A 57,671-nucleotide genomic window follows, 5' to 3' on the forward strand; every position below is an offset into this window, starting at 1 on the left:
GGAATTTTCTCCATCATCGGTTTCATTTTTAAAGCCGTAGCCGCGATGGATAAAATAAAAGACCGTAAAGTGGAATATGGGGAAATGTTTTTGGAGCTTATGGAAGACCTTACGGAAGGAATCATGAAGTTTGATTTTGCCGGCTTCTTTTACCAGTGCATTACATTCCAGATGAAAACAGCCGCCCGCCTGGTAAAATGGATCAACGAGGTGATGCCTGAATTTACACTGGAAAAAGCAGGCTATTACTATGGCTACATCATCGGGATTATTGTAGACATCATTGTGGAAACACTCCTTACAGGAGGTACCGCCGCTGTAGCAAGACTGGCAAAAACCGTGGAAAGCTTTATGCTGAAACCGCTGGAAAAGATCTCTAAAGCCATTACCAAAACCGCCGATTTCCTAACAAGAATTTTGGAATTTTTTCAAATGATCCTCCGTGAATTTAAAAAAGGAAGACAGGAAATTTTTTCTAAATTAGAGAAATTTTTAGATGAAGTTTTCGGGTTTGGAGGAAAAGTAAGTGATAATGCTTTGACACCTGCGGAGAAAAGATGGAAAGATAAGCAGAGGAAGATTCAGGAGAAACTGGAGAGGAAGAGAAAGGGCAAAAAAGCCGGAATGGCTGACAATCTTGATACTGGCATTAATGCTCAGATGACCGTAAAGGAGTTTGAAGAAGGATTAAAGAAACTTTCAAAAATAAAACCGGAAAAAGCGTTAGAACATTTAGATGAAGCTATGATTTATTTTAATCATCATATTGTTGATGGAAAAATTGTTCAAATTTCAGATAGAAATTGTGTAAATGTAGTACAAATGGTAGAAGATTTTTTAAGAACAGGCAAAATTTCGGTTGCAAAAGTTTCAAAAGCTCAAGAAGTTCCTATATTAATGGATAAATACGGAGGTCATTTTCTTACAGTAAAATTAGAAACAATTAATAATTCTAACTATTTTAAAATAGGAGAGAGAGGAATTTTGTTATGTGAAAGGGGGCCAAACGATTATGATCATGTTTTGAATGTTTTTATGACAAAAAAAGGCATAATGTATAAAGACGCTCAATCCTTCTCTCAGAAATTTGTTACTGAAGAATATTTCAAGAAAGAATACAAATCATATAAATTATTAAAAACTAAAAAAAATTAATTATGCTTTCAGAAAAAGAATTAATAAATATTGCTATTGATTATATAAAAACTTTTGAAAAAGAAATTGGAAGAGAACTTATAATTCCAAAAGAACTTATGATAAAAAAAAACTATGGGATATATTTCATATACCATTCAAAAATTTATTATGAAACAAAAGATTGGAAATATAAGCTTATAGGTAATGCCCCGTTTTTAGTTGAAAATAAAATGGGAAAAATAATAGAATTTGGAACATCTAGGAGTTTAGATCATTATATTCAGGAATATGAAGCGAGCAGGTACCCATAATAAATGGGTTTCACAAGAATATCATTAAAAATTAAACGAGACTGTCTCAAAAATAAGACAGTCTCTTTATTTTGATGAGATTCCTTTTCTAAATTAGAGAAATTTTAGATGGGGTTTCAGGTTTGGAGGAAAATTAGGTGATAATGCTTTGACACCTGCGGAGAAAAGATGGAAAGAAAAACAGCAGAGAATACAAAAAAAGATTGAAAATAAAAAGAATGGAAAACTTCCAAAGAAAATTGATAAAAAATATAAGGAATTTATTGATAAATGGAACGATCTTTCATTATTAAAATTATCTAAAAATGAAATTATAGAAGCTCTAAAAGGATTCACTAAACATGGTGATGAAGTTGCCGAACTTTTGAAGAATAATAAAATGAAATATGAATTTTTGGATGATGCAGATTTTGATGAGCTGTTAAGGGATTATGATTATAATAATGAATTGACTGACGAAATTATATTTAGAACCAGAGCGGCAACCTTAGATGGCAAAACTTTTTATCGTTCTTCAGCTTCTGTTGAACAATTTTTAACAGAAATTATTCATGAAGGCTCTCATGTTATTGATAATTTATTAAAAAAGAAATTTTTGAAAGAAGGCAAAACTCTGAAAGAAATTGAAAAAAGCATTGGAAATAATTGGGAACAAGAGATTAAAGCTTTCTCTCATGAAAGAGATTGGCAAATAAAAATAGGAATAGAGCCTGAGTATAAGTCTTTAAAGAATATAGAAAAGCATGTTAAAACTGAATATCCTAAATATTTAAAATAATTATTATGACTAATTTTAAGATAATATCTGAACTTATTGATTACAATAATAGTGAAATTCCTATTAATTTTTTAACCAAATCATTTGAAGCTCTCGGAGAAGAAAAGCTGACCATTCTTGTTAAAGATATATTGTTTTGGCAGAAAATAGTTTATACCTCTCCAACTATGGCCAATAAAGGAAAAGTTACAAATAAAAATTTTTATTTATTAGAGGATAATATGGTTATTAATGATTATAACGTTTTTTTTGAAACCTGTCCTGAACTAACTAATTTTTTTGTATTAAAAGACAATAAAATTATCCTAAGTCCTGATTTATCAATAAAAGAAATTAATAAAATGCAAGAAATAATTGATAAGGGGTATAAACTTTCATTGAAAATTAATATTGGAAAATCTAAAACTGAATAAAATTTAAGATCGTTAAACAATAATTACTTCTATTATATTTTAAGAGGCTGTTTTTAGACAGCCTCTATTTTCTAAGTAAATTAGAGAAATTTTTAGATGAAGTTTTCGGGTTTGAGGGAAAAGTAGGTCAAAGTCTCTATTAGCTGGTAAGTTTCTTTTCAACAATTTACAACACCTCCCAAAACTTATCCACAAAAATAAAACACGACATATTTTGTCGCATTAAGCCCCTATCTTTGTATAAGAAAATAACCATGAAACGCAGAGAAAAAGGCGTTCTATTCAACAAAATATACAAATGAAAAAAGATTTTTATCTCACAAGATATGCCTTGATTATTAAAAGGCTGGAAAGTTCTCCGGCTACCTATTCCCAATTGGAAGAGTATCTCTTAAATTCCTTTGAATTTCAGGACGCGGATATAAAAAGCTATTCCATCCGTACTTTGCAGAGAGATATCCGTGAGATCTCGGATCTTTTTAATCTTTCCATCCACAATAAAAAGAAGGGTGATAACCGCTATTATATTGAAAGCCGCCCGATCATGGAAGTGGATGAATACAATCAGAAATTACTGGAGTCTTTCCAGGTGAGTAATGCCATGAATCTTCATCCTGACTTTTCAGATTTTATATTTTTTGAGAGTCGGAAACCTACCGGAGTTGAGAATTTTTATGATCTTTTCTTTGCCATCCGCAATAAAAGGATGGTTGCCTTTGAACATTACAATTATAAAAACAAGCTTATGACCTCCCGTAAGGTCAATCCGCTGGCTTTGAAAGAATCTAAGGACCGATGGTACCTAATCGCCATCGATACAAAAGATAAGAAACTCAAATCTTTCGGGCTGGACAGGATCAATTACCTGGATGTCAGCAAAAATAAATTCAGGGAAAAGTATAGTTTTAATTTCAGGGAACATTTTAAGAATGCTTTCGGAGTGATGAATCTGGCGGAACAAAATCCTCAGAAAATTGTACTAAAATGCAGCCGGCATCAGGGAGAATATATTAAAAGTTTTCCCCTTCACCAGTCTCAAAAAGGAATTAAAGAAACACCTGAGGAGATCTATTTTGAGTTTTTTCTTCATCCTACTTATGACTTTATGCAGGAGATCCTTTCTTTTGGAAAGGAAGTGACAGTCATAGAACCGAAATGTTTAGTTGATGATATCCGCGCCCATTTACAGGAGTCGTTGAACCAATATCCGAAGGAGTAAAAGTATTGACCCGACTTTCGTTTTTTTTATTTACTTTTACATAAATATATCGACATTGAAACTTTTATTTCTTTCTCTGTTCTGCCTTTTCTCTTCTCTTTGCCCGGCCCAGCAGAAAGAGGAGTTCAAACTTGTAAAGAATTTTTATAATCAGCACCGGAGCATGCTCAGTAATGAGTTTAAGAAAAAATTTGATGCGGAAACCGATGTTTTTGTCAAAGATGCCATTAAAAAGGATTTTCTGTTTTTTATGAAAAAAATGGACAGTATTGAAAATGTGGCACTCATTGCAGCTTTATTAAAAGTAAAGAATCTTGAAGACCTCAGCAAATTAAAGAACAAAACCATAAAGCAGGAAAATCCTGGGGAAATTTCTTCCATTAAAAATGAGGCAATGGACTATCCGGATTATCCGGGCGGGATGGATATATTGAGACAGGAAATTGCCAAAACATTTTATTCCGAAGGAGTTAATTCTGAGATCAAAACCGTAAAAGCCAGTGTAAGTTTTATTGTTGAAAAAGACGGCAGCATTACAAATGTTCAGGCTTTGGGAGACAATTTCACTTTCAACAGGCAGGCAGAAATAGCTTTATATTCCATTCCGGAAAAGTTCTCTCCCGCAGTAATGAACGGAAACCCCATAAGGTATCATTTCAGACTTCCCTTAACCATGAATATTGAGTAAATGTTCACAGACGAATATTTTATGAAGATGGCTCTTCAGGAAGCAGAAGCCGCATTGGAAAAAGATGAGGTTCCCATAGGCTGTGTCGTAATTTCCAACGACCGTGTGATCGCCAGAGCGCATAACCTCACGGAAACCTTAAATGACGTCACCGCCCATGCCGAAATGCAGGCTATTACTTCCGCAGCTAACTTTTTAGGAGGTAAATATTTAAAAAATTGCACCCTATATGTTACTTTGGAGCCTTGTGTCATGTGTTCCGGGGCACTTTCCTGGGCACAGATCTCAAAAGTGGTAATAGGTGCCAGAGATGAGCAAAGAGGGTTTATCAACAAACATCTCACCCTTCATCCCAAAACTGAAATCGTTACCGGTGTTATGGAAAATGAATGTTCCTCCATCGTAAAAGAGTTTTTCAGATCAAAGCGTTAATCCCTATTCCTGAAGATGGAATACAAAGGGACATCAAAATATTCTTCGTTTTTCTTAATATGCTGCTTTAAAATGGCCTCCTTCTCCATTCCTATTTTCTGCATGATCCTTCCTGATGATGGATTATGGAGAAAATGTGTAGCATAAATTTTATTGAAGTTCAATACCTTAAAACCAAAATTAACGATTGCATTGGCAGCTTCGGTAACATATCCGTTATTCCAGAATGGTTTACCCATCCAATAGCCAAGCTCTGCTTTATCATCTCCCCTGTCATGAAGCCCTATCGCTCCTATAATGTTACCTTCCTTATTCCGGATCGCAAAGGTATATCCCGATCTCTTTTCAAAAGCTTCCTGAGAAATTCTCAACCAGAATTCAGCATCATCTTTCGTATAGGGATATGGAATATTGGAAGTAAGCTCAGAAAAAGCTTTCTCCTGAAGGTACTCTACAACAAAAGGGATATCGTCTTCTTTCAATTGAGAGAGGATCAGTCTTTCGGTTTCTATGAGCGGAAATTCTTTCATTTATAAGCCTTTTCCTAAGAAATAGAGGCCTTTCAAAGTATGAAGCCTGTCCATCACATGTATTTTCTCTGTAAGAGGTTTGTAAATATGAGAAACCCCGCCTGTGGCTACCACAAAACAGTCATCCTGAACCTCATCATTGATCCGGTCGATGAAACCTTCCACCATTCCCAGAAAGCCATACACCATCCCGCTCTGCATACAGGTTACGGTATCTAATCCCAGGACAGACTTCGGCTTTTTCAGTTCAATTTCCGGAAGCTGGGCGGTCTGGCTGATTAAAGAATTAAGAGATGTTACAATACCCGGAGCAATGATCACTCCCAATGTTTCACCGGTTTCAGCAACACAGCTTGCCGTAAGTGCCGTCCCGAAATCCAGAATGATCTTCTTCCTGTCCGGATATAAATTGTGGGCAGCCACAAGATTGGCATAGATATCCGTCCCCATTTGTTTGGACTTTGCCTGTACCCCGGATTGCGTATTTCGGTCTACGATCACGGGCAGGATGCCGTGAATCTTTTTTATGGCCGAGCTCATCACTTTGGTAAGTTGGGGAACCACAGATCCTATGATCACTTTACTGATCTGCTGAGGTTCCACTTTGTAGGTCTGATAGAGCATGAGCATCTGAACATACAGTTCATCCGCCGTTTTATAGGGTTTGGTATTGATCACCCATGAAATATCACAATTATCATCATCAAAAAGCCCGAATCTGACATTGCTGTTCCCTACGTTGATTACGATTGAATTCATTTATTTTTTTAAAGTTCCTTTTTTAGTTTAATTTATATGCTTGAAACAATTAGTCTCAGGGCACAGGTAAATGTTTCTTTTGTCCTGTAATCTCCATATTTTTCATCCCATTTTCCCGATAACAAATCTTTTCGAAGCCTTTCTACCATTTCAGCCTGCTGTTCTTCAGGAATAAATCCCATGCCGACTGAGCCTGTCTTATCTCTTTTTCCAGAAAAGCCTCGGGCCTTGAATAAAAAGCTTCTTGGAAAACATCTTTATAATCTATCGGAATCGGTATGGGAATCACCGTACACTTTCCGCCTAATGCATTGGAAATCCGATCAATTGAAGGGTATCTTGCTTTTTCAACTTCAATGACCTCAGGAAAATAATGAGCATTCCAGAAGTCATCAAGATGATCAGGATCAAATGTCAGAATCATTACTTTATCCTTTGTTACTCTTTTCAATTCCTTAAGCCCATTTTCAATATCCGGCTAATGATAAATCGTGACCATTGCCATCGAAACATCAAAAGCATGATCATCAAAAGGAAGATGGTCTGCTTTGGCATTAATTGCCGGAACTTTACCGTTGGCCATGCGCTGCGCTCTCATGACAACTGAAGACTCAACAGCGGTTACATATTTATCGTCCGGTTCATAAGATCCCGATCCCGCTCCTACATTTAAAATGGTTTTAAATTCTGCCAATTCACGGTAGACATACTCCGCAATCCGGGGATCAGTTTGCCTGTGTCCTGAATACTTATGTCCGAACTTATCATAATTAAACGCGGTATCTTTTATATTCATCTTTACTTTAAATTTTACTTCACCTCAACAAAATTATCCTCCATCTTCACATCCGCAATTCTCTGGCTGAGGTCAATTCCTAAGACAGCCAACTGGGATTTGGTATATGGAACGGTTAAAGTATATTCCTTTTGTGTCCATGGCCAGTAGGCAACCGTTTTAAGGTCGCCAAATATATCTTTTTCTTTCCATGTACGGGTAAGATTGGTGGGGATCTGATAGGTCACCACTTTTTTGTCCGTAGTGATCACACTGAAATCAACCGGCATGGGAACCTGACCGTTATTAACTAAAGTAATGGTGGTGGATTTTGTATCATATTTTATATCCTTAATGCCGTAATCTATCGTTTTCGTCGTATTGATCCAGTAATGATGGAACCATTTCAGATCCATTCCGGAAACGTTCTGGGCAATATGAAGAAAGTCCCTGCCCGAAGGATGCTTCATGCTCCAGTCCTGATAATATCGCTTAAGAGTTTCGGCTAACTTCTGTTCGCCCATGATGTAGCCTAATTGTACCAGATACAGCTCCCCTTTTACATAAGTAGAATAGGTATATGCTGTGCCATTGTCATGATGGTCTCCTAACCAGACTGCAGGTTCTTCGATTCCTTTTTTAATAAAATTCCTGTAGGCATTCAAACTATTGACGAAAGGATTCGGAAGCTCTTCTTTGGGAGGAAACAACTGATGCATGACATAGGTTTCCGCGTAGCTTGTAAATCCTTCATCCATCCACGGATACATGCTTTCATTGGTCGCCAGCATCTGCTGATACCACGAGTGTGCTCCTTCATGGGCCATTAACCCCATCAATCCTTCAATATTCTGAGCTTCACCCAAGATCATGGTACACATGCCGTATTCCATTCCCCCATCTCCACCCTGGATAAAGGCATAGCTGGGATATGCATACTTCCCGAAATGTGAATTCATGATCTGGAAATATTTTGTGATATAGGGCTGAGCCTCTTCCCAAACTTTGGTTTTGTCATTATTCTGATACACCAGATAAACTTTCGGGCCATCGGGAACATCAAAGTTTTTTACGATATAATCTCTGTCCGCACTCCATACAAAATCCAGTATATTTTTAGCTTTCCATTTCCATTCCGCTTTTTGATCTTTTCCTGTTTTGATCTTTGCACTGGTATTATACCCTTTTACTTCACCCGGATTTTCAAGAATACCTCCTGCACCTACAACATAATCTTTGCTGATCTTAATCGTCACATCAAAATCCGAGAACGGAGCATGGAATTCTCTTCCCACATAGTCAAATGCTGCCCATCCGTCATAATCATACTCTGCGATTTTCGGGTACCATTGGGTCATCGTCATATCAACCCCTTCCCTGTTATTTCTGCCGCTTCTCCTGATCTGCTGCGGAATCACTGCATCCCATTCCATTGTGAAGGTTGTTGTTGAGTTGGGTTTGATCGATTCATTTAAATAGACCTTCATCATGGTTTCCTGAACCTCAAATTTCAGTTCTTTGCCATTCTGCCTGATCCAATGGATATTCTGAGCTCCTTGCTGGTCTTTAGAAATGGATGCCAGCCTTGAAATTCCGTCTTTCTGCAGTTTCGAATCTCCGTTCTTACCCTGGCCGGCTACTCTCTGATCCATCATAGAATTAGGTTTGAAGGCATTCCAATATAAATGGAAATACACTACATTCAGTTCATCCGGTGAATTATTAGTATATTCTAAAGTCTGATTTCCCTGATACGTAAATTTCTCAGCGTTAACATCAATATCCATTTTATATTTTGCCGCCTGCTGATAATAAGGCGCCTGCTGGGCCTGAAACTGTGAAATGATAAACGCAAACAGGATTGCAACCGATTTTCTCATTTAAAATTTATTTTTTTAAAGATAATGTAATTTATATAATATATAAAATCCTCATCTGTTGAGGTCATTTTTTATCTATGAATGGCTTTGGTAAAAAGCTATTTCTCCCGCGGATTTTGCAGATTATGCAGATTTTTTCAGTATACTCAAATATTAACTTGATAAATTAAGGGATATCATTGGATAAAATTTGTCCTACAAGTTTTTCATTTTTGAAATACATAATAATCTGATGCCCAAAGCTGTCTTTTGCCAAAGGCTTGCTTTTTGGACCTGTGTTAATATCATACGAATTATCCCCGATAAAATTCCATTCCAGTTTTTCTGTTCCTTCATCTATCGTTTGCTTATCCGGTTTACCATAATAAGAGACTGCCTTCTGTTTCGGGTCGCCAAGCTTAAAGCCTTTGTTGGTAACAAAGTATGATGAACTTATTTTTGCAGCCTGTTTCAGGAAACCATTAAAATCTTTCTGTTTCTGCTTTTCAGAGGCGGGCTCTCCATAGGCACTTAACCACATTTTACTGATGAGGTCATTGGGGACAGCATTATTATAAAAATGAAATGTATGCAATCTGTGATAATCCGTATAAAGCTCAACTACAATAGTCTGCCTTAAAATATCATTGCTAAACCAGACTTTATCATGGGAAAAAGTCTGCCCACTTTTCCGTGTATAGGATAGATCATTGCCTTTGTTAATAAACATTTCATTGGTAACCGGATAGTCATCTACTATAAGTTTTTCAATACTATCCGGAATAATTGCTGTTGAAGCTTTATCCGTGTGAACCTTTTTTGCTCTTGTATTCTCTGTTTTATTGTTACAGGACAAAAATCCTGATAAAGCGAAAAGGGTTATTATTTTTAATATTTGCTTCATGGCTCAAGGAGTGTGTGATTTATCCTTTAAAGATATATCAATTATAAAACTTTAAAGCTTATACCTGAGTTTTTTCTCCCGCGGATTTTGCAGATTACGCAGATTTTTTCAGTGCAGTCGCCTATCTGATCTGCCGAAGCTTCAAAAAATAAAACCTCAGATGCTTGGCATCTGAGGTTTTATTGTATTTCTAATTTTGTTAAGATTATTTTTTTGGGGCTTGCTTTTTTCCGCTTTCCAAGATCTTTTCAAGGATCCTCAAAGTGATCAGGTAAGTCGGCTTCACTCCTGTAAGGCCTAAACCTCCCGAAGAAAGTGTACTTCCTGTTTCCAGAGGATTATCCGAAGCGTAGTAAGCATAACAGACAAATAAATCAGGAGTAATATGATGCCTGATCTTAGATGCCACCTGAATGGCTTTTTGGTAATGTGCCCCTTCCATTTCAAGACCGATAGCCTTCCATGAAGTATTCATAAAGTAGGATAAAATATCCCTGTTCTGAAGTGATGTTCCTAAAACCGTAATCATAGGGCCTTCAAATGCTTTTAACTCATCATCTTTAAAATCATCAAGCTTTAAAGCATTCTCAAAAGGGTAGTTGTCTGCCGTCCCTTCAAAAATATGGGATGTCGGGATCATAATATCCCCTTTTCCACCGGCTAAAATACCTGCTTTACCCATAATGGAAACAGATTTTACCTTCATCATATAGACCTCCCCTTTATGCTCATAAGGCCTCAAAAGCTCGTCCATTACTTCAAAAGCCTGCTCTCCGAAAGCATAGTCGAAAACCATAATCACGTCATCCCCGCCAAACTTGATACCACTGAACGGAGTATTTTTCAGGTCTGTTTTGCTTAGGTCAATGATCTGCACGTCTATATTGCTTCCGCTTTTATCATCAATATAGATCATTCCTTCATCCAAGGCATACTTCAGAACCTTATCCCGCAGGTCTTTTTTATTGGAGATATCTTCGTACAGCTTATAATCAATATCCTTATTCTGTTTCTTTTTAAGGGCTTCATTCGCATACAGCATATTCTTCACCGAGTGCATATTGGCGGAAATAATATGAAGCGGGCGCATGTGAAGATTGTTTTCAAATAAAACCTGCTTTACCGTGTTCGCCCATTTTTCACCAAAGTAATGATGCCCTACCCTTTCTTTTAATATCGCACTGAAATGGACCTCTCTTTCCCTGGTTTGCTTGGCATCTTCCAGGCTTACTTTTCCCAAATTGTAAATGATCTTAAATAAACGGTCAGGATTATGATCGTCGCCAAAAGTGTTATAAGCATTCAAAGTCTCATCAAAAGATCTTCCTATTAAAGAAGAAAGATGAATAAGAGCCACTTCTTTTTCCTTTCTGCTGAACTTTTTCTCTCCTTTCACTACTTCTTCGATGATCCTCCATGCACGCGTAGGCTTCCAGTTCTCTTCCTGGATAAAAGCCAGGTTACGGATCTTGTCTGCTTCTATAAATAAGAAGGTTAAGTGAGTAAGGATATCATAGATCTCCGAACGCCCCAAAAGAACTTCAATATTCATCTGGTGTTCATCTATCCTGTAGCAGTTTCTTCTTCTCTTTTTAGGAACAATAGGTTCGAAACTTCCTTTATCAAATCCTTCATCTGAAGTAAGATGAATAAAAGCGCACTCCTCAATTCCTTCCGGAAGCCTGTCTAAAACATACATCAAACCATCCAGCTCCAGTTTGCTGGGGATGTTCATACTTCCGTAAATTTCAGGATTGATGATTTTTAACAAGCTTCTGATACTTTCTCCCGAAACACCGGCAGGTTTAAAAAAACCTCTGTAAAAGAGGTGTCTCATAGAAATATACAATCTTTCAATTGCTTCCGTTGTTTCTCTTGCTCTAGAATTTGTCATAAAATAAATTTCACACAAATATACAAAATCTCCGCTCAACTTATTTTAAGTATCTTTTAATAAGCTGTTTAATGATATCATTTTTTGTGAAAAGTACAATGTAGAATATATTGATGATTTTGAGTTTTTTAACAATACCGAATTTTAAGTTTCACATTAAAATTTTCAAACCCATCTTATTTAAAGGTTAAACATTTGCAAAAATATTATTTTTCCAACGACACCCCTAAAAAAATAAGGGCTAAAATAATTTCAATTCATTTTTTTTGTAAATTTGCCCTGTAAAAATCAATCCTATTATGTCAACTTTAAGATTCAAAGCGTTAGAAACCTTACCATTTAAGGACTTTAGAAGAGACAACTCCATCGATGTTCCTGCAAAATTATCAGAATTATTCTGTCAGAATGTTTTCTCCGAACAAACTATGAGAGAATATTTAACAAAAGAAGCATTCCAATCTATTATGGATGCGATCAAAAAAGGAACCAAGATCCAGAGACACATTGCAGACCAGGTAGCTGTAGCGATGAAAGACTGGGCAATGAGCAAAGGAGTCACTCACTATACCCACTGGTTTCAGCCTTTGACAGGAAGTACTGCAGAAAAGCACGATTCTTTCTTCACTCCTATTGAAGGAGGAAGGGCAATTGAAAGATTCAGTGGAGGAATGCTTATCCAGCAGGAGCCGGATGCTTCTTCTTTCCCGAACGGAGGAATCAGAAATACGTTTGAAGCAAGAGGCTATACTGCATGGGATCCTACTTCTCCGGCATTTATTATGGGTACTACACTTTGTATCCCTTCTATCTTTATTTCTTATACAGGGGAAACCTTAGATTATAAGGCACCTCTTTTGAGAGCTTTGAATGCTGTAGATGAAGCTGCCACCAACGTAATGCAGTATTTTGACAAAAACGTAACAAAAGTAACACCTACTTTAGGCTGGGAGCAGGAATATTTCTTAGTTGACTCGGCATTGTATCAATCCCGTCCGGATCTGGTTTTAACAGGTAAAACATTATTAGGACATTCTCCTGCGAAAGGACAGCAGCTTGATGATCATTATTTCGGTTCTATTCCTACAAGGGTAATGAACTTTATGAAGGAACTGGAGATCGAATGTATGAAACTGGGTATTCCTGTTACAACAAGACACAATGAGGTGGCTCCCAACCAGTTTGAATTGGCTCCGATGTTTGAAGAGGTAAACGTAGCGGTAGACCACAACTCTTTATTGATGGACATTATGGCAAGAGTAGCCCACAAACATCACTTCCATATATTATTCCATGAAAAGCCATTCGCAGGGGTAAACGGAAGCGGAAAGCATAATAACTGGTCTCTTGCTACTGATACCGGAGAAAATTTATTAAGCCCGGGGAAAAATCCTAAGAAAAACTTACAGTTCTTAACGTTCTTTGTAAATACGATAAAGGCTGTTCATGAATATGCAGATCTTTTAAGAGCAAGTATTGCTTCTGCAAGCAATGATCACAGGTTAGGTGCTAACGAGGCTCCGCCTGCCATCATTTCCGTATTCATCGGAAGCCAGTTATTCCGCGTTTTGGAAGAGCTTGAAAAAGTAACCAACGGAAAATTATCTCCTGAAGAAAAAACAGAATTAAAACTGAATGTCGTTGGAAAGATCCCGGAAATCCTTTTGGATAATACGGACAGAAACAGAACCTCTCCGTTTGCATTCACAGGAAATAAATTTGAGATCAGAGCCGTAGGCTCTTCTGCCAACTGTGCGGAATCCATGACTGTAATGAATACTATTGCTGCCAAACAGCTGAATGATTTCAAGAAAGAGGTTGATGCTTTAATTGAAAAGGGTCTGAAGAAAGACGAAGCGATCTTCAATGTATTAAGAGAATACATCAAGCAGTGTAAAAACATTATGTTTGAAGGTGACGGATATTCTGACGACTGGGCAAAAGAAGCTAAAAAAAGAGGTCTGAATAATTTAAAAACCACTCCCGAAGCGTTAAAGCAGGAAATGGATAAAAAGTTCTTGGCTCTATACGAAGAGATGGGCATATTCACCCACAGAGAAGTTGAAGCCAGAAACGAGATCAAACTTGAAAAATATTCTACAGTTATCGATATTGAAGCAAGAGTTTTAAGTGATATTGCAAGAAACCACATCATTCCTTCTGCTTTAAATTATCAGAACAGACTCATTGAAAACGTTAAAGGCCTTAAAGAAATTTTTGGTGACAAGGAATTTAAAACACTGGCGAAGGAGCAGATGAGCTTAATAGCCAATATCTCAGAAAATGTTTCTAAAATCAAAGTGAGTGTTGAAGATCTTCTTAAAGCCCGTGCAACGGCAAAAGCGGTATCCAGCAGCCAAAAGCAGGCAGAAGATTACTGTAATAAGGTAAAGCCTTTATTTGATGTCATCAGAGATGCTTCCGACGATCTTGAGATGATGGTGGATGATGAGCTTTGGCCCATGACAAAATATAGAGAAATGTTATTTACAAGATAACATCTGTAAAGTTCCATATTAGTTAAACTCCCTGAAATCTTTCGGGGAGTTTTTTTGTTTTATTAACAATCGGGAAAATTAGAGTTTTAAATCCCGAATGCCCTTCAATAAAGAGAAAGCAATTATTTTGTTAAAAAATCTTAATAAAAAAAACCGCAGGCTCACCAAAAATGGGGCATTGCGGTTTGTTTTTCTTTAACATACTCAAACAATATGTTAAATAGTGTTAAAATAAGAACCTGACAATAATCATATCAGGGGTCTTTTTACCGGAATCTCTACTTTTGTAATGCTTTTGAAAAATAAATATTCCTTTTTAACACGGTAATCAAATATATATGAAGAAAAGAGTTTTGTTTTATTTAGTGGCTTTTGTTTCTACTATTTCTCTACAGTCTTGTGTTACTAATTATGTAGTTTCAAAACCGGCAACTTATACTAAAGAATACAAAACAGATGCCAAACTAGCTTCTATTGATACTAAGAAAATGGAGCTGGACAAGCAGAGACTAATCGACTCGTTTCTTGCTGAAAAAGCAGCATCTTTAGCCAGTGCAAAAAATTCTATTAAAAATTCTGAGATTGCCAAAGCAATCAAACACAATAAAACAATCGACAATATCTTAGCTGAAGCAGCCACCTACCTTGGAACTCCATACAGATACGGAGGAATGACAAGAAACGGTATTGACTGTTCGGCTTTTGTTCTTTCTGTATTCGGTGCTGCAGCAGGCCTTAGTTTACCTAGAGTAGCTGCTTCTCAGGCTCAGGAAGGAGAAAGAATCGAGAAAGAAAACCTGCAGAAAGGAGATTTGGTCTTCTTTTCCCAAGGAAGAAGAATTTCTCATGTGGGTATTGTGGAAAGTGTTTCTGAGGAAGGGGAAGTGACGTTTATTCATTCCGCGACTTCAAAAGGAGTTATGATATCTTCTCTGAATGATTCTTATTGGGGACCAAAGTACAGGTTTGCTAAAAGGGTGATCAATGAAAACGGAGAAGCGAATAACAACCTGGCAACAACAACTACCGGAACAAGTTTTTAGACTTTAAATAATTGATTTAAATAATAAGCCATCAGGATTTTCTGGTGGTTTTTTATTTTTACTACCCCGTCTTTTTGCTTTGCAAAAATCCACCCCTTCAAGGAAGGGGAATATGAGTGTTCATAATCTGGTACAAAAATCAATTGTCCTTCTCTATTTCTATGTCCAGCTTATAGAGGAGCCCGTATACTCCGGAAAGTGAGAATTTGGCCTTTTTAAGAAGGTTTGAGCCCGGATCTATGGAATAGTTGAAGGAAGTTCTGAAATCTGCCTTTCCAAGGTTGGTATTCTCAAAAATTGCCCCTGCTAAATCACAGTTCGCAAATACAGAACCTGATGCATCACATTCCTCAAAATCCACCTCATGCAGTTTTGAATTTTTGAAAACTGTTTTTTTAATGGCTGTTTTATAAAAGGTAGAATTATTCAGAGAGCATCCTTCAAATTTAAATGAAAGCCCAAACTCATTACAGTCACTGAACTGAAGGCCGAACATTTTACATTCTTTGAACATCACATCGCGAAAAGCGGTTTTAAACAATCTTGCCATGCTTAAAATTGCATTCTGTAAAATCGCAACCGGTAAATTTAAATTCTGAAAGGTCAACATATTCAAAACTACAATTCCTGAAGGTGCAGTTCTCATATTCTCCGTTTTCTAATGAATATTGGCTAAAATCTGTATTGTTAAAATTCTGATCTGAGATATAAGCTTCGTTCATATTCATGTTGCTTGATTGACGTCTCTGATTTTCTCCCGCTGATTTAGCAGATTATTTACTTATAAGATTATCTTGTAAGTATTAAATATACAGCTTTCTGCTTACCAACTTGAAAGTTAAACCAGGCTATTCTTATCCGAATAATTCAGTTTAAAGAAGATAAAGGTCATGATCGAAAAGGCTAACAGGGAACTTCCTCCATAACTAAAATACGGCAACGGGATACCTACTGTCGGGAAAAGCCCCATTACCATCCCTAAATTGATTGAAAAGTGCATTAAGAGAATGGAAGCAAAGCAATAGCCAAAAACACGGTTAAAAGTAGATTTCTGTCTTTCTGCAAGATAATAGATCCTGCCAATGTAGATCATATAGCAAAGAATCAGAATGGCACTTCCTACAAATCCCCATTCTTCTCCTACTGTACAGAAAATGTAGTCGGTTTCCTGTTCGGGTACGAATTTACCCTGCGTAACCGATCCTTCACGATAACCTTTTCCTAAAAGCCCTCCGGAGCCGATCGCTGTTTTCGAATATAACAAGTTATATCCTGATGTATCTCTAAAAGCTTTTTCGCCTTTATAAAGCACCTCAATTCTTTCTCTTTGGTGCTTTGGTAATTTTTCCAAAATATAAGGCGTTGTAAAGGAAATGGCGGAAAGCACCAGAATAACGGATGCCACAGACCCAATTGAAATGATATCTACTGAATTCTGAACGGCTTTAATAATTAAAAAGATTCCAGCCGCTACAACTATACCCAATAAAATATATGGATTGAATATGAGAATAAAGTACGCAATCACAAGGGCCGCAATGATCCCGACAATCAGTAAAAAATCCATGGAAAGCCTGAACATTGCAATTGCAATGATGATTTCAGCAATAAGCAATAAAAATAAAACTACGTATAACGGGTCTACCGCAATTGATGTTAAAAATACAGCAGCCAGCGTAAAGCCCACTCCAAATAACCAACCGCTTAATCCTTCTCTGTACAAGGCAATAAAGAACGCTGTAAAAACCAATAAAGATCCTACATCCGGAATGGCCAATACAACAACAGCAGGGATACCTACAATGGCCAGTGATGTCCAGAGAGATTTCCTGTTACTCAGATTGAAATCCGGCCCGGAAACATAGTTGGCCAGCATAAGTGCTGTTCCTATTTTTGCAAACTCAACGGGCTGCATGGTAAAGCTTCCGAATTTATACCAGTTTTTTTGTCCTAATATTTCTTTTCCAAAAGGGAAAAGACCTATCAATAATAACACACCGCCGATATAGAAAATGCCTGCCATATTTTCGAAGAACTTGCTTCTTCCCACAAAAATAATAAGCCCTACAAACAGGGAAATACAGAAGAAGATGAGCTGTTTTTCTCCTAACTTCTGATCCACACTGTAAATATTGGCAATGGCAAACAGGCAAAGCAGGAAATATAAGCCTAAGCCTAATTTATCTAATCCTTCCGTCCATTTCATTGCTTGATGGTTTTATTGTTTTTGGTTTCTTCGTCTATTTTCTTTTGCAGTTTCGCCTTTTGCTTTTTTATAAACTCCAGACTATCCTGTATTCTTTTAAGCTTAATGGAATCCGGCTTCGGTTCAACGTATAAACCTTTACGCTTCAGATCTGCAACCCATTGTCTTTTATATTCGGGCATAAAGCTGGAAGTGGTCATCTTTTTGTAAAGATGCTCTCTTTTAAGGTCTCCCGTAATGTATTTTTCTGCAATCACCGTACAGGCGGGCCCCGCCCATGTCGCCCCGAATCCGGCATGCTCCATTACGGCAACCACCACAATCCTAGGCTTATCTGCAGGGGCAATCATCACATAGATAGAGTTGTCTTTCCCTTGCGGAACCTGCGCCGTTCCCGTCTTTGCCAACTGGGTAAAATCATTGGATTTCAGTCCTCTTGCTGTTCCTCTTAAAACAACAGCTTCCATTCCTTTTAGTACAGGATCAAAGTGTTTAGGATCGACAAGCGTTTTATGTTTTTTCTTAAATCTCGGGTCAGGGTTGGGTTTCCCATCAATGGATTTTACAATATGCGGGGTATAAAACCATCCTTTATTGGCAATAGCGGCAGTATAATTGGCCAATTGTAAAGGCGTTACCAATATATCACCCTGTCCCATTCCATTAAAAACAGCTCCTGTAGCTAATTGGTCCCAGTTTTTGAAATCTTTTTTACCGCTGTACTTATTAAGTGTCTTCTGTCTTTTTTCATAGAATTCACCGGAAGGGATTCTTCCTTTTGCTCCTACAGCCAGATCATTGTTTAAGAACACTCCCACTCCAAAGCTGTTCATGATCTCTTTCCATTCGTCAACTCCCTTGGAAGGATTTCCCGGATATTTATTCATAATGGCTAAGTAAGCATGAGAAAAGTAACAATTGCTGGAAATCTGTATAGCTGGGATCAGGGGATCTGCACCACCATGTCCTTTAATTCTTAATCCTTTATAGTTAAAGCCTCCGCCGCATGGGAAAATTGTTTTTTCATCCATTACTCCCATCTGCATTCCTGCTAAAGCGGTTAACAGCTTAAATGTTGAACCCGGAGGATAGGCTGCCTGAACAGAGCGGTCAAACGTTGGTTTATTTTCGAAGATCGTATCTTTTGATAATGCATATAAGTTTTTTGACTTATAAGGGCCTGTAAATAAATTTGGATCGATATCCGGTCCTGTTGCCAATGCCAGGATTTCTCCGTTATTCGGATCTAATGCTACAATGGCTCCATGCTTATTCACCAGCATCTCTTCTGCCATTCTCTGCAGGTCATAATCAATGGTCAGGGTAATATCTTTACCTGTTACAACATCTTTATCCAATGATCCGTTTTTGTAAGAGCCTATACTTCGGAGTTTGATATCCTTCTGGATATATTTCATTCCTTTTATCCCGCGAAGTTCTTTTTCATAGGATTTTTCAACTCCGGACTTCCCTACGAAATCGCCCGGCAAGTAATAGGCAGAATCTTTTTTGATATCCCGTTCGTTCACTTCATTGGTATACCCAAGAAGATTCCCGGAGGTGGAAACCTCATATTGCCGTTGAGGCCTTGATACGATACTGAAAGCCGGGTATTTAAAAATAATTTCCTGAACCCTTGCTATATCTTCCCTTCTGAGGTCCTTGATGAAAGTCATCGGGGTCAGTTTTGAGTAGTATTTTTCTTTTTTGATCCCTTTAATTTTATTAATGAAGTCTGTTTTCGTGATCTTCATTAAGCCACAAAACCCAATTGTATCAAAATCAGGTTTCATAAGGGCCTGGGTAAAAGAAATTTCATAAGCAGGCTGGTTTCCTACCATGATCTTACCATTCCGGTCAAAAATCACACCTCTTTGCGGAATGATATATTCTATTTTAATGGAAGTGTTGGCAGCGTTCAATGCATACCGGTCTGTAAATAGCTGCAAATAAGAAAGCCTTGCCACAAAAATAAAGGCAATAGCAGCAAGTGCGGAAAAAATTTTTAAATAACGTGTGTTCAAACTTTCTGTTTGATTTTAAATATTAATGCATATATAACGATAAATATAAAGGAAATTATACTCGTTACCAACACATTAAGTAATATTTCAAAAAATCTGCTAAACTTAAAGAATTCTATATATTGTACTAAAAGCTGATGTAAAAATATGCTTGAAAACAAAAACAGTAAAAACTGTGCCCACTGAAGGGACTGAAATGAAAAAAAGTCTGTAGAAGTATCTGTAGAGGTCCTGAAGATCAGGGTCCTGAAATAGGCAATGAGAGTGGTAGCAAATGCATTGATCCCCCAGGAATAAAGAAAAGCATCGACGGCGAGCCCGATTAAAAAACTTAAAGCCAAAAACTTAAATTTATTTCTGAAGAAAGGATAAAACATAACGAATACGGGATACAGAACCGGAGTATATTTCCCAAAAACAGTAATCCTGTTGAGTACAAATATCTGTAATGCAACAAGAAAAATCATGATCAAAATATCCGTAAATAATGTCCTGCTAATCATTTTCTTTTTTTATTACTGCCTGCAATGTATCCTGAATTTTCTGTACTTCAGCTTTCTTCAGGTTTTTCACAACGTATACTTTATTTAAAGCTCCCATTTTCTCACTCAGCTCTACGGAGATATCCCAAAAACCTGTTTTATTATCCACGGAATACCCTGCGATAGTTCCGACCATCACCCCTTTTGGAAAAATGGCAGATTTACCGTCAGTCACAACAGTATCTCCTATTTTCAAAGCAACATATTTGGGAATATCCGCCAGATGCATCACTCTTGAATTGTCCCCGTTCCATGTAAGGGTACCAAAATATCCTGAGTTTTTTAAAGCCGCATTGATCCTGATCTTATTAATACTTAAAACCGACTGAACCAGTGCATAACTTTCTGTAGAATTGATAACAATCCCTGCAATACCTTTCGGGGCCATTACACCCATCTGCGGGAGCACACCATCTCTTTTTCCACGATTGATCGTGAAATAATTATTACTTCTGTTGATACTGTTAAAAACAACTTCACCATCTACAAATGTATAGATCTGTCCTCCTCCCAAAGTATCGTGAACTTTTCTGAAAACCGGATTCTTTGCGCCTTCTTTTCCGTAAAGCTGAATCATTAAGGCTTTATTCTGAGCTACCAGATCCTCATTGATCTGTTTCAGTTTAAGATAAGAAACCCCTTCGTCAATATATCCTGAAACCCATGAATTGAAAGCAGCAGTCTGCCCTGCAATCCAGGATTTCTGCATGGCGTTTTTAGAGAATATCAGAACCAGAGCAACAATTTGCAAGAAAATAAAGAACACGAAAAGAGCGTTCTTCGAAAATAATCTCAGCAAAAATCCCATTCAGATATCAGGTGCGTAAAAGTTAAAATTATTTAATTAAGAAATTGAATTTATCCATATTCTTAAGGGCAATACCGGTTCCGCGAACTACAGCCCTCAAGGGATCTTCCGCCACAAATACAGGAAGCCCTGTCTTTTTGTGCAGCCTGTCTGCCAGACCCCTCAGCAATGCACCTCCTCCGGCAAGATAGATACCTGTTTTATAGATATCTGCAGCCAATTCAGGCGGAGTTAAAGAAAGGGTTTCCATTACGGCATCTTCGATCCTGATGATCGACTTATCCAGCGCACGGGCAATTTCTTTGTACCCTACCATGATCTCTTTTGGCTTACCTGTAATAAGGTCTCTCCCCTGTACAGGGATATCTTCTATGTCAACATCAAGGTCTTCCACAGCAGACCCTACTTCGATCTTCACTCTTTCCGCTGTTCTTTCCCCGATATAAAGATTATGATGAGTTCTTAAATAGTAAGCAATATCATTAGTAAATACGTCTCCTGCAATTTTCACGGATTTGTCACATACGATACCTCCCAATGCCACTACGGCAATTTCCGTAGTTCCTCCGCCTATATCGATGATCATATTTCCTTCGGGCTTTTGAACATCAATCCCAACCCCTATTGCAGCAGCCATTGGCTCATAGATCAGTCTTACTTCCTTTGCATTTACTTTCTGTGCAGAATCTCTTACTGCTCTTTTTTCTACTTCCGTAATTCCGGAAGGGATGCAGATCACAATCCGTAATGCAGGCTGAATGAATTTACCTTTAATTCCGGGAATTTTCTTGATAAACTCTTTGATCATATGTTCAGAAGCATGAAAATCCGCAATCACCCCGTCCTTCAAAGGACGAATGGTCTTGATATCTTCATGAGTTTTCCCCTGCATATGTTTTGCCTGTTCCCCTACAGCGATCGGCCTGCCCGTTGAACGTTCAATGGCAACAATAGAAGGCTGATCTATCACAATTTTATTATTATGGATGATAAGGGTGTTAGCAGTTCCCAGGTCTATCGCAATTTCTTGCGTAAACATATCAAATAAACTCATATATTTCTTCTGATTTTAAGTTTACAAAGATATAAATTTAACACTAGGAATAAAATTCAACGGGTATATAATTTGGTTAAAATTTTATTAAAATTTAAAATAATTTATCAATGCTTTATGAAAGGCCTCCAATCCTCTGATAATTAAAGCAAAATCCAAAGCCGGTTTATAGTTTTTTACGATAATTATCATATGTATTATCAGGGTTTGATTAATTAAAAAAAGCGTAAATTTGCACTGCTTATGTTACAGTATTCTAATATGCATCAGACATCGAATTTCGCCGTACTTTCTATAAGCTATGAAAAGGCAGACGGAGAAACGCGGGGTAAGTTTGCATTTTTTGATGAAAATATTAAAAGTTTCGTTTCCCGAATTCATGATGAAAATTTAGGAGATGCTTTTGTAGTTTCTACCTGTAACAGAACTGAAATTTATACCACAACACCCAATTATCTTCTGATTGCCGAAGAATACTGCAAAACGATCGGGGTGCACCTTACCGATTTTCTCCAGTTTGCCAATATCCTGACGAAAGAGGAGGCTTTAACCCACTTATTCAGAGTGGCGGCAGGCCTGGAAAGTCAGATCATCGGAGATTTTGAGATCATCGGGCAGATCAAGAAAGCCTATGCCCGGTTCAAAAAGGAGAGAAAAAATTCTAATCCTTACCTGGAAAGAGCCATTAATTCAGCAATCCAGATCTCTAAAAGGATCAAGAATGAAACAGGGATCTCTAACGGAGCTGCTTCTGTTTCCTATGCTGCTGTTCATTATATCTTAAACAGCCAGAAAAGGATCACCGAGAAAAACATTCTTCTTTTAGGCGTTGGAGAAATAGGACAAAATACGGTGGAAAATCTTGTCAAGCATGTTTATCAGCCTAAGATAAAAATTGCCAACAGAACACAGGAAAAAGCTGAAAAAATTTCCCGGAAATATAATATTCCTCATGTTGATTATGCTGATTTCGATAAGGAATTAAAAAATACAGACATCCTTATCGTTGCAACAGGTGCAAAGCACCCCATTATTAATGCATCTCACTTCCCGAACGGAAAACAAACCCTTGTCATTGACCTTTCCATTCCTCATAATGTAGAAAAAAATGTGACCAGCAATGAAAATGTGACTTTAGTGGATGTGGACGAACTTTCAAAACAGATCCAGGAAACCATCCAGCAAAGAGAAAAGGAAGTCCCGAAAGCGGAAAAGATCATCAAGGAAATGACCAAAGATTTCATTGAGTGGGAAAAAAAGAGGAAGCTGGCTCCCAATATCCATCATTTCAAAGCTGTTTTAAAGAATATGGAACGCAATGAAATGCACCAGTTTTACAGGAAAAATAAGTACATCAATGTAGACGACATGGCCCTTTCTGATAAAATGATCCAGAAAATCACCAACCGTTTCGCTAAATATATTATCGATAATCCCTGGAAAGCCGAAGAAATTAGTAAATTAATGCACGAAATATTAGTTGAACAACCAAACAACGAATTCAATGAAAAGCATTAGAATCGGAACCAGGAATTCTGCTCTTGCACTCTGGCAGGCCAGAGAGGTAGCAAGATATCTTCAAAACAATAATTATCTGACTGAGATTACCCCCATCATTTCTTCCGGGGATAAAAACCTCACTCAGCCACTTTATTCTTTAGGGATCACCGGAGTTTTCACACGGGACCTGGATGTTGCCCTGTTAAATGATGAAATTGATATTGCCGTACATTCTTTAAAGGATATTCCTACACAATTGCCTGAAAATATTGAACTGATTGCTTATCTGGAGAGAGATTACCCTCAGGATGTCCTGATCAGGAAAGAAGAATCCAGAAATAAGGAGTTTCATGAATTAAAGCTGGCAACAAGCAGCCTCAGGAGAAGGGCTTTCTGGCTGAAACATTATCCCGATGCTTCCTTTTCAGATATCCGCGGGAATATCCAGACACGTCTTCAAAAACTGGAAGAACAGGATTTTGATGCCACTATCTTATCACTGGCAGGAATTAAACGGATGAAGATGGATATCGGTTACGAAATGCTCCCTTTAATGATCCCCGCACCTTCGCAGGGGGTAATAGCTGTTGCCGGACATTCTGATAAAAAGGAGATCAATGATATTGTAAACCGGATCAATCACAAACGCACCCAAACCTGTGTTGAAATTGAAAGGAGTTTTCTAAGCACTCTGGAAGGAGGCTGTACTGCCCCAATAGGAGCTTTTGCCGAAATGATCGGGGACCAGATCCGTTTCAAAGCGGCACTTTGCTCATTGGACGGCAAGAATTGTATTTCTATTGATGAAAACTTTACCTACAATGATTTCGAAAATTTTGGAGAAAAGTTTGCCCGGGTTGTCCTTGAAAACGGCGGAAAGGAGCTGATGGCAGAAATTAAAAATAAGATTTAGATTAAACTTCCATCTCCCAGCTTCCATCTTCATACTTAAATATATGAAAATCTTATTTACCAAAAATATAGACCCGGCTGTTATATCCAGAGAATTAGGAGCGGATATTCAGATTGGATTTGTTGAGGTAATCAGGATCAATCCAATCCGGGCAACCCCATTTGACCTGAAAAATTATTCTTTAATCTTTAGCAGCGTGAACGGGGTGGGTTCATTTTTTAAAAACGGGTTTAAACCTAACGAAGACTTTACCGTCAGAAATTACAATAAAATATACTGTATAGGTGAAAAAACCAAAAAGGAAGTAAGGAAATATGGTTTCGGCACTTTTAAAGTTTTAAGAAACGCTGAAGCTCTTTCGAAATTCATTGTCACCAACTGCCAGCATGAAAAATTTCTCCATTTTTGTGGGAATTTAGCCATTGATATTCTTGACAACGATCTTCCGCTGCAAAACATTCAATATAAAAAAATAACGGTTTACCACACGGAAGAAACCTATCCTTCGGTACCTGAAAAATATCATGCCATAGTTTTTTTTAGTCCAAGCGGAGTTCGTAGTTTTGCAAAGCACAATTCCCTGGAAGGGATGAAACTGTTTTCTATAGGAGAAACCACTTCCGGTGAATTGAAAAAATATACGCAGCAATACATTTTTACTTCGGAGGGAAAAAGCTTAGCCTCTATCCTGGAACTGATAAGAAGGGAATGTAAAAGCGACAGATAAAATCATATATATTGCCAGAACAACTTCAACGCAATATTTAGTTTAAACAGATTATGATCAAAAACGACCTATATTTAAAAGCACTTCGCGGAGAGACCGTAGAAAGACCGCCGGTATGGATGATGAGACAGGCAGGAAGATATCTTCCGGAATTTATTGCCCTTCGTGATCAATATGATTTCTTTACCCGGTGCCAGACACCTGAACTGGCTGCCGAAATTACCGTACAGCCAATCCGCAGGTTTCCACTGGATGCCGCTATTTTATTCTCTGATATTTTAGTGGTTCCTCAGGCGATGGGAATTGATTTTAAAATGAAGGAATCAGTTGGTCCCTGGTTAGACCATCCGATCAGGACAGCAGAACAGGTTCAGAACATTGTTGTTCCTGATGTAAATGATACTTTAGGATATGTTTTTGATGCCATTGAACTGACGCTTCAAAAGCTGGATAATGAGATTCCACTGATCGGTTTTGCAGGCTCTCCATGGACAATTCTATGCTATTGTGTGGAAGGAAAGGGAAGTAAGGCTTTTGATATTGCCAAATCGTTCTGTTTCCAGCAACCGGAAGCTGCTCACTTGCTTCTTCAGAAAATCACGGATACTACCATTGCCTACTTAAAGAGAAAGGTAGAAAAAGGGGTCTCTGCCGTACAGGTTTTCGATTCCTGGGGCGGAATGCTTTCTCCTGAAGATTACCAGGAATTCTCATGGAAATATATCAATCAGATCGTTGAAGCATTAAGTCCTCTTACTCACGTGGTAGTTTTCGGAAAAGGATGCTGGTTTGCATTGGAGGAAATGACCATGTCTAAAGCATCTGCTTTGGGGGTAGACTGGACGATAAAACCGGAATTTGCAAGAACTCTGACCAACCATACGATGACTTTGCAGGGGAATTTTGATCCTGCAAGGCTACATTCCACTCCTGAAACAATAAAAAAGATGGTGAATGAAATGATCCATCGTTTTGGGAAAGACAGGTACATTGCCAATTTAGGACATGGTATTTTACCTAATATTCCGTTGGAAAATGCCGGGGCTTTTATCAGGGCTGTTGTAGATTGGAAACCATAATTCCAGGTCACAAAAGAAGTTTTTTGAGGATTTGTTTCGCGCATAAAGGATTCATATAAGCTTAAAAAAATCGAATTTTTTAAATATTTTCTGAATTTACCGTTTCATTTCACTTATAAAAAAGCCTCTGAAGATCAGAGGCTTCAATCTATTATGAGAGCATTTGCCTTGCTTTTCTGACTCCTTCCACTAAGAGATCAATTTCCTGGAATGTATTATACACTGCGAAGCTTGCCCTCACTGTTCCGGCAATATTAAAGAAATCCATGATAGGCTGTGTGCAGTGGTGCCCTGTTCTTACAGCGATCCCCATTTTATCAAGGATCATCCCTACATCGGAGGAAATACCTATTCCTTCTAAATTAAAGGAAACTACACCCGTTCTTTTCGTCTTTTCTCCGTATACTTTCAATCCTTCTATTTCCAGCAGTTGTTTTTGAGCATATTCCAAAAGGGCGTTTTCGTGATTCTGAATATTTTCATGTCCGATCTTTTCAATAAAATCCACAGCAGCTCCCAATGCTATATTTCCGCCTACATTCGGGGTCCCGGCTTCATATTTAAATGGCAAAGCAGCATATGTTGTCCCTTCGAACGAGCAAGTAGCAATCATTTCTCCTCCGCCATGAAAAGGCGGAAGGGATTCCAAAACATGCTGTTTTCCATATACGATCCCGGTTCCCATTGGGGCATACATTTTATGGCCTGAAAATACAAAGAAATCACAGTCCAGTTTTTGAACATCAATGTTAAAATGCGGAACAGACTGCGCGCCATCGATCACTATATAGGCTTCTGAATTTTTTCTTGTCTTAGCAATAATCTCTTCAATAGGGTTTACAATCCCCAAAGCATTGGAAACCTGATTTACAGAAACCACTTTTGTTCTCTCATTCAGATACTGATCCAGATAATCCAACTGAAGTATCCCGTTCTCATCCATTGGGATTACTCTGAGCCGTGCTCCTGTCCTTTCACAAAGCAACTGCCACGGAACTATATTGGAGTGATGCTCAAGGTATGAAATAATGATCTCATCGTCTTTTTTAATTTTTTGGGTTAAAATATAGGCAATGAGGTTCAAACCTTCTGTCGTTCCTTTTGTAAAGATAACTTCAAAATCATGCTTTGCATTAATGAATTTCTGGATCTTTCTTCTTGAAAGTTCCATCTCTTCTGTTGCCAATTGGCTCAAAGTGTGAATTCCTCTGTGAACGTTGGCATTGATCTCGGTATAGTATTTATTCCAAACCTCTAAAACCGAATCCGGTTTTTGGGATGTCGCTGCATTATCCAGATAAACCAATGGTTTACCATTTACCTGCCTGTTTAATATAGAAAACTGACTTCTTATTTCCTGAATGTCAAACATTTATTAAAATTTTATCATTAAAACTGTTCTTATTTAGAACATTTCAAATTTACGGCTTTTTTTCTAAAAGTTGATTTGGGTTGAGGGTTGATAGTTGTCAGTTGATGGAAATATATGGCGGCTAAGTTTAAGGCTTTGCCTTAGAAGATTTATGCATTTTGTGTAAATAAAAAAACCTGCCAAAATTTGACAGGTTTATATCTTATTAATAAGCAATTCTTATTCTGCTGCAGTTTCTTCAGCTGCCGGAGCTGCTCCTTCTGTTGCTGCCTCAACTGTTTCTTCCTCTTCATCATCCTGCATTGCCGCACCTCCTTTCATTGCATTTCTAGACATCTTAACAGCTGTGATAACTGCATTGTCAGGGTGCATGAATGTGTAAGCTGTATTTTTGATATCACCGATATAGATTTTGTTACCAATCTTTAATGGAGTAACATCTACAACGATTTCATCAGGTAAGTTAGCTGGAATAGCTTTCAATTTTAATTTTCTGAAAGACTGACGTAGTACACCACCCGCTACAACACCTTTTGCACGTCCGGTAATTCTTACAGGAACTTCCATAATAACCGGCTTATCGGCTGATAGTTGATAGAAATCAATGTGAAGAATTTTGTCAGTGATCGGGTGGAACTGAATGTCCTGAAGAACAGCTGGAATTGTCTTACCGTCAACTTCAATAGATACCGTGTGTGCTTCAGGAGTGTATACTAACCCTTTGAACGCTTTCTCTTCAGCAGAGAAGTTTAAAGGTGCTTCACCTCCATAAACAACACAAGGAACTAATTCAGCATCACGTAAAGCTTTTGTAGACTTTTTGCCCACGTTTTCTCTTTTTGTACCTTGAATTGTAATAGATTTCATTTATAAAAATTTAAAAAATTGTTTCAATAATTAATTGCGCAAACCCCTAAAAATCAATTAAATAACAAATTTACTACTAATTGATCTGTGCTCATGAACCATCTTCATAACATCTGCAAATAATGGGGCGCAAGATAGCACTTTTATTTTAGTTGACAAATTATTTTTAACAGGAATTGAGTCAGTTACAATAACTTCCATAATTTTTGAGTTTTCAATATTCTCATAAGCTTTTCCTGAAAGCACTCCGTGAGTGGCCATTGCCCTAACTGTTTTAGCTCCTTTCTCTATTAATATATCTGCCGCTTTACAAAGGGTACCTGCCGTATCTATCATATCATCTATAAGGATCACATTTTTTCCTTCAACATCCCCGATAAGGAACATTTCTTCTACCACATTCGCTTTCTTTCTTTCCTTATAAGCAATTACGACTTCTGCCCCTAAATGCCCTGCATAGTTTTTTGCTCTTTTTGCCCCTCCCATATCAGGGGAAGCAATGGTAAGGTTATCTAATTGTAAAGATTTTATGTAATCTACAAAGATCGTAGATGCATACAGATGGTCTACCGGAATTTCAAAGAATCCCTGGATTTGGTCTGCATGGAGATCCATCGTCATGATTCTTGTAGCTCCCGCTGCGGTCAGCAGATTGGCAACCAACTTTGCCCCGATTGGAGCTCTTGGCTGGTCCTTTCTGTCCTGTCTTGCAAGCCCAAAGTAAGGAAGCACCACCGTTATACTTTTCGCAGAAGCCCTTTTTGCCGCATCAATCATCAGAAGAAGCTCCAAAAGATTGTCTGCAGGCGGAAATGTAGACCCGATCAGGAAAACTCTTCCTCCTCTTACCGACTCATCTAAAACCGGTTCGAATTCCCCGTCACTAAACTCCTGAAAGTTGATTTTCCCTAATTGCTGCCCATAATACTGGGCAATATTCTCTGCCAAGACCCTGCTTGTCCTGGTACAAAATAGATAACTTAACTGTTCGGCCATTTTTACTTTTTAAAGATTTGCAAATTTAAAAAAAACCACAAGAATTTCTCCTGTGGTTTTAAGTTTTTTATCTCCTTATTTATTAAGGGAATTTCACTCCTGAATATTTATTAGGATCTACCTGTGGCAATGTAGATTTATATTTAGTATTGATTGCTTTAATAAATTCGTTGGCGACAACTGCGTATCCTCTACCTGTAAGGTGTACTCCGTCTAAAGAAAAAGTACCTCCTGTCACAAATCTTGCAGTGTATTTTACCCCGTCAAATGAAATTCCTGACTGGCCATTAAGTTCAACCATCTTTTTATTAGCATCCACAAAGGCTAATCCATAAGTATCTGCTAATGATTTGATAGAAGTATTATATGCATCTATCGCTGTTTTTACACTAGCTGCTTCTGCTTTAGTCAGCACATGCTGGTTTTGCAAAGGATAAGAAATTCCATATACATTAGCCGGTGCAGGTGCTCCCGGTGCTACAGTTCCTATAAGGGATCTTGTTGTAAGAAGAATATAATCTTCTGCTGTAGTTTGTCTTGCCTGCCCAAAAATCTGTCCGAAAGCAGTCGCTGTAGGCGCTCCTAAAGATGGAGTTAACGCTGCTGTAAGCTGGGCTGATAAATTCGGAAGAGAAGTATCTTTAATTAAAACAGGGTTTGAAGATGTGGAAGAAAGTAAATTAATCCTGTCTCCTGCACCGAAAGCAGTAAGCGCCTGTTTAAGCGGCCCGTATAAGCTTGCATTCAAAGTGGCAAGATTGGATCCCAAAGCACTTGGTGTCAAAGGATTATATGGCACCGTTGTAAAATAAGGAATAGACGTTACATAAGGGATATTGGCAATAACTCCTTTTGTAGTACCCCCTGCTTTTAATGCGTCCAAAGCGGCTTTAATAGAACCGGCAACAACATTAGGGTCGGAAATATCATTAGATCCGTAAGTAGCAGGATTCGTGTTTCCAGCCTGATTTACTCCAGACCCTCCGCTCGTTGCATAGCTTAAAACATCATTGTTCCCGATCCAAAGGGAAAAGAATGTCGGATGCTGAGCAACAGCATCACCTACAACCGTAGAAGTGGTACTTGAAGAGAATCTAACGTAGTACGGGTTAGCCGTCCCGGCCATCACTCCTGCAACATTACCATATCCCGGTGCTACCAGATGGAATGATTTCGCTCCGGGAACTCCAAAGTTATTCAATGCTCCCGTCACCTTATTCATTATATTGGTAGTAGGTGCAGCAGCTACATTTACAATCTCAGGGGACCCGTTTATAAAGGACTTGATATATACCTTTGTAGCCTGAATAGGTGTAGTCCCCAACAGCAAGCCTCCATTGTTATCAGCCATTAAAGGCTGCATAAAATCTCCTCCTCCGGCAAGTTTCATTTGCCCGGCGATGATATTGGGATATGACTCAACCTGTCCGTCAATATATAATGCATTATCTCTGTATCCGGATGTTAACGAGTTTCCTAAAGAAACATATTTAGAGAAATTCGCCTCTCCGGCAGTTACCTGCATATCTTTTACATCCGTATCAAAATCATCCTCACAGCTTGTTGTGAAAAGAAACGCGGAAATCGCAATTGTAGATATTATAATTTTTTTCATAGTCTTTCAATTAAAAAGCATTATACGATAAACCTAAACCAAAGTAGAATGCTGTGGCTTTAGCCTGTCCGTAAAAACCGAGACCGGCATTTTTTACGTCTCTGGCCTGAGGCATTGCATATCCTCCGGCAACATCAACTCCGAATTGCTTCAGCTTAAATCCTACCCCACCTGTAACTACATAAGTATTAAAGGAAGGTGTCTCAGGAATGAAATTCTCATCAGTATAAGGAGATTCGTCATAATAAGCTCCCAAACGACCATAGATCATATCATTGAACGCATATTGTGTACCCAATCTAAATGTTTTTGCATTTCTAAAGTTTTTAGGAGATACCAAAATCGTTGGGTCAGCCTGGTTTCCAACAGGAGCATTCGCAAAATCTAATGTAAGCCTGCTGTATCTTTCCCATCCGTGGTAATTAAAATCTGCAGAAACTAACCATTTTGGAGTGATCTTATAGGTCAAACCGATCGTATATTCTTCTACTAATGGTAATGTCGCTTTAAATTTATCCTGTCCTGAAGCATCAAGGCCTAACAAAGGATAAACGGATGATGAAGGGAATTTAAATGTTGCAGTTCCGTCTTCAGCCTTCATATCCACTGCTGAACGGTAAGCAATACTCATATCCAGTTTCGGATCCGGCCTGAAATAGAAGCCAAAGCTATATCCATGTCCGCTTGCTTTGTCATCATTAATATTAAGCTCTCCTCCAAACTGAGTAACAGCTTTGTCCCAATCCACTTTTCCCTTTGCGTAAATATAACTTGCTCCGAAGGACAACCAAGGTGCCAGCTTTACTGAAACCATAGGCTGAAAATAGAAACTCTTCAGTTCCAACTTCTGAACCATTTCTTTTCCTTCCCAGTCACTTGGCCATTCGATAGTACTTCCAAAAGGAGTGGTAACGCTTAAACCAATAGATAAATTCTCTAATGGCCTGTAGGCGATTGCTGCATAAATAGGAGTCCCGGTAGGGTTATCTGTTTCTGTACTCTGCAAGGTATTCAGGTTCTGAAAAGTAATTCTATTACTTGCCCCAAATCCTCCTGCCACTATACTTAGCTTAGAAGGAATGAATGACATACCTGCAGGATTGAAGAATGCCACACTTGCATCTTCAGCATGAGCACTGGTATGTGCCATTGCCAATTGTTTCACCCCCTGCAGAGAAACCCTAAAGCCTCCGGCATAAGATAAAACGCCTGCCAATAATGCAGTTGATACTAATATTTTTTTCATAGACTATTATTATATAAGCCAAATATAAAATTATTTTGGTTACATCTGTTAATATTTCTTAATATTTTAAACAATCCCCGAAAAGAAAATTATGTTTGAAATAGCATTTTGATAAAAACCCGCCTCAATTGTACACATAACAGGATATTAGCAATATTTCGCATGCCACGCATATTTCCGTTTAATATTAAACAGCACTGATTATGAATATTTGATATTTTTAGAATTACATAAAGATAAAAATATATAAATTTGCAAGATTAAATATATATAATATGAGTTGTGGATGCAAAACATCCGGCGATTCTGCACATTCCTGCGGAACGAAGTCCGCGAATGGCTGTGAAAATGTAAATACCTGTGGTAATAGTTATAAATTAAGTGTTTTTGACTGGCTTTCCAACATCAGCAATCCCACACCTAACAGGTGTGATTTTGTAGAAGTTAGGTTTAAAAATGACAGAAAATCATTTTATAAAAATGTAAACAATATCCCTTTACATATAGGTAGCGTAGTAACAGTAGAATCCAGCCCGGGACATGATGTAGGTGTAGTGAGTCTCACCGGAGAATTAGTGAAAATTCAGATGAAAAAAAAGAAATTTTCGGAAGAATTGTCGCTTAAAATATACAGGCTGGCCAATCAAAAAGACATAGAAGTCTGGCAGGAAGCCCGAAAAAAAGAAGATAATGTAAAAATAGAAGCCCGAAAAATCGCTCACCGGCTTAACCTTGAAATGAAGGTTACCGATGTTGAGTATCAGGGAGATGCTTCAAAGATCACATTTTATTATACTGCTGACAACAGGATAGACTTCAGACAGCTGATCAAAGACTATGCTGCCGCCTTCAGAACCAAAATCGATATGAAACAGATCGGGTTCAGACAGGAAGCTGCAAAAGTAGGAGGTATCGGCTCCTGTGGAAGAGAACTTTGCTGTTCCACATGGCTTACCGATTTCAGATCTGTCAATACCAATGTCGCAAGATATCAGCAGCTTAGCATCAATCCACAAAAATTAGCCGGACAATGTGGTAAACTGAAATGCTGCCTCAACTATGAGCTGGACAGCTACCTGGATGCCCTTTCTGATTTTCCATCTTCCTCCACGACATTGGAAACTGAAAAAGGACGAGCTTTTTGTATCAAAATAGATGTTTTCAAAAAGAAAATGTGGTTTGCCTATGTAGAAAACTCTATTGCCTGGTATGATTTTGATATTGACCTGATTAAAAAACTGATCTCCAAAAATAAAAGAGGAGAAAAGACCCTTCCTCTTGAAGACCTGAAACAGCCTGAAACAGCATTCCAGAGTATTGACCTGATCCAGGAAAATAATGTAGACCGGTTCGAAAGAAAAAACAAAGGTTCCCACAAAAATAAGAACCAAAACAACAGACCGAATAGTCAGGGACAAAGGAAAAACAGACCTGAAAAACCCGACAGAGCCGAAAACACAGCAGCAAATTCCGGTAATCAGCCCAGGCAGCAAAGGCCGCCACAGGTAGGTCAACTGGAAAAAGTGGAAGCTGTTCCTGATGCTGAAAAAAAACCGCACAACAAGAAAAATTTCAAGAAAAAATATCCTCCCAAAAAAGATAAAAATGCGTAAAATTTTAGGATTATTACCCCTTATCCTTTTCTTTAGCTGTACCTCATCAGGAGAAAACATCATCATGAATTCCGTTGATAATAAATGGAATAAGAAAAGTGAACAAAAATTTAATCTTGAAATTTCAGATCCGCAGAATCCTAAAAATATTATATTTGTTGTAAGAAACAATGACGATTATCCTTACAGCAACATAAGGTTTATAGTAAATTTAACCAATCTTCAGAATAAGAAGAAAGAGACCGATACCCTGAACTATATTCTGGCAAAACCAAACGGAGAATGGCTTGGTACAGGTTTTGGAGATACGAAGGAGACACTCTTTCAATATAAACTGAATTACAAATTCCCCGGAAAAGGCACGTATGAAATCGGGCTCATCCAAGCCATGAGAAATGACGCTCTTCCCGGAATTGAAGATATCGGAGTAAAAATAGAAACGGCTAAACCGTAACCATACATGGAAGAAAACAGACAAAACACCGGAAATAAGGAAAAAACATTTCCTCTTCCGCCAAAAAATAAAAAAAATAACTCCTGGAAAAAATGGGTTAAGTTTATTTGGCTTGGACTCATTGCGGTAGTTTTAGGAATTTCAGCACTTTTCTTTGCTGTTTCTCAGGGATTTATCGGAGAAATGCCTGATGTAAAAGAACTGGAAAACCCTGACATTTTTGTAGCTTCTGAAATTTATTCCTCAGACGGGGTTTTATTAGGCAAATTTGAAAAAGAGAAAACCCAGCCTGTTGCCTATAAAGATTTGCCACCTTATCTTGTGTATGCACTGCAGGCTAAAGAAGATGAGCGTTTCAAAGAACATTCCGGCATTGATCTTCAGTCTGTTGTGAGAGCCGTAGTTTTCGGAGGAGGCAGAGGTGGTGGGTCCACCATCACCCAACAGCTCGCCAAATTGCTTTTCACAGGCGAAAGATCTACAAATAAAATCGAAAGGGCATTTCAAAAGCTGAAAGAATGGGTAGTGGCCGTAAGCCTTGAAAAAAGATACACCAAAGAAGAGATCGTTACCTTATATTTTAACAAATTTGACTTTTTATACAATGCCAATGGTATTGAAATGGCTTCAAGAATTTATTTTAATAAAAGTACAAGCCAGCTTACCTTACCTGAGGCCGCCATGTTTGTTGCCATGCTGGAAAACCCGGTAAAGAACAATCCTATGCGAAACCCTGAAAGAGCAAAAGCAAGAAGAGAAGTAGTTCTTAAGCAAATGCTGGAAACAGGATACATCGATCAGACAACTTATGATAAAGCAGTAGCCACACCGATTACCCTGGATTATCATCCTATTAAAAATATTAATGATGATTATTCTGCCTACTATAAGTTTTATCTGAAAAAGGAAATTGACGGATACCTTCAGGAATATGAAAAACAAAACGGTAAAAAGCTAAACCTTTACAAAGACGGATTAAAAATATACGTTACGCTTGATTCTAAAATGCAGAAATATGCTGAAGAAGCGATTAGGGAGCATTTAACGGATCTTCAGAAAAGATTTGATGCCGAGCAAAGAGGCAGAAAAGACAGGCCGTTTTACTATCTGTCCAAGAATCAGATCAACGATCTGATGTTCCAGGCTATGAAAAGAACCGGACGTTATAAGCAGTTAAAAGCTGCCGGCATTTCGGAAGACTCTATCCTTCTTGAATTTCATAAGCCTATTAAAACGTCACGCTTCACATGGAATGGTGAAGAGGAAGTTGAAATGTCTCCTTGGGATTCAATTAGATACCACAAGCAGATTGCTCAGGCCGGATTGATGTCTATGGTTCCCGGAACCGGTGAGATCAAGGCATGGGTAGGAGGTATAGACTGGCAGCATTTCCAGTATGACCATATAAAGCAAGGTAAAAGGCAGGTAGGTTCCACATTCAAGCCTTTCGTATATGCCACTGCCATTATGAAACTGGGAATGACCCCTTGTTCTGCAGTATCCAACGCCACTTATAACCATAAAGGATGGCATGTTTCGGGAAGAGGAGGAATGCTGACCCTAAAAGATGCTCTAGCCCATTCACAAAACCCGGTAGCAGCACGTCTTATAGAGATGACGGGGGTGGATGCCGTGATCCAGACCGCCAGAGATCTGGGCGTAACGGAAGAAATTCCAAGAAACAATACCATAGCTTTAGGTTCTTCAGATATTACCATTTATGAGATGTTAGGTGCTTACAGCACATTCGCAAATTATGGAAATTACAATAAGCCGGAAATGATCTGGAGAATTGAAGATGCCAATAACAGAGTAATCAAGGAGATCAATGTAGATCCGAAAGAAGTAATGAACCCTCTGTATGCCTACACTATGATCGAACTGATGAAAGGGGTGGCACAGTACGGGACTGCTTCCGGAGAACTTTCAAGAAAAGGAATATCAAAAGATGTGGAAATTGCAGGAAAAACAGGTACTACTGATGATAACTCAGATGGGTGGTTTATTGGTATCACCCCTAAACTGGCAACAGGAGCCTGGGTTGGATGGGAAGACAGGGCTGCTCACTTCTACGGAACCGGAGAAGGACAGGGTGCTAAAATGGCATTGCCTATCTGGGCGATCTTCATGAAGAAAGTATGGGCCGATAAAACTTTGGGGATCTCCACTGATGATAAATTCGTGAAGCCATCCGAATGGAAAGACGGCTGTTCGGATCTTCAGGGCCTTAGTTCCGGATATGGAGACGAAGGCGGGTTGCAGACCATCGATGAGATTAAAAACCCAAAACTGGTAGATCCAGGACCGAGAAACCACTCCTCTGATAAAAAAGAGGAGAACGTAAATGAAAATTTAAATACCGGTGAAGATATAGATTTCAATAATAAATAGATTCTTCTTTAAAAATAGAAAAGACCTTCCGAATTCTTTGGAAGGTCTTTTTTTATTATTGGTATCTTTGATCCATGAATATTAAAAATATCAAACAGCCGTTTATAGAAAACTTTCCCGGTGATTTTTCAAATAATCCCATACAAAGGAATACCCCAAAAGTACTGTTTGCTACAGTCGCTCCTGCCGGGTTCAGCCAGCCGGAACTGATTGTTTTCAACAAAGACCTTTCAGAAGAAACGGGCTTGGGAACACCTGAAAAAGAAGACATAAGCTTCCTTGCGGGAAGTGACCTTCCGGAAAACATCCGTCCTTATGCAACAGCTTACGCCGGGCATCAGTTTGGCAGTTGGGCCGGGCAGCTTGGAGACGGAAGAGCCATCTTTGCAGGAGAAATCATTAATAATCTAGGTAAAAGAACAGAAATACAATGGAAAGGAGCCGGGGCAACTCCTTATTCGCGGCATGCCGACGGAAGAGCAGTATTAAGGTCCTCTGTCAGGGAATATTTGATGAGTGAAGCAATGCATCATTTGGGTATCCTGACGACACGGGCATTAAGCCTGTGCTTCACGGGAGAAAATGTAGTAAGGGATATGATGTATAACGGGAATCCTAAGGAAGAAAAAGGAGCCGTAATGATAAGAATGGCGGAAAGCTTTCTTCGTTTCGGCCATTTTGAACTGATTTCTGCCCAGAAGGAATACAAGACCTTACAGGATCTGACAGATTTTACCATTCAAAACTATTTCCCGCAGATCATATCGGAAGGGATTCAGAAGTATAAAGAATTTTTTGAAACCGTTTGCCGTAAAACAGCCAATCTCATGGTTGAATGGTACCGTGTAGGTTTTGTTCACGGGGTTATGAATACAGATAACATGTCTATCCTTGGCCTGACCATAGACTACGGCCCCTATTCCATGATGGATGAATATGACCTGAATTTCACTCCCAATACCACCGACCTTCCGGGAAGAAGATATGCTTTCGGAAAACAGGGACAAATTGCCCAATGGAACCTCTGGCAGCTGGCCAATGCCCTCTATCCGCTGATTAAAGATGAAAAATTCCTGGAAGATGTTTTGAATAATTTCGGAAACCATTTCTGGGGAGCTCATGATCAAATGTTGTGTAAAAAATTCGGTTTTGAAGAGCTTCTTGATGGAGACGAAGAATTCTTCACGAACTGGCAGGGATTAATGCAGGAGTTGAGGCTGGATTATACCTTGTTTTTCAAGCAGCTTGAAAAAACTGATATTGACAGTGATCTAAGATTTTTGTTTGAAAATGTTTCTTATACTCAATTGGATGATGAAAGCGTAAATAAGCTTAAAGATTTTATCGGGAAGTACAATGCAAGGCTTTCGGTAAACTCTATATCAAAAGAAGAATCAATAGAATTAATGAAAAAGTCCAATCCTGCATTTATCTTAAGAAATTACTTATTATTTGAATGTATTGAAGAAATTGAGAACGGTAAAACAGAAATGCTGGATAAATTAATTATGGCACTGAAAGATCCTTACCAGGAAATTTATCCTGAATTTTCAGGTAAAAGACCTTCAGGATATGATGGTATTTCAGGCTGTTCCATGCTTTCCTGCAGTTCATAACTGGTAACTTTACAACAAACATGTTTATAATTAATAATTTAACAGCGTATTTATTTTTTATTTAACTTTACCTGAAATAATAATTCCCTATGAAAAAACTTTTATTTTCTTTCAGCTTATTAGTGTCAGGGGCATTTGCTCATGCACAAACAGTATTATTAGATGAAAATTTTGACTCTTACACTAATTTCGCCATTACCGGCTTCGGAAGCTGGCTGACATTGGATTTAGACGGTCTTGAAACTTATACCGGCGGGCTTCCAACGGGTGCTACCCCTTGGGTTAATGCCGGTGATCCGCAAGCATTTATGATCTTTAACCCGACAGCTGCGGGAGTAACCAACGCCGCTACTGCCACTCCCCCGGATAATGAGGTAAGAAATTTTGATGCTCACAGCGGACAAAAATATGCCGCAGCATGGGATGCTGTACCTGCCGGAGGATCAACAGCCAACAACGACTGGTTGATAAGCCCTGCTGTAACATTGGGTGCCAGTGGAAACCAATTGACATTATGGGTAAAATCATTATCCAACACCTATGGACTTGAGAAATATAAAGTGGGAGTATATGTGGGTTCCGGAACACCTACATCCTCTGCCAGCTTTACGATTATTTCAGGAGCTCTTCCTTTATCAGCAGCTTATCCTAACTGGGAACAAAAAACCTATCCTTTAGATGCTTACTCCGGGCAGACTGTACGTATTGGTATCCAATGTGTTTCTTCAGACAACTACATGTTTATGGTGGATGATGTTAAAATTATGACAGGTGTTCTTTCCACAAATGAGGTTTCCAAAACAAGAACCAATATCTTCCCGAACCCTACGAAAGGAGAAATTAATATCAGAACAGACAAAAAAATAAAATCCTCAACGTTATTTGATATGGCAGGTAAGTCCTTATTAAAATCAAATGCTGAAAAAATAGACATTTCCTCATTACCAAAAGGAACTTATCTGATGCAGATTGAATTCAATGACGGAACTACTTCCAACGAAAAAATCATCAGAGAATAATTTAACATTCATATGATCTTTAAAGCTCACTGTAATCCCAGTGAGTTTTTTATTTTATTTTTGCAAAAATCTTTAACAGGTGTCAGTGAAATCTAAATTCATCAGTTTCTTTAAACTTATTTTTCCTTCATCAGCCATCGAAGGGGTAGTTTTTATCTTTTTCATAATATGCTATGGAATCTTAGGCTCTTATATCGCTCTCAATTACAGGGTAATTTTTGACAACAGGATTCCCTGGGATGCCTATTTCAGCTTTGATAACCGCTCCATCGTTATGACCGGCGGAAGCTTTGAAAGACACCCTCTGTCCTATTATTTTTTCAATTGGGTAAGAGAACTTGCTTTACTTATATCTGGGGGCAAAATGGACGCTACATTCAGGCTGGCTTTAGCCTGGTTCAGCAATATTATCATCAGCCTCAGTATTCTTCAGGTCTTTAAATATTTAAAGAACGTTATTAAGCTTCCTCCGGCAATTAATTTATTGATCGTTGCTTTTTACAGTATTTTTTCCACCAATATCATCCTTTCATTTACTCCGGAAAATTTCACTTACACCTTATTTCTACTGACTTTATTCCAGCATTATTCTGCCATAAAGCTCAAAAAAGAAGAAAAGATATCCACTATGGCACTGGCATTGGCAGGAATTTCTGTCGGCGGGCTTACAGTAACCAATATCGTTAAGGTTTTTATCCCTGTATTATTTGAAAAGAATCTTTTCAGAAGCTGGAAAAAATTTGGAAATGCGGTTTTCAGAACTTTATTCACTCTAGCCTGCTTTGTGTTTTTTTATCTCAACAGGATTGATTTCAAATATCAGAATATTGCTGAACGGACAGAGAAACAATATGAAAAGTTTTCCAATGTAACATCCACCCCCACATGGGATATGATATCATCCTATTTCTTCGGCGGAAACATCCTGTTTTCCAACTTTATAGTACGGGACAGGCATAATATGAACGGGTTTGAATATAAAGGATTAGTGATGGATGTTTACTCTTCCTGGATTCCTTATGTTTTTATCTCTATATTGCTGATTCTGGTGCTATGGGGCTATTTCAGGAATTTCAGTACCCAGCTGGTTCAAATTATAATGATTTCTTTTTTTGTGGATATCATCATCCATTGTGTGATGAGGTTCGGCCTGCACACCTCATACATCTATGGCGCTCATTTTATTTTTGCATACCCTTTGCTTTTAGGGTGGCTTTATTACTCCTACAGATCATTCCCGAAAATGCTTTCTTTTTTAACCGCTATACTCGGTGTTCTCTTTATTTACCTGGCGGTTAACAATTTTATCAGGATGACTGAGTTTTTTCATTTTATCAATCAGTATTACCAATAAAAAAAGCGGAGAAAATTCTCCGCTTTTAATTTTTTATATCTGGTTTTATTTAGCTTCCGCACAGAAGATCCTGTACTGTACCGCAATTGCCGATTTAAAGTATTCGCGTACCCTCGAAAGGTCTGAAGCAGCGCTTTGCTTTGTAAAATAGCTTCCTGCCAGGATTTTATAATTAGGCCTTAAAGATGCGTCTGTTTCCACTTTCAGGTTTGGGAATCTTCTTCTGAAATAAGCCTTCACCTCATTCGCTTCATCGTTACTTTTTACCGTTGTAATTTGAATCTTATACCCTAAGATCCTTGGGTTTTTCCTGCATACTTCAGCATTGGTCAGCTCTCTATTCGGAACATATATTTTTGTCGGTTTTGTATAGGACTCGTCACTGCCACTATCTCTGGGGGTAGTATTATTTGCCGTTCTCGAACATTTTTCTTCAAGACTTTCCAGTGCATCCTGCACCTTAGGATCCATCGACATGATAAGTTCTGTTCCCGCGAGGGTATCTCTTTTTACAACCTGTTGTGCTTCAATATTATAAAATCCAAACAAAGATAATACTGAAAATATTTTGATAAAATTTCTCATTTAAGCTTATTTCCGCAAATTTATATAAATTAAAAAATTATACCAAACTTGTTTATTTAGAATGAGTACAAATTAAACTTAAATGATATTTTCCCTTTTCTATATGCCGTTAAATTTCTGTTAAAAATGTTATTTTTGCCGAATTGATTAAATGTTCAATAATTTACTAACATAAGATAATTTAAATGATTAGTTGGAGAAAGCATTATAAACAAACGTTGATTGCAATAGGCTTATTGTTATCAACCAGTGCTTCAATTTACGGGCAAGACGGTGATCCTAAAAATGGTGAAAAACTTTTTAAGGCAAACTGTACGGCATGTCACGCTTTAGGAAAACAGGTTATCGGGCCAGATCTAAAAGGTGTTGTAGACAGGTTGAAAACCGAGCAGGGCTTGGATAAAGACTGGCTTCACAAGTGGATCAAAGACAATAAGGCCTTAAGAGCTTCCGGTGACAAATACGCCAATCAGGTTTATGAAAAATTCAATAAGACTGAGATGCTGGTCTTTCCTAATCTTACGGATAAGGATATAGACGACATCTTAGCTTATACAACTAATCCTCCTGTTGAAGAGAAAAAACCTGAAACACCTCCAGGTACTGAAACAACAACAGTAGCCTCAACAGACAAAACCACTACAAATATTGTAATTATTTCACTTTTAGCCATTGCAGGCTTATTGGTTTGGATCCTGTTAAAACTGAGACAATTAGTTAAATTGGGACAGTCTGAGGATCTAGCCGGGCTTAACGAAACCAGAGTTCGTTCTTTCAGTGAAATCTATCAGAAATATCACTATGTAGGCAAAGGATTATTGGCAATTCTTGCTATTTTAGCAACTTATGGAATCTGGAATTGGATTATGTGGATCGGGGTCTATAAAGGATATAAGCCTGAGCAGCCTATCTACTTCTCACACAAGATCCACGCCGGAGAAAACAAAATTGACTGTCAGCTATGCCACTCCAGCGCCAAATACGGTAAAGTTTCCGAAATTCCTTCTATGAATGTTTGTATGAACTGTCACAGAACCATTTCCGAGTACAATGCAGACCACTATATGGAGCCAGGAAAAGATAAGGCATTTTATGATGGTGAGATCCAGAAGATCTATGCGGCAACAGGCTGGGATCCTGCAAAACAACAATATACCGGAAAAACTCAGCCGGTAGAATGGACAAGAATCCACAACATGCCGGATTTTGTATACTTCAACCACTCACAGCACGTTGTAGCAGGTGAACAGGCGATCATCAATTCTTTCAACAAGAAAAATCCAAATAACAAAATAGATGTTGTTTGTAAAGCATGTCACGGAAAAATAGACACAATGAATGTTGTTCAGATGGCTAATGACTTCACAATGGGATGGTGTATTGAGTGCCACAGAACAACTGAAGTTGATATGAACAATGGTTATAATAAAGAATACTTCAAGAATCTACATGACAAGTTGAAAAAACAATACCCTAAAGATGGTGGTAAGATCACTGTAGATGCAATTGGAGGTCTTGAGTGTGGTAAATGTCATTATTAATAACTAAAAAATTAGAAGTATAAATGGCTTCAAACAAAATACAATTCAGAAGTATTCATGAACTTAAAGATCCGGCCTTAAACAATAAGCTGGCTCAGAAAGAGTTTCAGGAAGAAATTCCGGTAGAAGATTTCCTTGGAGATGCTGAACAGAACGGATCAAGTACTTCAAGAAGAGATTTCTTAAAATTATTAGGTTTCTCTACAGCAGCAGTAACTTTGGCTGCCTGCGAAGCTCCGGTAATTAAAACAATTCCTTATGTGGTAAAACCGCATGACATTATTCCGGGAGTTCCTAATTATTACGCTTCCACTTATTTTGACGGTTTTGACTTTGCCAGTGTTTTAGTAAAAACCCGTGAAGGAAGGCCAATCAAAATTGATCCGAACCCGGCTGCAGGTGATTTAGGTAAAACTAATGCAAGAGCACAGGCAAGCGTACTTTCTCTTTATGATAACGATAAAGTAAAACAGCCTAAGCTTGAAGGTAAAGATGAAACTTTCGATAAAGTAGATGATTTTGTTCTTAACGGATTAAATGATGCTAAAACTAAAAACAAAAGAATTGTACTTTTATCTCATTCTTTTGCATCCCCTACTTTCAAAAAATTATTCGCTGAATTTAAAGCAAAATATCCTACCGCTGAAGTAGTAACCTATGACGCTTTCCCGTACTCTGCCGCATTAGATGCTGCACAGGAAGTGTTCGGACAGAGAGCATTACCTGTTTACGATCTTAAAGGAACTGAATTAGTAGTTTCTTTCCAGGCAGATTTCTTAGGAGACTATAATGCATCCAGCTTAGAGACTTCTTATGCAGCAGCAAGAAAGCCGGGTGCTGCTATGTTGAGACACATCCAGGTGGAGTCTAACCTATCATTGACTGGAGCAAATGCTGACTCAAGATACAGATTAAAGCCGAGTGCAATAAACAAAACCCTAAAAGAGGTTTACAGTGCAATTGTAACAGGCGCAGCCCCTTCAGACAAATCTGCTATTGAAATTGTAAAAGAAATACAGGCAAAAGGAAGCAAGGCTGTAGTACTGGCTGACGGCTCTAAAGGTGCTCAGGTTTTAGCACACCTGATCAACCAAAAATTAAGTTCGGTAGCTTTCACAGGTAAAGCTAACCTGCTTAAAGAATTCGACAAAGAAAGATATCAGGATTTTTTAAAATGGATCAATACAGGTCAGGTTGGAGTATTGATTACCAACAATGTAGACCCTATCTATTCTCATAATAAAGGTCAAGACTTCAAAAAGGACCTGGCTGCTAAAAAGGTTGATTGTATAGTTGCAGTTACTGATAAGAAAAATGAAATGTATAAAGCAGCACATGCTGTAATTCCTGTAGCAAACTGGCTTGAATCCTGGGGTGATATTGAACCTCAGACAGGAGTATATTCATTAATGCAGCCTACTATCCAGAAAATCTATAAATCAAGACAGATCGAAGAGTCTTTATTGGTTTGGAAGAATGGCAAGAACAATGCGGCTAACAATTATTACGATTATTTAAAAGCAAATGCTTCTTCTTTATTGGGAGGTACTTCTTTCAATAAGGCATTATATAACGGTATCAATACTTCTGCCAATGCTACAGCATTATCTTATGCAGGAGGCAATGCCGCTCAGGCTATTGCTGAATTAAACAGCTTCAAAGCTTCTGATTTAGAATTGGTACTATACACCAAGCCATCAATGGGAGACGGAACCCAGGCCAATAACCCTTGGTTACAAGAGTTACCGGATCCAATCACAAGAATGTCTTGGGATAATTATTTGACTATTTCTCCTAAAGATGCGGAAAGACTAGAGATTGAAAACGATCTTAATGCAAGGATGCAGTTAGACGGTTCAATCGTAAATCTTACCGTAAACGGAGTAAAAATAGAAAATGTTCCTGTATTTATTCAGCCGGGACAGGCTGAAGGGTCTGTGGGTCTTGCACTTGGTTACGGTAAAAAGAATTCCGGGACTACTGCTGATACGGGTGTAAATGCTTATCCTTTATTTGACGGATCTAATTTAGTATTGTCAAACGTTAAATTAGAAAAAACAGGTGAAGAGCATGAATTTGCAGGGATCCAGCTTCAGAATACACTAATGGGCCGTTATGAGATCGCCAGAGAAGTTCCTCTGAATGATTTCTTAACCGTACCATTCGATGATGAACATAAAGGATGGAATAAGCCTTTGGAGTATCATACCATCAGCGGAGCTCTTCCTGCAGGAAAAATTGACCTTTGGGATGCCTTTGATGATACAGATGGTCCTCACTTCAACCTATCGATCGACCTGAACTCATGTACCGGTTGTGGAGCTTGTGTAATTGCCTGTCAGGCAGAGAACAACACCCCGGTTGTAGGTAAAGAAGAGATCAGAATGTCTAGAGATATGTACTGGTTAAGAATTGACCGTTACTACTCTTCTACACAAAAAGTAGAGGTATATGAAGGATTAAAAGAAGGAATGGCTGTTCCTGAATTATATGGAACTGCATTTGGTGACGGAGGTGCATTAAACCACCCTGCGGATAATCCGGATGTGATCTTCCAGCCTGTAATGTGCCAGCACTGTAACCATGCTCCATGTGAAACAGTATGTCCGGTAGCGGCTACTTCACACGGTAAGCAGGGACAAAACCACATGGCTTACAACAGATGTATCGGTACAAGATATTGTGCCAACAACTGTCCATATAAAGTAAGACGTTTCAACTGGTTTACTTATAACTTAAATGACAAGTTCGATTTCAATATGAACAACGATCTTGGAAGAATGGTACTTAACCCGGATGTAGTGGTAAGGACCAGAGGAGTTATGGAGAAGTGTTCTATGTGTATCCAGGAAACTCAGGCTACGATCTTAAATGCTAAGAGAGAAAACAGAACCGTAACAGACGATGAGTTCAAGAAGTCTTGTGCTTGTGCTGCTGCTTGTTCTACAGGAGCAATGACGTTTGGAGACATGAATGACAAAAAATCTGAAGTCAGAAAACTATATTCTGATAACAGGAGATATTATTTACTTGAAGAGATTGGAACAAAACCAAATGTGTTCTATCATGCTAAAGTAAGAAACAGAGTAGAAAAATAAAGTTTAAATAATAAATAGGTAAAAAATGTCAGGACATTACGAAGCTCCGATAAGGGAACCTCTGATTATTGGTCACAAAACTTATCACGATATCACAGAAGATATTGCAAGACCTATCGAAGAAAGAGCAGGTAAACTATGGTGGATCTCACTATATGCGGCCTTAGTTCTATTCATCTACGGATTCGGCTGCATCGCTTATACTATCGGAACGGGTATTGGAGCATGGGGACTTAACAGAACTATTAACTGGGGTTGGGATATTACTAACTTCGTATGGTGGGTAGGTATTGGTCACGCCGGAACCCTAATCTCAGCGGTATTATTATTATTTAGACAACGTTGGAGAATGTCTGTAAACCGTTCGGCTGAAGCGATGACGATCTTTGCGGTAGTACAGGCGGCTATCTTCCCGGTAATTCACATGGGTAGAGTTTGGGTAGGATATTGGGTGTTCCCGTTACCTAACCAGTTTGGTTCTCTTTGGGGGAACTTCAACTCTCCTCTACTTTGGGACGTATTTGCGATCTCTACATATTTCTCAGTATCTACAGTATTCTGGTTTATGGGGCTGATCCCTGACTTTGCAATGATCAGAGACAGAGCTAAAACGCCTTGGACCAGAAAAATTTATACATTCCTTGCATTCGGTTGGGGAGGTAAGGCAAAACACTGGCAGAGATTCGAAGAACTTTCTTTGGTTCTTGCAGGTTTGGCAACTCCGCTTGTATTCTCGGTACACACCACCGTATCCTTCGACTTCGCCACTTCGGTAATTAAAGGATGGCACTCTACCATTTACCCTCCTTATTTCGTTGCCGGTGCGATCTTCTCAGGATTTGCAATGGTACAAACCCTGTTATTGGTTGCAAGAAAAGTGTGCCACCTTGAAGATTACATTACCATGTATCATATTGAAATTATGAACATCGTAATCGTTGTAACAGGAGGTATGGTAACTGTAGCTTATGCTACCGAATATTTCATCGGATGGTATTCCGGATCCAGATATGAAGATTTTACCTATCTTTCTCCGGGTGCTGCAGTAGGACCTTACTGGTGGGCTTTCTGGTCATTGATCATCTGTAACCTTGTTATTCCTGCTTCTTTCTGGGTCAAAAAGGCAAGAACAAACATTATCTGGACATTCATTGTTGCATTAATTATCAACATCGGTATGTGGTTTGAGCGTTTTGATATTATTGTTATCAACCTTTCAAGAGACTACTTACCTGGATCATGGACTATGTTTAAGCCAACGATCATTGATGTGGGTGTATATTTGGGAACTATCGGATTCTTCTCTGTATTGTTCTTATTATACGCAAGAACATTCCCTGTCATTGCACAGGCCGAATTAAAATCGATTTTGAAAATCTCAGGTGAAACTTATAAAGCAAAAGAAGGAGATGAGCACCACTAAAATTGTATACGGACTTTATGCGGACGACGACGATTTAATGAACGGCGTTAAAGCATTCAATGATAAAGGAATTAAAATAAACGAAGTTTATACTCCATTCCCGGTTCACGGACTAGATAAAGCTTTAGGGTTAAAGAAAACAAGGATTTCTGATGCCGCTTTCATTTATGCCTGCTATGGTGTTACCATCGGTGCTACCGTAACGTGGTATGTGATGAATCATGACTGGCCTCAGAATATTGGTGGTAAGCCTGCTTTCGATTGGGGACATAACATGCCCGCATTTGTGGTTCCAATGTTTGAATTAATGGTATTCTGTGCTGCTCACATGATGTCTTTGACATTCCTGGCAAGAAATAAGATGTATCCCGGAGCTCCGGCACAAAACCCGGATCCGAGAACTACCGATGATAAATTCATGATGGAATTTGTAACTGATGATGTAGAATCTGTAAAGCAGTTGCTTATTGAGACCAGAGTTGAAGAAATAACTGTTAAAGACGCTTAAAATGGAAAAGAATGTATTAAAAATTACAGCAATTTTAGGTTTAACAACAGTTTTACTTAATTCTTGCGGACCAAAAGAAAATACACCACTGGTATATTTCCCGGATATGTATTTCCCGGTAGCTTATGATCCTTTGATGAAAGCTCAGGACGCTTATTCCGATCATGAAAATGAAATTCCTGCTTTTGTTAAAAATAATGGAGCAACAGGTCTTGTTCCTGTGGAAGGATCTGTAGCCCAGAATAAAGACGGGGTTTTCGAAGAAAGCCTCCTTCCTAAAAATGTAGATGAATACAATAAAGGATATGACGCATCGAAAACAATGACTGCCTCACCTTTAAATCCGGCCAATGCTGCCAAAGATATAGAAAGGGGTAAATTTTTATTTGAAAGAACCTGTGCTGCCTGCCATGGTGTAGGTGGAGACGGACAGGGACCAATTGTTCAAAGCGGAGCATATTCAGGAGTTCCTAATTATGCAGACAGAGAAATTACTGTAGGATCTGTTCATTATGTATTAACAAACGGTAGAAACGCAATGGGTTCTTATGCAGGACAGCTTACACCCGGAGACAGATGGAGAGTGGCAATGTATGTAATGAATGCATTTAAGAAGAATGCTGCTGCTCCTGCAGCTACGGCAACCAAAACAGATTCTACCGCAACTAAAAAATAAGAAAAGAAATGTATAGTTTTTCACCAAAATTAAAATCAACTTCTATAATACTCCTTGTTGTAGGTTTAGTTTTATTTGCTGTTGGTTTCTTTATGAATAAAGGGATCTCTACAGAACAAATTGAACATATGATGGAGGCTGTTCATTCTTCAGGACATGATGCTCCTACCCATTCAAGCCAGATGGTAGGCCCTCAGGATCATGAGGCTCATTTGGAACATGCTTCACTGCAGATCCACAATCAGCCTTTGGCAGCCATACATTTTGTAGCTGTATTTTTCTTTGGAGTTAGCTGCTGTGTATTATTCTTCTATTCTATTCAGCATGCCGCCCATGCAGGTTGGCCAATCATCATTACCAGAGTAATGGAAGCTATTGCTTCTTATATTCCTTGGGGAGGTGCTATTCTGATCATCCTTATGTTACTGAACATTTTTCATTATGGTCACCTGTTCCATTGGATGGACCCTGAATTGACAGACCCTGAATCAGCACATTTTGATGTGATCTTATTTGAAAAGAAAAGATTCTTAAATATTCCTTTCTACGCTTTCAGAACTATTCTTTACGTAGTGGGAGCCTCATTCTTTGCATGGAAACTTAAGGCTCAGTCTAAAAAAGTAGACGAAACCAAATCAAGAGTAGACTACCAAATGCTTTACAGATGGGCTGTAGGATACATTGTATTCTTCGGGTTCTGTTCTGCAGCGTGGGCTTGGGACTGGTTGATGTCCATAGACCCTCACTGGTATTCTACAATGTATATCTGGTATTCAATGGTGAGCTGCCTTTCAAGTGGGATCGCGGTGATCATTCTTCTGAGTGTTTATCTTAAGAAAAATGGTTTCCTTCCACAGTTCAATGACAATCACTTACACGATTTAGGAGTATTCCTTTTCGCAACAAGTATGCTTTGGACGTATACATGGTTTGCTCAGTTCATGCTTTACTGGTATGCTAACGTTCCTGAAGAGGTTAACTATTTCTTCGGAAGATTTGAGCACTATTCACCTACTTATCTGCCGATGCTTATCATCAACTTCTTATTGCCATTATTGGTATTAGTAAGCAGCAGCATCAAGAGAAACTATAAAGTAGTAACCACAATGGCTGTAGTTGTTCTTTTAGGCCACATTCTGGATTACTTCAATATGGTAATGCCGGGAACAGTAGGTCCATACTGGAAAACTCCTGAAGTATTCATTTTAATATTAGGAGCTCTTCTATTTGTAGCAGGATTGTTTATGTTTACTGTATTAACGGCTTTGTCCAAACTGAAACTTATCCCTACAGGAAACCCTTACTTACATGAATCTGAAATTTATGAGTATCCTTTCTAAGGGCTTGTAACAAAATATAATTATAAAAGACTGATTTTTCAAGAATCAGTCTTTTTTTATGGGGAAAAATTAATTCTCCAGGCAACCAATTCAAGATTTCCCCGTCTTATAGTTAGAATCAATTTTTTCACTGTTAAAATAATATCCTATGAAAAGAAATTATATACTGCAAATCTTATTTGTTTTAATGTTCGGTTGGGTACAGGCACAATCCATTACATTTGTCTCTGAAAAAACCAATAATCCATTGCCGAAAGTTTCCGTGTTCGGAAAAGACGGAAGCATACTGGCTTATTCAGATATTGACGGAAAAATTGAAAAATCACTTTTGAAACCCGATCAGGAAAAATTTCAGCTGATATACGATAATTTTCCTGTAGGAACTTTTTCATATTCTGATTTTGACAAAGGAGTCATTAAAATTAACGATCGTGTAAAAGATATTGAAACGGTTGTCATCAAAAACAATAAACCTGCAAAGTATATTTTTGTAAAGGGGAATTTCAACACCTACGTAACAGTCAATAACAAACTGAATTGCTATGCTGATGGAGTTGTCACTTACATTTTCGACAACAAAACAAAAAAATTGAAGAGTAAAAATATTGAACAATACAGAATTTTCCGTCTTGAAGATCCAAAAAATGAAAAGAAATTAACTGCAACCTGGGACTATGATTCGTCATTAGAGGTTCCGGAAATGAAAAATGTTGGAAATCTTCAAGAGTATAAAAAGAAAAATGCAAAGTTCAGAGAATTAAAAGGTAACCGAAAAGATGAATTGGAAATTACCGGAGAATATCTCCAGAAAAAAGAATTTGCTTTTTTAGGATTCAGGTTTTTTGACTTAAGAGGAATTTTGAATATTGCTTATGAAAAAGACTCCAAAAAAACATTGAGAGATCTCCTTGAATATAATGAGATCAGTTTCTTAAAATTGAAGCACAAAAGTGAAGAAAGCTACAACCAGCTCATTGCCTATAATAATTTTTATACAACAGAAGTTAATTTTAGCAATGAAAATGATATTGACAAAGTAAAATTTGATACGGATAAAAGCAACTATAAAAATTCGTTCTGGACAGATTCTTCGTTTCCAAATATGCAGACCATCTTTAGCTCTTACTTCAAAGGTGATCTAAAAGAGCAACAAAATAAAAAATAAAACCTCAGATAGTAAAGGTTTTTATTAAATTTGTAGCAAACCAAATAAAATGAAAAAGTTTTCTTTTCTTTTAATTTTCAGTTTGCTGCTTTTCACGGCATGTAAGAAAGACCATGTGGATGCCACCAGTACAAAGACCTTACAGTCCAGTATCAATGATATGGCCTCCAGCCTTCCGACTATTAAACAGATAAAATTCAATGAAGCTTTATATATTCTAAAGACTTTCGGAGTGGAAGCCGAAGGGGATATCAACGAACTGAAAGCCCTTGGTAAGCTCATCAACGGAAAAAAAGTTCCTGAGATCATGTCCCTGGCTGACCAGGTAGCTCAAAAAAACGGAATTGAATGGGCCAGCACCACTCCCCCTTCATTAGGAGAAATGAATATTTTCGGGGATGAAACGGCAAAAGAAAGTGATCCTAATGATGTAAAAGCAAGCTCATTAAGCCTTGCTACACAACCTACAGGTGATGACGGAACCGGAGCTCCTACAGCCATACAGATCATTCCAAGGCTGGTAGATAATACCGGAAAACCCGTTGCCTTTACCGGTGCCGGTCTAGAAGCAACCCTGGAAGTGTTCAGTAATGGTGTAAAACTGTCAACTGCAAAAAATCTTATGCAGGATAACAATTTCAGAGGATTTAATTTAAAATTCTCGTCTATCCCTGCTTCAAAAGTAGTAGATAATAAAATCGATATCACAGTATCCGTAAAAACTACGGCAAAGACCTTTAAGATGTCAAAGATCGGGCTGGAAGTAAACCCTTCTGCATTGAAGGTTCCTGCTCCGCCTAAAGTTGACTCAGCAACAGTGGTTCAGGATCCTGCAATTGATCCAAATAATCCTGTGGCAACACCCCCCACAGATCCTACGACAGGTACTGCTCCTGCCACACCAAAACAGCCTGCCGATCCAAAAGCTACGGTAAGCAAATTCTTAAACAACGTCAGTGCACAAAACCTTACGGCCGCATTTGATGCTTCCAGCAACCCAAACTGGGGAAGCTATGAGTCTTTCTCAAATCCGACATCAGGTTTCGGATCTGTAAAAAGTGTAAGTGTAAAAAATATTACCACCGGCGCATCCAATACCAATAATGCCAGCGTAAATGCGACTTACGATGTGACCGATAAAAACGGAAAGGTGACCGCTCTGAAAGTGACATTCGGGCTTAAAAATGTAAACGGAGACTGGAAAATTTCCAGCTATAAAATAAACCCGTAAATGGCTTCACAGGAACTCATTCAGAAACTGGAAAAAACCATCGAGAACATTCCTGATTTTCCCATTCCGGGGATTCAGTTTAAAGATATTTCCCCCATATTCCTTAATCCTAAGCTGTATGAAGAAGTTATTGAAGACCTCGTTGCTTTCAGTAAAGGAAAAGTGGATGCAGTCTGCGGAATAGAAAGCCGCGGCTATCTGTTCGGGATTGCTATCGCGGTTGCTTTAGAAGTTCCGTTTATCCTCATCAGGAAAAAAGGTAAACTTCCTCCTCCCGTTATTTCAGAAAAGTATGACCTGGAATACGGAAGTGCAGAGATCGAAACCCGTGAAGGACAGATCCAAAAAGGACAACGCATCCTGATCCATGATGATCTCCTGGCAACAGGCGGAACTACGGAAGCTGCAGCCAAACTGGTAGAGAAACAAGGGGCTAAAGTTTGCCAGTTCAGTTTTTTAATCGGACTGAGAGGATTAAAAGGTGATGAAAGGCTAAAAAAATTCAATGCCGGGATCTATCATATTCTGGAATATTAGGCTAAATAATATTTAATATATGCTTCTATAATTCGACTCCACTCAGCAATGACAAGGGTATGAACCCTCTGAAAAGTTGATATCAGAGATGTTACACCAGGCAGACCCGAAGTGTTTTCATTATTAGAACCTCCTGTTTACATTTTATTTCTACTCCGATTTTCTAGTGTTATTTTCATTAAACATACAGTTTGTCATGCTGGAAGCATCTCTATACAATATAAATTTCTTCAAATGACAAACGGAATTTCACTACAAAAAATAAGAACAATAAATTTAAACAAGCTCTTAACATTTGATAATTCACAACATTTTCAGAATAATACATCAAACTATTTTGTAAATCATTCAGAAACAATTAAATTTGCAGTTCAATTTTTAAGAATTTATGGCAAAAATTACAAAGAATGCTCAGAACGAACAAGAAGGTAAAGAAACAGTGGAGTTTTTTAAAGATCTCGACAGAGAAGCTTTAAATACGGAAAGATTTCTTGAAAGATATTCCAAACCATTAGGTATCATCTTTGGTGTCCTGATATTAGCTGTTTTAGGATTTTTCGCTTACAAGCAGTTTGTAGTAGCTCCTAAAAATGCTGAAGCAATAAAAAGCTTCCTTGCCGCACAAAAAAATCTGACTGAAGGTAAAAATAAAGAGGCTTTAGGCGGGAAATCTGCTGCAAACCCAGGATTTGTAGGAACCTATAACGAATATTCTTCTACCAATATCGGTAAACTTTCTGCATACAATGCAGGCTTATTGAAATTCAAAGAAGGTAAATTCCAGGAAGCCTATGACCTTTTAGACAAATTTTCGTCTGATAACAAAACAATGACTGCCATGAAATACGGAGCAATGGCAGACGCAAAATCAGGACTTAATAAGAACGATGAAGCTCTAAGTCTTCTGGATAAGGCCGCTACGGCTTCTGATGATCCTTATACTTCTTATTACTTTACGAGAAAGGCAGGTATCCTGGCTTTAGGGTTAAAGAAAAATGCTGAGGCTAAAAAATATTTTTCCGCTATTGACGAAAAGTATCAGGATTATGACAACGGAATGTCTGACTCTTATATTGAAATGACTAAATATTACTAAAACATGGCAACAGTTAATCTTTCTGATTACAAGCCACTTCATATAACCAATGCCGAAGATTTTTCTATCGGCATTGTTTTTTCTGAGTGGAATGATTTTGTAACTTACAATCTTCGCGATGCTGCATTGGAGATCCTTGAAAAGGAAGGCGTAAAATCCGGAAACATTAAGCTTTTTCCTGTTCCGGGAGCATTTGAATTAAATTATGCCAGCATGCAGCTTTGCAAAGAACGAAAGTATGATGCCGTCATTGCCATCGGATGTGTCATTCGTGGGGAAACCCCTCATTTCGATTACGTATGCTCAGCTGTAGCACAGGGAATTAAAGATTGTAATATACTGACCGATACTCCAACTATTTTCTGTGTTCTGACTGATGATACCAAAGAGCAGTCCATAGCAAGAAGCGGTGGCGATCTGGGCAATAAAGGAGTGGAAGCCGCTGTTACCGCCTTAAGGATGATTGATTTTAAAAAGAAATTGTCATCCGATAAAAAAGGAAATATTGGCTTCGGAAACTCTTAGAATGTGAATATATCAACTTTGTAGATAAATAAAGGACTATTAAAAAATAGTCCTTTTTTGTTTGGCGATACGCCGCTCACATCTTTTAATTGGAAAAAATATAAATTATTCAACAATAGTTCGTTTTTTATTTTTATCGTCAAATAAATCTGCACAAAAACTATCTTTGTGAAATTAATAAATAGTTAATCTAAATGTTTCTTCAAAAAGCAAAGCCTTTTATATATTTAGGAGTTTTTTACCTCATCATTTCCTTAGTCATACGGGTGATATTTCTCTTTCATCCCATTACTACTGTAAATTTCGGTATCTTTGAGATCATAAAGATCTTATTGCTGGGGATGGTAAACGATATCTTTGTTTTTATCCCTGCAAGCTCATTTTTGGTTCTTTATTTTTTATTTCTTTCCGACTCAAAATACAAAAACCCATACGGACAGATTATTTTAGGAGCTTTAACACTTCTTTTTCTTTACATATTGGTCATTCCCAATAATATATTCAGGCAATACGGAGGCTCCGTAACAAAGATCGTCCTTATTTTTGTCGGAATTAAAATGTTCTTTTTCGGACTGATGTTTTTTCTGCCATCCAAACGAATAAGGATCCGTAATATCCTTTACTTTATCATTATACTGCTTTATGTACTCTCAATAGTATTCAATTCAGTCAGCGAATATTTCTTTTACAATGAATTTGGGGTACGTTATAATTTCATTGCCGTGGATTATCTTATTTATACCAATGAAGTAATCGGGAATATCATGGAAAGTTATCCTGTAGCCCCGCTTTTCATCGCTATCTTCGTGGTAACGGGAAGTATTACATGGCTGATCTTTAGGAAAACAAAAAACGAGCTTTTAACACTCCCCGATTTAAAACAGAAATTCGCTTTATTAAGCATTTATATTGTAACCGTTGGCATTAGCTTCATCATTCTTCCGGCTATCGGGAAAATAAGGTCTTCCAATGTTTTCGCAAATGAGGTCCAGGCGAACGGTATTCCTAAATTCTATTGGGCGTTTACACATAACGAGCTTGACTATTTCCAGTTCTATTCACAGATTGGTCAGAAACAGGCAGATGAGCTGTTTTTAAGCCAATATCCTGAACAGGCAGTGATGAGAAAAATTGTTTCAGGACAGCCGGAAATAAAAAAGAATGTTGTGCTGATCTCCATTGAAAGCCTGTCGGCAGATTTTATGGAACATTATGGAAACACCCGGAAAGTCACTCCGTTTCTTGACAGCCTGGCCAGCCAATCATTAATGTTCACCAATTTATACGCTACAGGAAACAGAACGGTACGTGGCCTGGAGGCTTTAACCCTCTGCATTCCACCTACCGCAGGAGAAAGCATCATTAAAAGGGATAATAATAAAAATAAATTCACAACAGGAAGTGTCTTTAAATCTAAAGGATATGATGTGAAATTCTTATACGGCGGCTACAGTTATTTCGATAATATGGAAGATTTCTTTGGTGGAAACGGCTATGATATTGTGGACAGAAATAATTTCAGACCGGAAGAAATTACATTTGCCAATGTATGGGGCGTAGCCGATGAGGATATGGCTAAAAAAGCCATACAGGTAATGAATGCTGAGGCAAAATCCGGAAAGCCCTTTTTTAACCATTGGATGACGGTTTCCAACCACAGACCTTTCACATATCCTGATGGGCGAATTGATATTCCCGGCAATGCAAAATCCCGTGATGGAGGCGTAAAATACACCGACTATTCGATCAGAAAGTTTTTTGAAATGGCCAAAAAGCAGGATTGGTATAAAAATACCGTCTTTGTGATCATTGCTGACCATTGTGCTTCCAGTGCGGGAAAAACTGAACTTCCGGCCGATAAATACAGAATACCGGCCATGATCTTCTCAGAAGGTCTTATCCAGCCTCAGAAATTTGATAAGCTGATGTCCCAGATCGACGTTATGCCTACACTCTTCGGAATATTGAACTTTAACTACACTTCTAAATTTCTGGGTCAGGATGTTTTCAAGAGAGAATTCCGGCCTAAAGCTTATATAGCAACCTATCAGGATTTAGGATTGATAAAAGACAAGCACTTGACCATCATTTCTCCTGTAAGAAAAATAAAACAATATCTACTGACCCCGGAAAAAAGTAAATTAGCTCCCGAATTCAATATTTATTATACTGAAAAACTTCTTAAAAATCCGGATCAGATATTGGTGAACGAGACTATTTCTGCCTATCAGTCTACTTCCTACTGGCTGAAGAACAATCAGCTTAACCGTTGATCAGGTGCGGTATAAAACGGCTCTGGTTATTCGTGATCAGATTCACACTTTCCCTGACCCCGATCCCCGCAGGCTCCTGTCCGATGATCCAGCTTCCGATCACGGGATAATTCCCGTTAAAATTAGGGAGGTTGAATAACTGCTGATAAATAAAACCTTCTTTACCATATGCCCCGGTATTTTGTTCTATCGGAAAATTATCCTTATACAGTGTTACATTTGCCCCTTCTCTTGAATAAACAGGTTTCTTCACAAAATCTTTCAGGTTCCTCTGTTCAAAATAAGACTCCAGCAGATAAGGATGACCCGGATATAATTCCCAGAGAACCGGCAAAATAGCCTTGGAGGAGAGAAGAACTTTCCAGGCAGGCTCGATCCACTGGGATCTGAAACCGTTTTTCACCAGTTTTTCACCAAATCCGTCTTCAAGAATCCACTCATACGGATACAGTTTGAAAATGTACTCCATGATGCTCCTGTCTCCGGCAATAAATTCTTCAATATCTTCTGCCCAGCCAATATCCTGAATGGGAATGAATTCCGTTTCAAACCCTGCCTGTGTTGCACAATCACGGATATATTCCACATTCGTAACATCCTCAATATTGGTAAGTGATGAAAAATAGATGTAATGCGGATTCATATAGTTTTTAAGGTACTTCCAGTAATCGATCAGTTTTTCATGGATCGAATTGTACTGGTCTTTGTCCGGAAACAGCTCCTGAAGCCAGTACCACTGAATAACGGAAGCCTCATACAATGAGGTGGGTGTATCTGCATTAAATTCCAATAATTTAAGATTTTCACCGTCAAACCCAAAATCAAATCTCCCGTAAACTGACGGATGATCCTCTTCCCAACTTGTTATGATATAATTTCTGAACCATTCCGGAATATTGAATCTGTACCAAAGGTTTTTAGCAATTATATGATCCACAGCTTCCAGGCACATTTGCCATAATTCAGAAGTTGCAGTCTCTATTAGGCTGATCTCATGCAAAGGGAATTCATAGTAATGGCTCTCATCCCAATACAGTCCT

52 protein-coding genes (2 of these 52 cut by a window edge) are annotated in these 57,671 nt (G+C 38.2%); 31 read left to right on the forward strand and 21 right to left on the reverse strand.

Translation table 11 applies throughout. From position 1 onward, the window contains the following. From HNP38_RS09970 to HNP38_RS10000, 7 genes are all read left to right on the forward strand, one after another. On the forward strand, positions 1–1,155 hold the 3' portion of the coding sequence (locus HNP38_RS09970; protein WP_184188647.1) for a hypothetical protein. Its footprint begins 1,110 nt before the window's first position; the window shows 1,155 of its 2,265 coding nt (coding positions 1,111–2,265); its start codon lies beyond the left edge, outside the window; it ends in the stop codon at positions 1,153–1,155. 2 nt (positions 1,156–1,157) lie between these two features. Beyond that, positions 1,158–1,448: a hypothetical protein gene (locus HNP38_RS09975; protein WP_184188650.1), complete on the forward strand. Its 291-nt coding sequence runs from the start codon at positions 1,158–1,160 to the stop codon at positions 1,446–1,448. A 148-nt stretch (positions 1,449–1,596) separates the two neighbouring features. Continuing rightward, complete coding sequence (locus HNP38_RS09980; RefSeq protein ID WP_184188653.1) at positions 1,597–2,226, forward strand: hypothetical protein; 630 nt, start codon at positions 1,597–1,599, stop codon at positions 2,224–2,226. A gap of 5 nt (positions 2,227–2,231) precedes the next feature. Further along, on the forward strand, positions 2,232–2,639 hold the full coding sequence (locus tag HNP38_RS09985) for a hypothetical protein (protein WP_184188656.1): 408 nt from the start codon (positions 2,232–2,234) through the stop codon (positions 2,637–2,639). 298 nt (positions 2,640–2,937) lie between these two features. Continuing rightward, positions 2,938–3,858, forward strand: a complete 921-nt coding sequence (locus HNP38_RS09990; RefSeq protein WP_184188659.1) for a helix-turn-helix transcriptional regulator — start codon at positions 2,938–2,940, stop codon at positions 3,856–3,858. Between the two features lie 55 nt (positions 3,859–3,913). Continuing rightward, positions 3,914–4,546: an energy transducer TonB gene (locus HNP38_RS09995; RefSeq protein ID WP_228461027.1), complete on the forward strand. Its 633-nt coding sequence runs from the start codon at positions 3,914–3,916 to the stop codon at positions 4,544–4,546. Continuing rightward, on the forward strand, positions 4,547–4,978 hold the full coding sequence (locus tag HNP38_RS10000) for a nucleoside deaminase (protein ID WP_184188662.1): 432 nt from the start codon (positions 4,547–4,549) through the stop codon (positions 4,976–4,978). On the opposite strand, the gene HNP38_RS10005 is transcribed toward HNP38_RS10000, so the two are convergent. The 7 genes from HNP38_RS10005 to HNP38_RS10030 all read right to left on the reverse strand — a co-directional run bounded on the left by HNP38_RS10005 (position 4,975) and on the right by HNP38_RS10030 (position 11,699). Next, positions 4,975–5,508 carry a GNAT family N-acetyltransferase gene (locus HNP38_RS10005; RefSeq protein ID WP_184188665.1) on the reverse strand — a complete coding sequence of 178 codons (534 nt, stop codon included), beginning with the start codon at positions 5,506–5,508 and terminating at the stop codon, positions 4,975–4,977. The two genes, HNP38_RS10000 and HNP38_RS10005, sit on opposite strands and share 4 nt — an antisense overlap. Further along, positions 5,509–6,267, reverse strand: coding sequence for a type III pantothenate kinase (locus HNP38_RS10010; protein ID WP_184188668.1), 759 nt, complete (start codon positions 6,265–6,267; stop codon positions 5,509–5,511). A gap of 142 nt (positions 6,268–6,409) precedes the next feature. Beyond that, positions 6,410–6,718 (reverse strand): hypothetical protein, encoded by a 309-nt coding sequence (locus HNP38_RS17965; protein WP_228461028.1) that lies wholly within the window; start codon positions 6,716–6,718, stop codon positions 6,410–6,412. A 27-nt stretch (positions 6,719–6,745) separates the two neighbouring features. After that, the gene (locus HNP38_RS17970; protein ID WP_228461029.1) at positions 6,746–7,063 is read right to left on the reverse strand and encodes a class I SAM-dependent methyltransferase; all 318 of its coding nucleotides are present in this window, start codon (positions 7,061–7,063) and stop codon (positions 6,746–6,748) included. A 14-nt stretch (positions 7,064–7,077) separates the two neighbouring features. Next, positions 7,078–8,922 carry a M1 family metallopeptidase gene (locus tag HNP38_RS10020; protein WP_184188672.1) on the reverse strand — a complete coding sequence of 615 codons (1,845 nt, stop codon included), beginning with the start codon at positions 8,920–8,922 and terminating at the stop codon, positions 7,078–7,080. Between the two features lie 166 nt (positions 8,923–9,088). After that, a complete protein-coding gene (locus HNP38_RS10025) occupies positions 9,089–9,805 on the reverse strand; it encodes a hypothetical protein (protein ID WP_184188675.1) in 717 nt (238 codons plus the stop codon). A gap of 205 nt (positions 9,806–10,010) precedes the next feature. Continuing rightward, on the reverse strand, positions 10,011–11,699 hold the full coding sequence (locus HNP38_RS10030) for a DUF6909 family protein (protein ID WP_184188679.1): 1,689 nt from the start codon (positions 11,697–11,699) through the stop codon (positions 10,011–10,013). A gap of 299 nt (positions 11,700–11,998) precedes the next feature. Here HNP38_RS10030 and HNP38_RS10035 point away from each other — a divergent pair, with 299 nt between their 5' ends. Next, the gene (locus HNP38_RS10035; protein ID WP_184188683.1) at positions 11,999–14,194 is read left to right on the forward strand and encodes a glutamine synthetase III; all 2,196 of its coding nucleotides are present in this window, start codon (positions 11,999–12,001) and stop codon (positions 14,192–14,194) included. Between the two features lie 338 nt (positions 14,195–14,532). Further along, entirely contained in the window at positions 14,533–15,237 is a 705-nt protein-coding gene (locus HNP38_RS10040; RefSeq protein ID WP_184188686.1) for a C40 family peptidase, read from the forward strand. A 139-nt stretch (positions 15,238–15,376) separates the two neighbouring features. Here the strand turns inward: HNP38_RS10040 and HNP38_RS17975 are convergent, their stop codons facing one another. The 7 genes from HNP38_RS17975 to HNP38_RS10070 all read right to left on the reverse strand — a co-directional run bounded on the left by HNP38_RS17975 (position 15,377) and on the right by HNP38_RS10070 (position 21,871). After that, positions 15,377–15,847, reverse strand: a complete 471-nt coding sequence (locus tag HNP38_RS17975; protein ID WP_317166722.1) for a pentapeptide repeat-containing protein — start codon at positions 15,845–15,847, stop codon at positions 15,377–15,379. Next, complete coding sequence (locus HNP38_RS17980; protein WP_317166723.1) at positions 15,771–15,965, reverse strand: pentapeptide repeat-containing protein; 195 nt, start codon at positions 15,963–15,965, stop codon at positions 15,771–15,773. The genes HNP38_RS17975 and HNP38_RS17980 overlap by 77 nt, the downstream gene beginning before the upstream one ends. Before the next feature lie 110 nt (positions 15,966–16,075). After that, the gene (gene rodA / locus HNP38_RS10050; protein WP_184188689.1) at positions 16,076–17,443 is read right to left on the reverse strand and encodes a rod shape-determining protein RodA; all 1,368 of its coding nucleotides are present in this window, start codon (positions 17,441–17,443) and stop codon (positions 16,076–16,078) included. Then, on the reverse strand, positions 17,440–19,467 hold the full coding sequence (locus HNP38_RS10055; protein WP_184188692.1) for a penicillin-binding transpeptidase domain-containing protein: 2,028 nt from the start codon (positions 19,465–19,467) through the stop codon (positions 17,440–17,442). The genes rodA and HNP38_RS10055 overlap by 4 nt, the downstream gene beginning before the upstream one ends. Then, entirely contained in the window at positions 19,464–19,970 is a 507-nt protein-coding gene (locus tag HNP38_RS10060; protein WP_184188695.1) for a rod shape-determining protein MreD, read from the reverse strand. Before HNP38_RS10060 ends, HNP38_RS10055 begins: the two co-directional genes overlap by 4 nt. Next, the gene (gene mreC, locus HNP38_RS10065) at positions 19,963–20,817 is read right to left on the reverse strand and encodes a rod shape-determining protein MreC (protein WP_184188730.1); all 855 of its coding nucleotides are present in this window, start codon (positions 20,815–20,817) and stop codon (positions 19,963–19,965) included. Before mreC ends, HNP38_RS10060 begins: the two co-directional genes overlap by 8 nt. 28 nt (positions 20,818–20,845) lie before the next feature. Next, a complete protein-coding gene (locus HNP38_RS10070) occupies positions 20,846–21,871 on the reverse strand; it encodes a rod shape-determining protein (protein WP_184188733.1) in 1,026 nt (341 codons plus the stop codon). Positions 21,872–22,114: 243 nt separating this feature from the next. Here HNP38_RS10070 and hemA point away from each other — a divergent pair, with 243 nt between their 5' ends. Genes hemA through hemE form a run of 4 tightly spaced genes read left to right on the forward strand, consistent with a single transcriptional unit; the run spans position 22,115 to position 26,090 of the window. Beyond that, positions 22,115–23,389 carry a glutamyl-tRNA reductase gene (hemA, locus tag HNP38_RS10075; protein ID WP_184188736.1) on the forward strand — a complete coding sequence of 425 codons (1,275 nt, stop codon included), beginning with the start codon at positions 22,115–22,117 and terminating at the stop codon, positions 23,387–23,389. Next, a complete protein-coding gene (hemC, locus tag HNP38_RS10080) occupies positions 23,376–24,284 on the forward strand; it encodes a hydroxymethylbilane synthase (RefSeq protein WP_184188739.1) in 909 nt (302 codons plus the stop codon). Before hemA ends, hemC begins: the two co-directional genes overlap by 14 nt. Before the next feature lie 43 nt (positions 24,285–24,327). Further along, positions 24,328–25,011, forward strand: a complete 684-nt coding sequence (locus HNP38_RS10085; RefSeq protein ID WP_184188742.1) for a uroporphyrinogen-III synthase — start codon at positions 24,328–24,330, stop codon at positions 25,009–25,011. A 53-nt stretch (positions 25,012–25,064) separates the two neighbouring features. Then, positions 25,065–26,090 carry a uroporphyrinogen decarboxylase gene (gene hemE / locus HNP38_RS10090; RefSeq protein WP_184188745.1) on the forward strand — a complete coding sequence of 342 codons (1,026 nt, stop codon included), beginning with the start codon at positions 25,065–25,067 and terminating at the stop codon, positions 26,088–26,090. A 151-nt stretch (positions 26,091–26,241) separates the two neighbouring features. Here hemE and HNP38_RS10095 read toward each other — a convergent pair whose 3' ends face one another. The 5 genes from HNP38_RS10095 to HNP38_RS10115 form a co-directional block, all read right to left on the reverse strand. Further along, on the reverse strand, positions 26,242–27,462 hold the full coding sequence (locus tag HNP38_RS10095; protein ID WP_184188748.1) for a cysteine desulfurase: 1,221 nt from the start codon (positions 27,460–27,462) through the stop codon (positions 26,242–26,244). A 219-nt stretch (positions 27,463–27,681) separates the two neighbouring features. Beyond that, complete coding sequence (locus HNP38_RS10100; protein ID WP_184188752.1) at positions 27,682–28,329, reverse strand: 50S ribosomal protein L25/general stress protein Ctc; 648 nt, start codon at positions 28,327–28,329, stop codon at positions 27,682–27,684. A gap of 57 nt (positions 28,330–28,386) precedes the next feature. Beyond that, the gene (locus HNP38_RS10105) at positions 28,387–29,325 is read right to left on the reverse strand and encodes a ribose-phosphate pyrophosphokinase (RefSeq protein WP_184188755.1); all 939 of its coding nucleotides are present in this window, start codon (positions 29,323–29,325) and stop codon (positions 28,387–28,389) included. Positions 29,326–29,407: 82 nt separating this feature from the next. Continuing rightward, entirely contained in the window at positions 29,408–30,940 is a 1,533-nt protein-coding gene (locus tag HNP38_RS10110) for a G-D-S-L family lipolytic protein (protein WP_184188760.1), read from the reverse strand. A 10-nt stretch (positions 30,941–30,950) separates the two neighbouring features. Continuing rightward, a complete protein-coding gene (locus HNP38_RS10115; RefSeq protein ID WP_184188763.1) occupies positions 30,951–32,186 on the reverse strand; it encodes an OmpP1/FadL family transporter in 1,236 nt (411 codons plus the stop codon). Positions 32,187–32,461: 275 nt separating this feature from the next. Between HNP38_RS10115 and HNP38_RS10120 the strand changes: the two genes are divergently transcribed. The 6 genes from HNP38_RS10120 (at position 32,462) to HNP38_RS18105 (ending at position 40,633) form a co-directional block, all read left to right on the forward strand. Further along, the gene (locus tag HNP38_RS10120; protein ID WP_184188767.1) at positions 32,462–33,799 is read left to right on the forward strand and encodes a stage 0 sporulation family protein; all 1,338 of its coding nucleotides are present in this window, start codon (positions 32,462–32,464) and stop codon (positions 33,797–33,799) included. Continuing rightward, positions 33,792–34,253 (forward strand): gliding motility lipoprotein GldH, encoded by a 462-nt coding sequence (locus tag HNP38_RS10125; RefSeq protein ID WP_184188771.1) that lies wholly within the window; start codon positions 33,792–33,794, stop codon positions 34,251–34,253. The genes HNP38_RS10120 and HNP38_RS10125 overlap by 8 nt, the downstream gene beginning before the upstream one ends. A 6-nt stretch (positions 34,254–34,259) precedes the next feature. Then, on the forward strand, positions 34,260–36,644 hold the full coding sequence (locus HNP38_RS10130) for a transglycosylase domain-containing protein (RefSeq protein WP_184188786.1): 2,385 nt from the start codon (positions 34,260–34,262) through the stop codon (positions 36,642–36,644). Positions 36,645–36,718: 74 nt separating this feature from the next. Next, on the forward strand, positions 36,719–38,260 hold the full coding sequence (locus HNP38_RS10135) for a protein adenylyltransferase SelO (protein WP_184188790.1): 1,542 nt from the start codon (positions 36,719–36,721) through the stop codon (positions 38,258–38,260). An 89-nt stretch (positions 38,261–38,349) separates the two neighbouring features. Then, positions 38,350–39,279 (forward strand): T9SS-dependent choice-of-anchor J family protein, encoded by a 930-nt coding sequence (locus HNP38_RS10140; protein ID WP_184188793.1) that lies wholly within the window; start codon positions 38,350–38,352, stop codon positions 39,277–39,279. Positions 39,280–39,364: 85 nt separating this feature from the next. Then, on the forward strand, positions 39,365–40,633 hold the full coding sequence (locus tag HNP38_RS18105) for a DUF6080 domain-containing protein (protein WP_317166724.1): 1,269 nt from the start codon (positions 39,365–39,367) through the stop codon (positions 40,631–40,633). A 45-nt stretch (positions 40,634–40,678) separates the two neighbouring features. On the opposite strand, the gene HNP38_RS10150 is transcribed toward HNP38_RS18105, so the two are convergent. Then, positions 40,679–41,218 (reverse strand): SPOR domain-containing protein, encoded by a 540-nt coding sequence (locus HNP38_RS10150; RefSeq protein WP_184188799.1) that lies wholly within the window; start codon positions 41,216–41,218, stop codon positions 40,679–40,681. A gap of 185 nt (positions 41,219–41,403) precedes the next feature. Here HNP38_RS10150 and HNP38_RS10155 point away from each other — a divergent pair, with 185 nt between their 5' ends. The 12 genes from HNP38_RS10155 to HNP38_RS10210 all read left to right on the forward strand — a co-directional run bounded on the left by HNP38_RS10155 (position 41,404) and on the right by HNP38_RS10210 (position 56,631). Next, positions 41,404–42,759: a c-type cytochrome gene (locus HNP38_RS10155; RefSeq protein WP_184188802.1), complete on the forward strand. Its 1,356-nt coding sequence runs from the start codon at positions 41,404–41,406 to the stop codon at positions 42,757–42,759. Positions 42,760–42,782: 23 nt separating this feature from the next. Next, positions 42,783–45,857, forward strand: coding sequence for a TAT-variant-translocated molybdopterin oxidoreductase (locus tag HNP38_RS10160; RefSeq protein ID WP_184188818.1), 3,075 nt, complete (start codon positions 42,783–42,785; stop codon positions 45,855–45,857). Between the two features lie 25 nt (positions 45,858–45,882). Then, a complete protein-coding gene (gene nrfD, locus HNP38_RS10165) occupies positions 45,883–47,280 on the forward strand; it encodes an NrfD/PsrC family molybdoenzyme membrane anchor subunit (protein WP_184188822.1) in 1,398 nt (465 codons plus the stop codon). Then, complete coding sequence (locus HNP38_RS10170; RefSeq protein ID WP_184188825.1) at positions 47,267–47,788, forward strand: DUF3341 domain-containing protein; 522 nt, start codon at positions 47,267–47,269, stop codon at positions 47,786–47,788. Before nrfD ends, HNP38_RS10170 begins: the two co-directional genes overlap by 14 nt. 1 nt (position 47,789) lies before the next feature. Further along, positions 47,790–48,464, forward strand: a complete 675-nt coding sequence (locus HNP38_RS10175) for a c-type cytochrome (protein WP_184188827.1) — start codon at positions 47,790–47,792, stop codon at positions 48,462–48,464. An 8-nt stretch (positions 48,465–48,472) separates the two neighbouring features. Next, on the forward strand, positions 48,473–49,804 hold the full coding sequence (locus HNP38_RS10180; RefSeq protein ID WP_184188831.1) for a quinol:cytochrome C oxidoreductase: 1,332 nt from the start codon (positions 48,473–48,475) through the stop codon (positions 49,802–49,804). A 148-nt stretch (positions 49,805–49,952) separates the two neighbouring features. Continuing rightward, positions 49,953–50,969: a hypothetical protein gene (locus HNP38_RS10185; RefSeq protein WP_184188834.1), complete on the forward strand. Its 1,017-nt coding sequence runs from the start codon at positions 49,953–49,955 to the stop codon at positions 50,967–50,969. Positions 50,970–51,018: 49 nt separating this feature from the next. Then, positions 51,019–52,200, forward strand: coding sequence for a hypothetical protein (locus HNP38_RS10190; RefSeq protein ID WP_184188836.1), 1,182 nt, complete (start codon positions 51,019–51,021; stop codon positions 52,198–52,200). Beyond that, positions 52,201–52,737 carry an adenine phosphoribosyltransferase gene (locus HNP38_RS10195; protein ID WP_184188839.1) on the forward strand — a complete coding sequence of 179 codons (537 nt, stop codon included), beginning with the start codon at positions 52,201–52,203 and terminating at the stop codon, positions 52,735–52,737. 388 nt (positions 52,738–53,125) lie between these two features. Further along, the gene (locus HNP38_RS10200) at positions 53,126–53,833 is read left to right on the forward strand and encodes a tetratricopeptide repeat protein (protein ID WP_184188842.1); all 708 of its coding nucleotides are present in this window, start codon (positions 53,126–53,128) and stop codon (positions 53,831–53,833) included. Positions 53,834–53,836: 3 nt separating this feature from the next. Further along, entirely contained in the window at positions 53,837–54,358 is a 522-nt protein-coding gene (gene ribH / locus HNP38_RS10205) for a 6,7-dimethyl-8-ribityllumazine synthase (protein WP_184188845.1), read from the forward strand. Positions 54,359–54,552: 194 nt separating this feature from the next. Then, a complete protein-coding gene (locus tag HNP38_RS10210) occupies positions 54,553–56,631 on the forward strand; it encodes an LTA synthase family protein (protein ID WP_184188848.1) in 2,079 nt (692 codons plus the stop codon). On the opposite strand, the gene HNP38_RS10215 is transcribed toward HNP38_RS10210, so the two are convergent. Further along, positions 56,621–57,671, reverse strand: the 3' portion of a protein-coding gene (locus HNP38_RS10215) for a glutathionylspermidine synthase family protein (protein WP_184188851.1). Its footprint extends 80 nt past the window's final position; only the last 1,051 of its 1,131 coding nucleotides appear in the window; the start codon falls outside the window, past its right edge; the stop codon is at positions 56,621–56,623. The two genes, HNP38_RS10210 and HNP38_RS10215, sit on opposite strands and share 11 nt — an antisense overlap.

It is taken from the genome of Chryseobacterium defluvii (assembly GCF_014204415.1).
GTDB lineage: Bacteria > Bacteroidota > Bacteroidia > Flavobacteriales > Weeksellaceae > Chryseobacterium > Chryseobacterium defluvii_A.

Excerpts from the sequence above, each read along its gene's own strand:
- HNP38_RS10060 (WP_184188695.1), bottom strand. The coding sequence starts at position 19,970 with ATGATTAGCAGGACATTATTTACGGATATTTTGATCATGATTTTTCTT.
- hemE (WP_184188745.1), top strand. The coding sequence starts at position 25,065 with ATGATCAAAAACGACCTATATTTAAAAGCACTTCGCGGAGAGACCGTA.
- HNP38_RS17975 (WP_317166722.1), bottom strand. The coding sequence starts at position 15,847 with ATGTTGACCTTTCAGAATTTAAATTTACCGGTTGCGATTTTACAGAAT.
- HNP38_RS10175 (WP_184188827.1), top strand. The coding sequence starts at position 47,790 with ATGGAAAAGAATGTATTAAAAATTACAGCAATTTTAGGTTTAACAACA.
- HNP38_RS10025 (WP_184188675.1), bottom strand. The coding sequence starts at position 9,805 with ATGAAGCAAATATTAAAAATAATAACCCTTTTCGCTTTATCAGGATTT.
- HNP38_RS17980 (WP_317166723.1), bottom strand. The coding sequence starts at position 15,965 with ATGAATATGAACGAAGCTTATATCTCAGATCAGAATTTTAACAATACA.
- HNP38_RS10110 (WP_184188760.1), bottom strand. The coding sequence starts at position 30,940 with ATGAAAAAAATTATAATATCTACAATTGCGATTTCCGCGTTTCTTTTC.
- HNP38_RS10200 (WP_184188842.1), top strand. The coding sequence starts at position 53,126 with ATGGCAAAAATTACAAAGAATGCTCAGAACGAACAAGAAGGTAAAGAA.
- HNP38_RS10140 (WP_184188793.1), top strand. The coding sequence starts at position 38,350 with ATGAAAAAACTTTTATTTTCTTTCAGCTTATTAGTGTCAGGGGCATTT.
- hemA (WP_184188736.1), top strand. The coding sequence starts at position 22,115 with ATGTTACAGTATTCTAATATGCATCAGACATCGAATTTCGCCGTACTT.
- HNP38_RS09975 (WP_184188650.1), top strand. The coding sequence starts at position 1,158 with ATGCTTTCAGAAAAAGAATTAATAAATATTGCTATTGATTATATAAAA.
- rodA (WP_184188689.1), bottom strand. The coding sequence starts at position 17,443 with ATGAAATGGACGGAAGGATTAGATAAATTAGGCTTAGGCTTATATTTC.
- HNP38_RS10100 (WP_184188752.1), bottom strand. The coding sequence starts at position 28,329 with ATGAAATCTATTACAATTCAAGGTACAAAAAGAGAAAACGTGGGCAAA.
- HNP38_RS10125 (WP_184188771.1), top strand. The coding sequence starts at position 33,792 with ATGCGTAAAATTTTAGGATTATTACCCCTTATCCTTTTCTTTAGCTGT.
- HNP38_RS10210 (WP_184188848.1), top strand. The coding sequence starts at position 54,553 with ATGTTTCTTCAAAAAGCAAAGCCTTTTATATATTTAGGAGTTTTTTAC.
- HNP38_RS10180 (WP_184188831.1), top strand. The coding sequence starts at position 48,473 with ATGTATAGTTTTTCACCAAAATTAAAATCAACTTCTATAATACTCCTT.
- HNP38_RS10120 (WP_184188767.1), top strand. The coding sequence starts at position 32,462 with ATGAGTTGTGGATGCAAAACATCCGGCGATTCTGCACATTCCTGCGGA.
- HNP38_RS17970 (WP_228461029.1), bottom strand. The coding sequence starts at position 7,063 with ATGAATATAAAAGATACCGCGTTTAATTATGATAAGTTCGGACATAAG.
- HNP38_RS10185 (WP_184188834.1), top strand. The coding sequence starts at position 49,953 with ATGAAAAGAAATTATATACTGCAAATCTTATTTGTTTTAATGTTCGGT.
- HNP38_RS10010 (WP_184188668.1), bottom strand. The coding sequence starts at position 6,267 with ATGAATTCAATCGTAATCAACGTAGGGAACAGCAATGTCAGATTCGGG.
- HNP38_RS10020 (WP_184188672.1), bottom strand. The coding sequence starts at position 8,922 with ATGAGAAAATCGGTTGCAATCCTGTTTGCGTTTATCATTTCACAGTTT.
- HNP38_RS10195 (WP_184188839.1), top strand. The coding sequence starts at position 52,201 with ATGGCTTCACAGGAACTCATTCAGAAACTGGAAAAAACCATCGAGAAC.
- mreC (WP_184188730.1), bottom strand. The coding sequence starts at position 20,817 with ATGGGATTTTTGCTGAGATTATTTTCGAAGAACGCTCTTTTCGTGTTC.
- HNP38_RS10170 (WP_184188825.1), top strand. The coding sequence starts at position 47,267 with ATGAGCACCACTAAAATTGTATACGGACTTTATGCGGACGACGACGAT.
- HNP38_RS10095 (WP_184188748.1), bottom strand. The coding sequence starts at position 27,462 with ATGTTTGACATTCAGGAAATAAGAAGTCAGTTTTCTATATTAAACAGG.
- HNP38_RS10000 (WP_184188662.1), top strand. The coding sequence starts at position 4,547 with ATGTTCACAGACGAATATTTTATGAAGATGGCTCTTCAGGAAGCAGAA.
- HNP38_RS09985 (WP_184188656.1), top strand. The coding sequence starts at position 2,232 with ATGACTAATTTTAAGATAATATCTGAACTTATTGATTACAATAATAGT.
- HNP38_RS10115 (WP_184188763.1), bottom strand. The coding sequence starts at position 32,186 with ATGAAAAAAATATTAGTATCAACTGCATTATTGGCAGGCGTTTTATCT.
- HNP38_RS10130 (WP_184188786.1), top strand. The coding sequence starts at position 34,260 with ATGGAAGAAAACAGACAAAACACCGGAAATAAGGAAAAAACATTTCCT.
- hemC (WP_184188739.1), top strand. The coding sequence starts at position 23,376 with ATGAAAAGCATTAGAATCGGAACCAGGAATTCTGCTCTTGCACTCTGG.
- nrfD (WP_184188822.1), top strand. The coding sequence starts at position 45,883 with ATGTCAGGACATTACGAAGCTCCGATAAGGGAACCTCTGATTATTGGT.
- HNP38_RS10155 (WP_184188802.1), top strand. The coding sequence starts at position 41,404 with ATGATTAGTTGGAGAAAGCATTATAAACAAACGTTGATTGCAATAGGC.
- HNP38_RS10150 (WP_184188799.1), bottom strand. The coding sequence starts at position 41,218 with ATGAGAAATTTTATCAAAATATTTTCAGTATTATCTTTGTTTGGATTT.
- HNP38_RS10085 (WP_184188742.1), top strand. The coding sequence starts at position 24,328 with ATGAAAATCTTATTTACCAAAAATATAGACCCGGCTGTTATATCCAGA.
- HNP38_RS10040 (WP_184188686.1), top strand. The coding sequence starts at position 14,533 with ATGAAGAAAAGAGTTTTGTTTTATTTAGTGGCTTTTGTTTCTACTATT.
- HNP38_RS10005 (WP_184188665.1), bottom strand. The coding sequence starts at position 5,508 with ATGAAAGAATTTCCGCTCATAGAAACCGAAAGACTGATCCTCTCTCAA.
- HNP38_RS10135 (WP_184188790.1), top strand. The coding sequence starts at position 36,719 with ATGAATATTAAAAATATCAAACAGCCGTTTATAGAAAACTTTCCCGGT.
- HNP38_RS10035 (WP_184188683.1), top strand. The coding sequence starts at position 11,999 with ATGTCAACTTTAAGATTCAAAGCGTTAGAAACCTTACCATTTAAGGAC.
- HNP38_RS10070 (WP_184188733.1), bottom strand. The coding sequence starts at position 21,871 with ATGAGTTTATTTGATATGTTTACGCAAGAAATTGCGATAGACCTGGGA.
- ribH (WP_184188845.1), top strand. The coding sequence starts at position 53,837 with ATGGCAACAGTTAATCTTTCTGATTACAAGCCACTTCATATAACCAAT.
- HNP38_RS10190 (WP_184188836.1), top strand. The coding sequence starts at position 51,019 with ATGAAAAAGTTTTCTTTTCTTTTAATTTTCAGTTTGCTGCTTTTCACG.
- HNP38_RS10160 (WP_184188818.1), top strand. The coding sequence starts at position 42,783 with ATGGCTTCAAACAAAATACAATTCAGAAGTATTCATGAACTTAAAGAT.
- HNP38_RS10030 (WP_184188679.1), bottom strand. The coding sequence starts at position 11,699 with ATGACAAATTCTAGAGCAAGAGAAACAACGGAAGCAATTGAAAGATTG.
- HNP38_RS09990 (WP_184188659.1), top strand. The coding sequence starts at position 2,938 with ATGAAAAAAGATTTTTATCTCACAAGATATGCCTTGATTATTAAAAGG.
- HNP38_RS10105 (WP_184188755.1), bottom strand. The coding sequence starts at position 29,325 with ATGGCCGAACAGTTAAGTTATCTATTTTGTACCAGGACAAGCAGGGTC.